The 56,336-nt window shown below is 63.6% G+C and carries 53 protein-coding genes and 1 pseudogene (2 of these 54 cut by a window edge); 29 read left to right on the top strand and 25 right to left on the bottom strand.

The window, feature by feature from the left end; translation table 11 throughout:
* Both ACE3TU_RS00495 and ACE3TU_RS00490 read left to right on the top strand, forming a co-directional pair.
* On the top strand, window positions 1-834 hold the 3' portion of the coding sequence (locus tag ACE3TU_RS00495) for an SIS domain-containing protein (protein ID WP_374618778.1). 180 nt of this gene lie to the left of the window's left edge; only the last 834 of its 1,014 coding nucleotides appear in the window; its start codon lies beyond the left edge, outside the window; it ends in the stop codon at window positions 832-834.
* 7 nt (window positions 835-841) lie between these two features.
* The gene (locus tag ACE3TU_RS00490; RefSeq protein ID WP_374618775.1) at window positions 842-1,657 is read left to right on the top strand and encodes a PfkB family carbohydrate kinase; all 816 of its coding nucleotides are present in this window, start codon (window positions 842-844) and stop codon (window positions 1,655-1,657) included.
* 14 nt (window positions 1,658-1,671) lie between these two features.
* Here ACE3TU_RS00490 and ACE3TU_RS00485 read toward each other — a convergent pair whose 3' ends face one another.
* Window positions 1,672-2,997, bottom strand: coding sequence for an MmgE/PrpD family protein (locus tag ACE3TU_RS00485; protein WP_374618772.1), 1,326 nt, complete (start codon window positions 2,995-2,997; stop codon window positions 1,672-1,674).
* Window positions 2,998-3,217: 220 nt separating this feature from the next.
* Here ACE3TU_RS00485 and ACE3TU_RS00480 point away from each other — a divergent pair, with 220 nt between their 5' ends.
* Genes ACE3TU_RS00480 through ACE3TU_RS00465 form a run of 4 tightly spaced genes read left to right on the top strand, consistent with a single transcriptional unit; the run spans window position 3,218 to window position 7,043 of the window.
* A complete protein-coding gene (locus ACE3TU_RS00480; RefSeq protein WP_374618770.1) occupies window positions 3,218-4,285 on the top strand; it encodes an ABC transporter substrate-binding protein in 1,068 nt (355 codons plus the stop codon).
* 10 nt (window positions 4,286-4,295) lie between these two features.
* Window positions 4,296-5,390 (top strand): ABC transporter ATP-binding protein, encoded by a 1,095-nt coding sequence (locus ACE3TU_RS00475; RefSeq protein ID WP_374618767.1) that lies wholly within the window; start codon window positions 4,296-4,298, stop codon window positions 5,388-5,390.
* Window positions 5,390-6,253 carry an ABC transporter permease gene (locus tag ACE3TU_RS00470; RefSeq protein WP_374618765.1) on the top strand — a complete coding sequence of 288 codons (864 nt, stop codon included), beginning with the start codon at window positions 5,390-5,392 and terminating at the stop codon, window positions 6,251-6,253. The genes ACE3TU_RS00475 and ACE3TU_RS00470 overlap by 1 nt, the downstream gene beginning before the upstream one ends.
* 4 nt (window positions 6,254-6,257) lie before the next feature.
* Window positions 6,258-7,043 carry an ABC transporter permease gene (locus ACE3TU_RS00465; RefSeq protein WP_374618762.1) on the top strand — a complete coding sequence of 262 codons (786 nt, stop codon included), beginning with the start codon at window positions 6,258-6,260 and terminating at the stop codon, window positions 7,041-7,043.
* Between the two features lie 163 nt (window positions 7,044-7,206).
* Here ACE3TU_RS00465 and ACE3TU_RS00460 read toward each other — a convergent pair whose 3' ends face one another.
* Complete coding sequence (locus ACE3TU_RS00460; RefSeq protein WP_374618759.1) at window positions 7,207-7,959, bottom strand: IclR family transcriptional regulator; 753 nt, start codon at window positions 7,957-7,959, stop codon at window positions 7,207-7,209.
* Between the two features lie 210 nt (window positions 7,960-8,169).
* Here ACE3TU_RS00460 and ACE3TU_RS00455 point away from each other — a divergent pair, with 210 nt between their 5' ends.
* From ACE3TU_RS00455 to ACE3TU_RS00430, 6 genes are all read left to right on the top strand, one after another.
* Window positions 8,170-10,218: a hydantoinase/oxoprolinase family protein gene (locus ACE3TU_RS00455; protein WP_374618757.1), complete on the top strand. Its 2,049-nt coding sequence runs from the start codon at window positions 8,170-8,172 to the stop codon at window positions 10,216-10,218.
* The gene (locus tag ACE3TU_RS00450) at window positions 10,215-11,960 is read left to right on the top strand and encodes a hydantoinase B/oxoprolinase family protein (RefSeq protein ID WP_374618754.1); all 1,746 of its coding nucleotides are present in this window, start codon (window positions 10,215-10,217) and stop codon (window positions 11,958-11,960) included. Before ACE3TU_RS00455 ends, ACE3TU_RS00450 begins: the two co-directional genes overlap by 4 nt.
* 74 nt (window positions 11,961-12,034) lie before the next feature.
* Window positions 12,035-13,354, top strand: coding sequence for an NAD(P)/FAD-dependent oxidoreductase (locus ACE3TU_RS00445; protein ID WP_374618751.1), 1,320 nt, complete (start codon window positions 12,035-12,037; stop codon window positions 13,352-13,354).
* Window positions 13,355-13,409: 55 nt separating this feature from the next.
* Complete coding sequence (locus ACE3TU_RS00440; RefSeq protein WP_374618749.1) at window positions 13,410-14,270, top strand: LuxR family transcriptional regulator; 861 nt, start codon at window positions 13,410-13,412, stop codon at window positions 14,268-14,270.
* Between the two features lie 224 nt (window positions 14,271-14,494).
* Window positions 14,495-15,328: an acyl-homoserine-lactone synthase gene (locus ACE3TU_RS00435; protein ID WP_374618747.1), complete on the top strand. Its 834-nt coding sequence runs from the start codon at window positions 14,495-14,497 to the stop codon at window positions 15,326-15,328.
* 349 nt (window positions 15,329-15,677) lie between these two features.
* Complete coding sequence (locus ACE3TU_RS00430) at window positions 15,678-15,962, top strand: transcriptional repressor TraM (protein WP_374618744.1); 285 nt, start codon at window positions 15,678-15,680, stop codon at window positions 15,960-15,962.
* Window positions 15,963-15,980: 18 nt separating this feature from the next.
* Here the strand turns inward: ACE3TU_RS00430 and ACE3TU_RS00425 are convergent, their stop codons facing one another.
* From ACE3TU_RS00425 to trbB, 12 genes are read right to left on the bottom strand one after another with little or no spacing between them, the layout of a single operon-like run.
* Entirely contained in the window at window positions 15,981-16,769 is a 789-nt protein-coding gene (locus ACE3TU_RS00425; protein ID WP_374618741.1) for an autoinducer binding domain-containing protein, read from the bottom strand.
* Window positions 16,766-18,049, bottom strand: a complete 1,284-nt coding sequence (trbI, locus tag ACE3TU_RS00420; protein WP_374618738.1) for an IncP-type conjugal transfer protein TrbI — start codon at window positions 18,047-18,049, stop codon at window positions 16,766-16,768. The genes ACE3TU_RS00425 and trbI overlap by 4 nt, the downstream gene beginning before the upstream one ends.
* Window positions 18,046-18,510 carry a conjugal transfer protein TrbH gene (trbH, locus tag ACE3TU_RS00415; protein WP_374618735.1) on the bottom strand — a complete coding sequence of 155 codons (465 nt, stop codon included), beginning with the start codon at window positions 18,508-18,510 and terminating at the stop codon, window positions 18,046-18,048. Before trbH ends, trbI begins: the two co-directional genes overlap by 4 nt.
* A 4-nt stretch (window positions 18,511-18,514) precedes the next feature.
* Window positions 18,515-19,339 (bottom strand): P-type conjugative transfer protein TrbG, encoded by an 825-nt coding sequence (trbG, locus tag ACE3TU_RS00410; protein WP_374618733.1) that lies wholly within the window; start codon window positions 19,337-19,339, stop codon window positions 18,515-18,517.
* Window positions 19,340-19,359: 20 nt separating this feature from the next.
* Window positions 19,360-20,022 (bottom strand): conjugal transfer protein TrbF, encoded by a 663-nt coding sequence (locus ACE3TU_RS00405; protein ID WP_374618730.1) that lies wholly within the window; start codon window positions 20,020-20,022, stop codon window positions 19,360-19,362.
* Window positions 20,023-20,024: 2 nt separating this feature from the next.
* Entirely contained in the window at window positions 20,025-21,194 is a 1,170-nt protein-coding gene (gene trbL / locus ACE3TU_RS00400; RefSeq protein ID WP_374618727.1) for a P-type conjugative transfer protein TrbL, read from the bottom strand.
* The gene (locus ACE3TU_RS00395; protein WP_374618724.1) at window positions 21,175-21,378 is read right to left on the bottom strand and encodes a hypothetical protein; all 204 of its coding nucleotides are present in this window, start codon (window positions 21,376-21,378) and stop codon (window positions 21,175-21,177) included. Before ACE3TU_RS00395 ends, trbL begins: the two co-directional genes overlap by 20 nt.
* Window positions 21,378-22,175 (bottom strand): P-type conjugative transfer protein TrbJ, encoded by a 798-nt coding sequence (trbJ, locus tag ACE3TU_RS00390; protein ID WP_374618722.1) that lies wholly within the window; start codon window positions 22,173-22,175, stop codon window positions 21,378-21,380. The genes ACE3TU_RS00395 and trbJ overlap by 1 nt, the downstream gene beginning before the upstream one ends.
* Window positions 22,150-24,597 (bottom strand): conjugal transfer protein TrbE, encoded by a 2,448-nt coding sequence (locus ACE3TU_RS00385; RefSeq protein ID WP_374618720.1) that lies wholly within the window; start codon window positions 24,595-24,597, stop codon window positions 22,150-22,152. The genes trbJ and ACE3TU_RS00385 overlap by 26 nt, the downstream gene beginning before the upstream one ends.
* 4 nt (window positions 24,598-24,601) lie before the next feature.
* Window positions 24,602-24,901, bottom strand: a complete 300-nt coding sequence (locus tag ACE3TU_RS00380; RefSeq protein WP_374618718.1) for a conjugal transfer protein TrbD — start codon at window positions 24,899-24,901, stop codon at window positions 24,602-24,604.
* Window positions 24,894-25,286, bottom strand: coding sequence for a TrbC/VirB2 family protein (locus tag ACE3TU_RS00375; RefSeq protein ID WP_374618716.1), 393 nt, complete (start codon window positions 25,284-25,286; stop codon window positions 24,894-24,896). The genes ACE3TU_RS00380 and ACE3TU_RS00375 overlap by 8 nt, the downstream gene beginning before the upstream one ends.
* Entirely contained in the window at window positions 25,264-26,229 is a 966-nt protein-coding gene (trbB, locus tag ACE3TU_RS00370) for a P-type conjugative transfer ATPase TrbB (protein WP_374618811.1), read from the bottom strand. Before trbB ends, ACE3TU_RS00375 begins: the two co-directional genes overlap by 23 nt.
* 393 nt (window positions 26,230-26,622) lie before the next feature.
* Between trbB and repA the strand changes: the two genes are divergently transcribed.
* From repA to repC, 3 genes are all read left to right on the top strand, one after another.
* Entirely contained in the window at window positions 26,623-27,840 is a 1,218-nt protein-coding gene (repA, locus tag ACE3TU_RS00365) for a plasmid partitioning protein RepA (protein ID WP_374618714.1), read from the top strand.
* Window positions 27,837-28,850: a plasmid partitioning protein RepB gene (gene repB / locus ACE3TU_RS00360; RefSeq protein ID WP_374618711.1), complete on the top strand. Its 1,014-nt coding sequence runs from the start codon at window positions 27,837-27,839 to the stop codon at window positions 28,848-28,850. Before repA ends, repB begins: the two co-directional genes overlap by 4 nt.
* Window positions 28,851-29,074: 224 nt before the next feature.
* Window positions 29,075-30,394: a plasmid replication protein RepC gene (repC, locus tag ACE3TU_RS00355; protein WP_374618708.1), complete on the top strand. Its 1,320-nt coding sequence runs from the start codon at window positions 29,075-29,077 to the stop codon at window positions 30,392-30,394.
* An 8-nt stretch (window positions 30,395-30,402) separates the two neighbouring features.
* Here the strand turns inward: repC and ACE3TU_RS00350 are convergent, their stop codons facing one another.
* Window positions 30,403-31,350 (bottom strand): recombinase family protein, encoded by a 948-nt coding sequence (locus ACE3TU_RS00350; protein WP_374618706.1) that lies wholly within the window; start codon window positions 31,348-31,350, stop codon window positions 30,403-30,405.
* A 281-nt stretch (window positions 31,351-31,631) separates the two neighbouring features.
* Here ACE3TU_RS00350 and ACE3TU_RS00345 point away from each other — a divergent pair, with 281 nt between their 5' ends.
* Entirely contained in the window at window positions 31,632-32,744 is a 1,113-nt protein-coding gene (locus ACE3TU_RS00345) for an RHE_PE00001 family protein (RefSeq protein ID WP_374618703.1), read from the top strand.
* 29 nt (window positions 32,745-32,773) lie between these two features.
* On the opposite strand, the gene ACE3TU_RS00340 is transcribed toward ACE3TU_RS00345, so the two are convergent.
* Window positions 32,774-34,939, bottom strand: coding sequence for a metallophosphoesterase (locus ACE3TU_RS00340; RefSeq protein ID WP_374618701.1), 2,166 nt, complete (start codon window positions 34,937-34,939; stop codon window positions 32,774-32,776).
* Window positions 34,940-35,070: 131 nt separating this feature from the next.
* Between ACE3TU_RS00340 and ACE3TU_RS00335 the strand changes: the two genes are divergently transcribed.
* On the top strand, window positions 35,071-36,297 hold the full coding sequence (locus ACE3TU_RS00335; protein ID WP_374618698.1) for a nucleoside triphosphate pyrophosphohydrolase family protein: 1,227 nt from the start codon (window positions 35,071-35,073) through the stop codon (window positions 36,295-36,297).
* Window positions 36,294-36,977 carry a uracil-DNA glycosylase gene (locus tag ACE3TU_RS00330; RefSeq protein WP_374618696.1) on the top strand — a complete coding sequence of 228 codons (684 nt, stop codon included), beginning with the start codon at window positions 36,294-36,296 and terminating at the stop codon, window positions 36,975-36,977. Before ACE3TU_RS00335 ends, ACE3TU_RS00330 begins: the two co-directional genes overlap by 4 nt.
* A gap of 44 nt (window positions 36,978-37,021) precedes the next feature.
* On the opposite strand, the gene ACE3TU_RS00325 is transcribed toward ACE3TU_RS00330, so the two are convergent.
* Genes ACE3TU_RS00325 through ACE3TU_RS00305 form a run of 5 tightly spaced genes read right to left on the bottom strand, consistent with a single transcriptional unit; the run spans window position 37,022 to window position 40,141 of the window.
* Window positions 37,022-37,789: a hypothetical protein gene (locus ACE3TU_RS00325; protein WP_374618693.1), complete on the bottom strand. Its 768-nt coding sequence runs from the start codon at window positions 37,787-37,789 to the stop codon at window positions 37,022-37,024.
* Entirely contained in the window at window positions 37,737-38,459 is a 723-nt protein-coding gene (locus ACE3TU_RS00320; protein WP_374618691.1) for a C1 family peptidase, read from the bottom strand. The genes ACE3TU_RS00325 and ACE3TU_RS00320 overlap by 53 nt, the downstream gene beginning before the upstream one ends.
* Complete coding sequence (locus ACE3TU_RS00315; RefSeq protein WP_374618688.1) at window positions 38,456-39,484, bottom strand: ImmA/IrrE family metallo-endopeptidase; 1,029 nt, start codon at window positions 39,482-39,484, stop codon at window positions 38,456-38,458. Before ACE3TU_RS00315 ends, ACE3TU_RS00320 begins: the two co-directional genes overlap by 4 nt.
* Window positions 39,471-39,851 (bottom strand): helix-turn-helix domain-containing protein, encoded by a 381-nt coding sequence (locus ACE3TU_RS00310; protein ID WP_374618686.1) that lies wholly within the window; start codon window positions 39,849-39,851, stop codon window positions 39,471-39,473. Before ACE3TU_RS00310 ends, ACE3TU_RS00315 begins: the two co-directional genes overlap by 14 nt.
* Window positions 39,848-40,141 (bottom strand): acyl carrier protein, encoded by a 294-nt coding sequence (locus ACE3TU_RS00305; RefSeq protein WP_374618683.1) that lies wholly within the window; start codon window positions 40,139-40,141, stop codon window positions 39,848-39,850. Before ACE3TU_RS00305 ends, ACE3TU_RS00310 begins: the two co-directional genes overlap by 4 nt.
* 40 nt (window positions 40,142-40,181) lie before the next feature.
* Between ACE3TU_RS00305 and ACE3TU_RS00300 the strand changes: the two genes are divergently transcribed.
* The 7 genes and pseudogenes from ACE3TU_RS00300 (at window position 40,182) to ACE3TU_RS00270 (ending at window position 45,945) form a co-directional block, all read left to right on the top strand.
* The gene (locus ACE3TU_RS00300; protein WP_374618808.1) at window positions 40,182-40,268 is read left to right on the top strand and encodes a helix-turn-helix domain-containing protein; all 87 of its coding nucleotides are present in this window, start codon (window positions 40,182-40,184) and stop codon (window positions 40,266-40,268) included.
* Window positions 40,269-40,356: 88 nt separating this feature from the next.
* Complete coding sequence (locus ACE3TU_RS00295; protein ID WP_374618680.1) at window positions 40,357-41,010, top strand: DUF433 domain-containing protein; 654 nt, start codon at window positions 40,357-40,359, stop codon at window positions 41,008-41,010.
* Window positions 41,007-41,411 (top strand): DUF5615 family PIN-like protein, encoded by a 405-nt coding sequence (locus ACE3TU_RS00290; RefSeq protein WP_374618678.1) that lies wholly within the window; start codon window positions 41,007-41,009, stop codon window positions 41,409-41,411. Before ACE3TU_RS00295 ends, ACE3TU_RS00290 begins: the two co-directional genes overlap by 4 nt.
* Window positions 41,412-44,155: 2,744 nt before the next feature.
* Window positions 44,156-44,278 (top strand): annotated as a pseudogene (locus tag ACE3TU_RS00285) (SEC-C metal-binding domain-containing protein); the annotation flags it as partial.
* Window positions 44,279-44,381: 103 nt separating this feature from the next.
* Entirely contained in the window at window positions 44,382-45,104 is a 723-nt protein-coding gene (locus tag ACE3TU_RS00280; RefSeq protein WP_374618675.1) for a hypothetical protein, read from the top strand.
* Window positions 45,101-45,688, top strand: a complete 588-nt coding sequence (locus ACE3TU_RS00275; RefSeq protein WP_374618673.1) for an RES family NAD+ phosphorylase — start codon at window positions 45,101-45,103, stop codon at window positions 45,686-45,688. The genes ACE3TU_RS00280 and ACE3TU_RS00275 overlap by 4 nt, the downstream gene beginning before the upstream one ends.
* Before the next feature lie 17 nt (window positions 45,689-45,705).
* The gene (locus ACE3TU_RS00270; protein WP_374618672.1) at window positions 45,706-45,945 is read left to right on the top strand and encodes a hypothetical protein; all 240 of its coding nucleotides are present in this window, start codon (window positions 45,706-45,708) and stop codon (window positions 45,943-45,945) included.
* A 57-nt stretch (window positions 45,946-46,002) separates the two neighbouring features.
* On the opposite strand, the gene ACE3TU_RS00265 is transcribed toward ACE3TU_RS00270, so the two are convergent.
* The 4 genes from ACE3TU_RS00265 to ACE3TU_RS00250 form a co-directional block, all read right to left on the bottom strand.
* A complete protein-coding gene (locus ACE3TU_RS00265; RefSeq protein ID WP_374618670.1) occupies window positions 46,003-49,302 on the bottom strand; it encodes a UvrD-helicase domain-containing protein in 3,300 nt (1,099 codons plus the stop codon).
* On the bottom strand, window positions 49,302-51,950 hold the full coding sequence (locus tag ACE3TU_RS00260; protein WP_374618668.1) for a PD-(D/E)XK nuclease family protein: 2,649 nt from the start codon (window positions 51,948-51,950) through the stop codon (window positions 49,302-49,304). Before ACE3TU_RS00260 ends, ACE3TU_RS00265 begins: the two co-directional genes overlap by 1 nt.
* A gap of 399 nt (window positions 51,951-52,349) precedes the next feature.
* The gene (locus tag ACE3TU_RS00255; protein WP_173195012.1) at window positions 52,350-53,069 is read right to left on the bottom strand and encodes an RES family NAD+ phosphorylase; all 720 of its coding nucleotides are present in this window, start codon (window positions 53,067-53,069) and stop codon (window positions 52,350-52,352) included.
* Window positions 53,050-53,379 (bottom strand): antitoxin Xre/MbcA/ParS toxin-binding domain-containing protein, encoded by a 330-nt coding sequence (locus ACE3TU_RS00250; protein WP_374618665.1) that lies wholly within the window; start codon window positions 53,377-53,379, stop codon window positions 53,050-53,052. The genes ACE3TU_RS00255 and ACE3TU_RS00250 overlap by 20 nt, the downstream gene beginning before the upstream one ends.
* A 196-nt stretch (window positions 53,380-53,575) precedes the next feature.
* Between ACE3TU_RS00250 and ACE3TU_RS00245 the strand changes: the two genes are divergently transcribed.
* The 4 genes in view from ACE3TU_RS00245 to ACE3TU_RS00230 are tightly spaced (at most 26 nt apart) and all read left to right on the top strand, a layout consistent with a single transcriptional unit that may run on beyond the window.
* A complete protein-coding gene (locus ACE3TU_RS00245; protein WP_374618663.1) occupies window positions 53,576-54,283 on the top strand; it encodes a hypothetical protein in 708 nt (235 codons plus the stop codon).
* Complete coding sequence (locus ACE3TU_RS00240; RefSeq protein WP_374618659.1) at window positions 54,276-54,713, top strand: putative metal-binding protein; 438 nt, start codon at window positions 54,276-54,278, stop codon at window positions 54,711-54,713. The genes ACE3TU_RS00245 and ACE3TU_RS00240 overlap by 8 nt, the downstream gene beginning before the upstream one ends.
* A 26-nt stretch (window positions 54,714-54,739) precedes the next feature.
* Window positions 54,740-55,156, top strand: a complete 417-nt coding sequence (locus tag ACE3TU_RS00235; RefSeq protein ID WP_312860793.1) for a hypothetical protein — start codon at window positions 54,740-54,742, stop codon at window positions 55,154-55,156.
* Window positions 55,156-56,336, top strand: partial view of a ThiF family adenylyltransferase gene (locus ACE3TU_RS00230; protein ID WP_374618655.1) — the 5' portion only. It continues 169 nt past the right edge of the window; 1,181 of the gene's 1,350 nt are visible here — the first part of the coding sequence; it begins with the start codon at window positions 55,156-55,158; its stop codon lies beyond the right edge, outside the window. The genes ACE3TU_RS00235 and ACE3TU_RS00230 overlap by 1 nt, the downstream gene beginning before the upstream one ends.

Below are 56,336 nucleotides of genomic sequence, written 5' to 3'. Positions count from 1 at the left end.
GCCCGTAAGCTCGAGGTGCGAACCTTCTTTCCCGCCGAGTTCATGGCCATCAACCCACCCAAACTCGATGAACGGACGCTAGTGATCCTGGCGTCGAAATCGGGACGGACCCCAGAGACCGTCCAGGCGGCCGAATTCGTGAAGGGCCTCCCCTGCCGCACAGTCGTGCTCACGCAGGTGGAGAAGTCTCCCCTGGGTCACCTCGGAGACGAAGCTTTCTATGTCGGTAAGACCTCCGAGTCGTTCACCGCGATCTTCATGCTGATGCAGACGCTCGTGGGCGGCGTCCTGAAAGTAACCGATGATTGGCCGTTGCTTGACAAGCTGCTGCAATCGCTGCCGGCGCTGCCCCGGGTCATCGTCGCGGCGGCGCGGCAGAACGAGACGCGAGCGGCCGAGGACTCGCGGCTCTACAAGGATGACGACAAGCTGTACTTCGTCGCCGCCGGTCCGGTTTCAACGTCCGCCTATGTTTTCGGCGTCTGCATCCTGATGGAGATGCTGTGGATCCACGCCTATCCCATCGACGCCGCCGAATTCTTCCACGGGCCGTTCGAGATCGTCACTCCAGAGACCCCTGTCGTGCTCCTACTGGGCGAAGATCCCAGCCGGCCCCTGATGGAGCGGGTGAAGCGTTTCGCAATGAAGACAACCGAACGCCTGATGATCTACGACTCCAAGGATTACGCCATGGAGGGCATCGATCCCGAGATTCGGCCGATCGTCGCCCCCTACGTGATCCAGGCGGCCCTCAAGCGGATGTCGGTTCGGCTTTCAATCTGGCGCAACCAGCCGCTCAGCACCCGCCGCTATATGTGGAAGAGCGAGTACTGAGGTTTTCGTGCGCATTCTCGGACTCGGAGACAACACGGTCGATACCTATGTCGATCGCGCCCTGCAGTACCCAGGCGGCAATGCCGTCAACGTCGCTGTCATGACGCACCGGCTCGGCGCCGACAGCCACTATCTGGGATGTTTGGGTAACGACGCCGGCGGCGACCTTATCCTCGCGGCGCTCGCCGCTGAGGGCGTCGGTACGGAACGATGCCGGCGGCGCCAAGCCGACAACGCCAGAGCCTATATCGGCCACCGTGACGGGGATCGATACTTCATTCGCAGCACGCCCGGGGTTCGGGCGCAATACGATTTTGGACCCGACGACTTCGCCTACATGGCCGGGTTCGATCTCATCCACACGAGCATCTATAGCGAGCTCGACGCCCATCTCACTTCAATCCGTCCCAAGCGCCTTCTCTCGTTCGACTTCTCCAACCGCTGGACGCCCGAATACCTGGACCGCGTTCTTCCGCATTGTCAGGTGGCGTTTCTTTCGGGCGCTGAGCTGAGCGACGACGACGCCCGCGTCCTCATTCGTCGATGCGCCGCTGCCGGGCCGCATACCGTCGTGGTGACCCGAGGCCCCAAACCAGCTTTAGCCTTCCAGGCCGGCATCGAGGCCGCCCAGCCGCCGCTGCCGACGGAGGTCGTCGACACACTCGGGGCCGGCGATGCGTTCATCTCGGCCTTCCTCTTAGCTGTGCTGTACAACAAGCCGATCGGCGCCGCGCTCTTGGATGGTGCCGCAAATGCAGCGGTCGCGTGCCGCGAGCCTGGCGGATTCGGCCACGCCGCGCCTTGGACCGACCCTGATCGCTGATCGCTGGTGTATGGCTAATAACAGCCCCGCGCCAGGCAGGCGTATAGCCGGGCGAGCTTACCCTCCTCCTGCAGCTGTTCCACGGCCTCGAGCAGGGCCTCCAACTGCGACGGCTCGAGGCGCGCTCGGCCAACGGTGCGCAGCTTTCCGGTCAGTTCGGCCCATGACATCGGGTTTGTCGCCTCTCCCTTGGGAGCACTCACGTCGCGAACGTATTGCTGGGCGCCGGTGCTGACGACAAGACGGCCAGGCACGGCTGCCGGGAAAGCAGCGTCGAGATCCGGATCGACAATAAGGGTTACCCGCTCGGCGAGCGCATGAACCTCGGCGTTGCCGAGCAGGTCCTCGGTCATGGGTTGAAGCGCGGCGATTCCGCCGACGGCCGATGCGGCGACGCAGAACGGCACGCTGTATTGCGCGGCCTGGATAGTCTGCGGGTGAGGCTGGTTGTTGAGGGTGAGCGTGCGCGCGAAAGTGTGAACTTCGATCTTGTCGATGGCGCGCCAGTCCAGCTTCTCGTCGACGAGCTCGAGCATCGCGTCGATCGGCGCATGGGCCCATCGGCAGCAGCTATAGGGTTTGAAGTACGCCGTCTCGACCAGCAATCGCCCGTCTGCCCCACCCCGCCTCAACCGGTCGGCGTCGAAATAGGCGGGGTTGTCGAGGATATCTGTGGGCCCTTTGAAGCCCGCTTCTGCCAGGCGCGCGGCAGCGACGCCGTTCACTGCGCCGAACGGGATGGCTTCCTTGGTGTGGTTGCCGACCTGGGTATATTCCGCCACCAGCATGTGCGGCGCGACAGCGCCGGCAATCGCAATCGCTTCCGCGATCTCGTCGCTCGGTCGGCCCTTTAGCCAGCCGATCGCGGCTGCGACCCCCTGCCCGCACCAGCGGGCCGTAATAAGCGTGTCCACTGCCCGCAGGTCGCGCGCCGCCGCGATGCGGATGCCGATTTCGTAGCCGATGGCGACCGCCACCAAGGCCTGCTCGTCACTCGCACCCATCGCGTGAGCTGCCCCCAGCACGGCCGGAACGATTGCGGCGCCCGGGTGGCCCGCGGCCGCCCGGTGACCGTCGTCAAGATCGAGGATCGACGCTGCGGTCGCATTCGCAAACACGGCTCCCGGCAGAGACGCCTTCGCTCCCGCGAACCAGATCGGCACGTCGCCGTCGCCCCACACGTCGGCCGCCGCGGCCGCCGCGGCGCGGGATCCTCCGACAGACATTCCCGCCACCGCTGCTGCAATGGCGTCGGTGATCACACGCGAGACTGCGCGCCGCGCCGGGAGGTCGATTTCCCGCACAGCAACGGCCCAGGATGCGAGTTCATGGACGAGCATATCGGCGGAGCCCCTTGTCTAGCTGGTCGTCAGGTTGGTCTGCTTGACAGTGATATGACACGCATGCATTGGTATAGCAATTGGTGTATGCCAAAGCGATGCCAGCTAGAACCTTGTGCCACCAAATCGGGTGCAATTGGACTGCGGCATTCGCATCGACCCGAGCAGGGAACGGGAAGGGGAGCCTGCGCCGAATGAGCATTCAACAAGGAGGATACACATGACTGCCATGACTAGACGCACTGCTGGGCTGCTGCTCGGCGGCACCGCCCTGGCTTTCTTGGCCGGTGGTGCAGCGCTCGCTCAGTCCAATCCGGTGAACATCACCATCGCCGCCTACGGCGGCATCTTCCAGGAAGAGTATATCAAGGCGGTGATCCAGCCGTTCGAGGCCGCCAACCCGGACATCAAGGTGCAGTACTACCAGATGAACAACTCGGCGCAGACGCTGGGGACGATCCGCGGAATGCAGGCAGCTCCGCAGGTGGGCATCGCCATCATGGACGTGACGGTCGCCAAGGCCGGCACTGACGAAGGCCTGTTCGAGCCGTTGACCGAAGAGAACCTTCCGGTTCTCAAGGACCTCTATCCTCAGGCCCGCTTCGAAGGCGTCGCCGGCCCGGCCGTGACTTTCGACAGCGCCGCACTGATGTACTCGCCGGAGCGCATCCCCGAAGCGCCGACGAGCTGGAACGTGCTGCTCGATCCCAAATACGACCAGCGCATCGCGACGACGGGTATCCCGAGCCTCGAGACGATCAGCCTGTTGTTGATCTTCAATCATATGAACGGGGATAAACCGTACACGGAGTCTCTCGAAGCTGGTTGGGAAGCCATGCAGAAGATGGCGCCGCTGGTGCTGACCTGGGATCCGCGGCCGGATCCGGCAACCTTCATCACCAACGGCACAGTTGACCTCGGTGTCGGTTGGAATGCCCGCAGTCAGGTCTATTCCGACCGCTCCAGCGGCAAGCTCGCCGTGGCCTCGCTCGACGAGGGAACGGCCCTGCAGATCAACACGATCACGCTGGTCAAGGGTGCTCCAAACCAGGAAGCCTCGCTGAAGTTCATCGAGTACGCGCTGAGCCCAGAGGCCCAGAAGGCGTTCACTGAAGCGATGTTCTACGCGCCCGTGAATCCGAATGCGCAGATCAGCCCGGAGGCCATGGCCCGGACCGTCGCGGCTCCCGAGCGCATGGCCAAGGTGATCCCGGTCGACTGGATGGAGGTCGCCAAGCTGCGGCCGGGCATCATCGAAGACTGGCGCAAGCGAATTCTGGGCCAGTAGGACTCTATCGATGGATGCTCTTCCCGCAGACAGCGCAAAACCCGATCTCGTCGTTGGCAACCTCGTCAAGCGCTATGGTTCCGTCACGGCTGTCGAGAATATGAATCTTTCGCTCGAGAAGGGTCGGATGCTCGGGCTGCTCGGGCCGTCGGGCTGCGGGAAGAGCACCACACTCAGGATGATCGGCGGGCTCGAAAGCGTGACCGCCGGCTCCATCTCGGTGGGTGGCCGCGACATCACCAATCAGCCGGTCTGGAGTCGCCAGATGGGGATCGTCTTCCAGAACTATGCGCTGTTTCCCCATCTGACGGTCAACCGCAACGTCGCGTTTGGCCTCGAGATGCGCAAAGTGCCGCGTGCCGAACTGGCCGAGCGCGTGCAGAAAGCACTGGATCTCGTCCGGCTTGGTCACCTCGGCGATCGACGGCCGAGCCAACTGTCGGGCGGTCAACAGCAACGCGTTGCGCTGGCGCGAGCTCTCGCGGTCGAGCCGAAGATGCTGCTACTCGATGAGCCGCTTTCCAATCTTGACGCCAAATTGCGCGACCAGATGCGCAGCGAGATCAGGGAAATCCAGCAGAGGCTCCGAATCACCACGATCTTCGTCACCCATGACCAGGCCGAGGCGCTGGCCATGTGCGATGTCATCGGCGTGATGAATGGCGGACGCCTCGAGCAATTCGGAACTCCTTCGGAGATTTACGAGCGCCCAAGCACACCTTTCGTCGCGGAGTTTGTCGGCCGCATCAACCGCCTGCCCGCCGTGAACATCTCAGCGGGTGTTGCCCAGGTCGGAAACTACAAGATTCGGCACGCATCGGGCGATATCACCGCAAAGAACCTCGACATCATGGTGAGGCCTCATCGCGTCCGGGCTCTTGCCCTCGGCGACGCGGCTCCGGACATGAATCAGGTCGAGGCCGAGATATTGCGCTCCACCTATGTCGGCGATCTCGTGCAATACGAGGCCAAGGTCGATGACTGGATCATGAAATTCGAGGCGGCCACTGAGGACGGAGGAACCCTGCTCCCGGCAGGCCGCCGCGTCGTCTTGACCTGGCGGCCGAGCGACACCTTCGCCTTTGCCGGTCCGGAGAAGCCGTGATGGCCCGGGCCGGTGAAGCAACAGCACCGACGGCATCAAGGAGCCTGATCTGGCTCCTGGTGCTGCCCATGGCAGCAATCCATGCCGTTGCCTTCCTCTGGCCCATCGTCAATCTCCTGCTGCTCTCCTTCCGGCCGACGGGCGCAGGAGGCGTCATCCTCCCGGGCTGGAGCTTGCAGAGTTGGTGGGACGTCCTGTCGGACCGCTTTTACCTCCAGATGCTGTTCCGCTCGATCTGGCTCTCCCTGCTGATCACCGCGATAACGCTCGTCGCATCGTACCCGATCGCCCTCTTCCTGCACCGCATGCCACCCCGCTGGCGGCCAGTTCTTCTCGTTGTCTGTATTTCGCCGCTGCTGCTCTCGGCCGTGGTTCGGACGTATGGATGGCTCGTCATTCTCGGCGACGGCGGCTTCGTCGCCTCGATCATGCGCAGTATCGGCCTCACGCCGCCTAGAATGCTGTTCAATCCCACCGGGGTTGTGATCGGGCTCGTCGAAATCCTGATGCCCTACATGATCCTGTCGCTCTACGCCGGGTTCGGCCGCTTGTCAGCGTCACTCGAGGAGGCAGCCAAGAGCCTCGGCGCGCGGCCGCTGACGGTCCTGTGGCGCATCGTCATCCCCTTGACTCTGCCGGGCGTATTTCTTGGCTGCCTGCTCACCTTCGTGCTCGCCATCAGCAGCTTCATCACCCCGAAAATCCTCGGCGGAGGACGGGTCATTCTCCTCGCGACCGAAATCTACGATCAAGCGGTGATCACGTTGAACTGGTCCGTCGCTGGCGTCCTCTCGCTCATTGCGCTTCTCATCTTTGGCGGCTCGCTGGCGACCTACAGCCGCGTCAGCCGGACTCAGGAGTAGTAGTATGAGCTGGACCCTGCGCATCCTCGCCGGCATTCTCCTGCTCTTCCTGCTGGCGCCAGTCATCCTGGTCTTCCCGATTTCGTTCTCGGCCGACGATTTCATCAGCTGGCCGCCTTCGGGATGGAGCCTTCGCTGGTATGCCGCGCTCTCAAATCAGCAGCTGATGGCGACGGCGTTCCTCACCAGCCTGGGTCTCGCGGCGATCGTGACGGTCATCTCCCTCGCGGTGGCCATCCCGGCAGCGCTCGCGATCAACCGCGGACGCTTCTGGGGACGCTCCGCGCTACTGACTTTCCTGACCGCACCGCTGCTGTTGCCGAGCATCGTTCTCGCTCTCGCCATCCTTATCGTCTTCGTGGGCAATGGCTTGGTCGGAACGTGGCATGGCCTCGCGCTCGGTCATCTTGTGCTGACGACGCCTTATGTCCTGCGCGTCATCTTGACCGCCCTCGAAACACTGCCCAGGGGTATCGAGGATGCCGCCGCGAGCCTCGGCGCTCGACCCCTCACGGTGTTCTTCCGCATCACGCTTCCGTTGATGGTGCCAGGCATTGTTGCGGCATCGGCACTAGCGTTCCTCGTGTCGTTCGATGAGGTTGTCGTCTCGCTGTTCATGGTGGGGCCGAACCTCATCACGCTGCCGGTGGCCCTCTTCCGCTATGTCGAGGGAAGCACCGACCCTCTAGTTGCCGCCGTGTCTGCTCTGCTGATCCTCGGTACGCTCGCGATGGTTCTCGTTATCGAACGGGCGATCGGACTCCGCACTGCGGTGGGCAAGTCGTCATGACGAACCGACGCAGTCGTCTCACATCGACTCTCCCATCCTTTCCGCAGCGGGTTGCGGATCGGACGCCGGTGGGCGCTTAAGCTCCTCCCGGGCTGCCCGCCGGCACCCACTCCAGACCCGCGATCTCCTCCTGCGCTGCGGACAGGGATCACGGTCGAGCTGTTCAGCCCGTTGCTCCGCTCTGCCTTGCGTCGATGATGCTCTTGAGCCGACTTGCCACTTGCGTGGGCTGGTTGGCCTCGAAGAACGCCCGCGGCACCGACAGTGTCAGTGCCAGGTCGGACTCGTATTGGCCCCTCTCTCTGATCGGCACGGCCAGTCCCGCGCATTCCGGAATCAGCAGTCCGCTATCGAAGGAGAATCCGCGGACGACTGCCTGCTCGACGTGCTTGGCGACCATCTCGGCATCGAAGTTCCACTTCGGGTACTTCTCCGAATTGCGCTGCACGATCTCTGCCCAATCTGGATGATCGAGGGACGACAAGATCGCCACGGAGCCGGCGCCAATACCCATGGGCAAGCGACCGCCGATCTGCGTAACCAGCGCCTGGACCGGCGAGGTCCCCACCAACTTGTCGACGATGACGACCTCCATCCCCGCGCGACGCACCAAGGCGACGCTCTGTCCGAACGTCTCGACGACCTCGTCGAGGACGGAATGCCATCGGGCCACTTCCACCTGTACGGCGCTCTCGCTGCGGGCGAGCGAAAAGATCGTGGGTCCCAAGCGGTAGCGGCCACGGGAGACCTGCTCGGCGAAGCCGAACTCGATCAGCGAATTCAGGCATCTCAACACCGCAGGTTTCGCGTCCTCGAGTTCCTCTGCCAGCTCTTTCAGCGGAGCCCCCGCTGCGCCAGATTTTCCTAGCAGCAACAGCATTGCAGCAGCGCGGGAGGCGTTCGAGGAACTCGCCATTAATATTCCTATATTCGTAATTTCATTCGTTTACGAAACTATAATAAGAATATCGCGTTGACGCTAGACCATTGTGGCGCGATGTTTCTGCCGGCGCGCTGCGGGATGTCGGGGCACGCCGAGAGACAAAATTTCAGACATTCGGACTCGCTGGCACCCGAGCCTCTTTCGGCTGCGCGCCGTTAGTCTTTCCAAGGAGTGGGCTGGTCAATGACCGTACAGATCGGAATCGACACCGGGGGCACGCACACCGACGTCATCCTCGTGGGCAAGGACCGCAGGGTGTTTCATACCCTGAAGGTGCCGACGACCCCTGAGAACCTCACGAACGGCATCATTGATGGTGTCGAACGGGCGTTGCAGGCGACTGGGCTGACTTCGGGGGACGTCAGCCACTTCGTCTATGGCACGACCTATGTGACCAACATCATCGTCGAGCAGAAGGTTGTCGATGTCGGACTGATCACCACGGAAGGCTTTCGGGACACGCTCGCGATTGGCCGTGCCACGCGAAAGGAAAATATATACGACATCAACTGGCGGCCGCTGGACCCGGTCGTCCCGCGCCGCCATCGTCTGTCGGTCAAAGAGCGGATGCTCGCGTCAGGCGAAGTCGAGATCCCACTCGACGAAACAAGCGCAAGAGACGCGCTGACGAAGTTGCACAGGGATGGGATACGGTCGGTCGCCGTCTGCCTGCTACATGCCTACGTCAATCCCGCCCACGAGCGACAGATCAAGGCAATCGCCGAAAGCGAATTTCCGGATCTGAGCATCTCGCTCTCTTCCGACATCGTCCGGGAGTTCCGCGAGTATGAAAGGTCGAGCACGACCGCCATCAATGCGTACGTGCTTCGGTCGATGCGAGATCACCTGGACGACCTCGCCGGCGCGTTGAAGAGTCGGGGCGTCCCGAGCACCCCGTACATCATGCGCGGCAATGGCGGCATCATGAGCTTCAACAAGGGCAAGCAGATTCCCGTCGCCATCACGCACTCCGGTCCCGTGGCAGGCATCGTCGGCGCGACCTTGCTCGCAAAAGCGGCTGGCTTTCCCAACATCATCACCTTCGACATGGGCGGAACGAGTTCGGACATTGCCCTGGTTGCGAACAGCACGGCCATTGTAACCACCCGCGGCAAGCTCGCCGGGTATCCCGTGCTGCTGCCGATCATGGACTTGGTCACCATCGGTGCGGGCGGCGGCTCGATTGCCCGCGTCGACAGCGGTGGTCGACTACTGGTTGGCCCCCAAAGCGCAGGCTCCGTGCCCGGGCCGCTTTGCTACGACCAAGGCGGACAGAACGCGACCATCACGGACGCCAATCTCCATTGCGGCCGGCTGAATGCCGAATACTTCCTCGCCGGCGCGCGCAGGATCGAAACTCGGCTCTCAACGCAGGGCCTGACGGACAAGATCGCGGCGCCGCTGCATATGAGCACCGACGACGCTGCTCTCGGCATCATCGACATCGCTGAATCCCACATGACGAATGCGATCAAGCTCGTTTCCGTTGAGCGCGGAGTCGACCCCCGAGACTTCACCCTCGTTGGCTTCGGAGGCGCCGGCCCGCTGCACGCGGTCGCCCTCGCCGAGTCCCTGGGGATGCGCTCCGTGCTCATTCCGCCCGCTCCCGGAAACGTCTCGGCGAGCGGCCTGCTTTCGGCAGAGATCCGGCAGGACGGCGTTAGAACCATCGTGAAAGCGGCAAGCTCGATCAAGCCTGAAGAGGCCCGCGTCGTCGTCGACGAGTTGCTGGCCGAGGTCGGAACCAACCTGGCTGCCGAAGGGGTGGCTAAGGCCGAACAGCAGGCCGTTCTGTCGGCAGACGTTCGCTATGCAGGACAATCCCACGACATCAACATCCCGGTGACGGCGGGCGACTTCGAGGGCAACGGGTTCGAACGCCTGGCCCAGATCTTCGCCGAACAGCATCGGCAGCTGTTCGGCTACAACATTCCGGACAAGCCGATCGAGATCGTGAACTTCAGGGTCTCCTGCTTCGGTCCGCTGCCCGGCATTCCGTGGCCGCAACGGCAGGGACAAGCGGCGCCGCCGAAGCCGATCGGATACCGGCAGGTCGCGCATCGCTCACAGGCCGGGCGCGCGGCGTGGCCGATCTTTCGTTTCGACAGCCTGGATATCGGGTCAAGCCTCGCCGGGCCGGCTATCGTCGAGTACCCGGGTTCCACGCTCGTGGTCCCTCCCGGGTGGACCGCCAAATACGATGATTACAAGAACGCTGTGGTGACGAGATGAATACGACCGTTCTAGAGAACAAGCCTGTCGTGCAAGCCAAGAGGACGGTCGATCCGATCACCCTCGAAATCGTCCGCTCAAGCCTGGTCATGACAGCCGAGCAGATCAACGCGCGCATCATCCGCTCGGCGATGAATGTCGTCGTCAAGGAGATGCAGGATTGCTCGGCCGCCGTGTTCGACGGCGATGGCCGCTTGCTCTCCGAGTCCGCCAGCGTGCCTATCCATCTGGGCGCCATCGGATGCTGCCTCCGCACGATCATCGACCACTACATTCCGCTGTCCGAGTGGCTTGATGGAGACGTCATTCTGACGAACGACCCCTATGCCGGCGGGAACTCGCTGTCGTCCCATCACACAAACGATGTCATTGCCTATGCGCCGGTGTTCTGGGAGGGCGAGCTCGTTGCGATCACGGCTCTCACGGTTCACCACGTCGACATGGGATCGATGTGGATGGCGTGCCGCGGGTGGGGCGTTGAGATCGAGCAGGAAGGCGTGCGCTTCCCGCCCCTGAAACTTGTCCGGCAGGGCGTACTCGACGAGCAGCTCGTCTCCGTCATGGTGAACAACAGCCGACTCCGGCACAGCCTGGACAACGATCTTCGCGCACAGATCTTCAGCGTCACGCTGGGCAAGCCGGATATCGAACGCATGTTCGAACGCTACGGCGCCGAAACGATGAAGGCCTGCTTCGATGAACTGATCGACTATTCGGAGCGCCGCACGCGCGAAGAGATCAGCCAGTTCAAGGACGGCGTCTACATCCACGAGGAGCTCCTCCTCGAGGATGGCGCCATGGGTGGGCCCTACAAGTTGGCGATCAAGATCACCGTCTCGGGCGACGAGATGGAGTTCGACTTCGCCGGCACCGACCCGCAGATAAGAGGACCCATCAACGCCCCCCTCTCGGCCACCTACGCCGCCGTCTATTATGTGATGCGCTGCGTTACCGACCCGACAATCCCGAACACCGAGGGGTCGAGACTGCCATTCCGCATCGTTGCTCCCCCGGGATCGCTCGCCAATGCCCAATGGCCCGCAGCCGTGCAGCAGCGCATGGTCGTCTGTCACTCGCTGGTTGATCTCATCATGGGCGCTCTTCAGGGCTGCGCGCCTGATCGGGTTATGGGAGATTCAGTGGGCTGCTCCTACAACGAGATCATCGCGACCGATCTCATGAAAGGCACCCGCGTCCATTTCGGCGAAGTCTCTCCAGGCGGGCTCGGCGGAACAGCCGAGAAGGACGGCGCGAGCGCGCTCTCGTGCCACCTGACCAACTGCCCGATCCCACCCGTTGAGGTGACGGAGATCGAGAGCCCCGTGCTCTATCTTCAGCGCGAATTCGTCGCCGACAGCGCGGGGGCCGGTATGCATCGCGGGGGAGCAGGAATTGTCCTGTCGTACCAGGTGCGAACCGATTATCCGCAGCTCTCCTACACGTCGCAGAAGAGCAAGGTGCCGCCGCAAGGTGTGGCCGGCGGCCGTCCCGGCAAGAGCGGTGCCTGGTTTGTCAATCCCGGCACCCCCAAAGAGATCAAGCTCGAGCACGCCATGGGCGATCTCATCCCCATCAGCAAGGGCGACATCGTCACACAATACACGAACGGTGGCGGCGGCTTTGGCGATCCCAAGGACCGCTCACTCGATGAGATTGTCCACGACGTGAAAGAGGGCTTTGTGACCGTTGCGGGAGCCGAACGCGACTACGGCGTCAAGATCGAACCCTCGATGATCGCATAAGACCCCGCTGCCGGACTTCAAGCGGCCGCGGTGCTGAAAGAGCCTCCGCGCAGAGAGGACGAGAAAAGCAGGCGATGACACGCATCGTTCCAGATTCCGTTCCCTCTCATTCGGCCCTTCCCGACAAGGTCGACGTTGTCGTCATAGGTGGCGGCATCATTGGCGTGTCGACGGCACTCACGCTCGCAGAGCGCGGCATCCCCGTGGCCCTCTTGGAGAAAGGCCTGATCGGCGCAGAGCAATCGGGCCGCAATTGGGGATGGGTCCGGCAGATGGGTCGCGACCCAGCCGAACTGCCGCTCGCCATGGTGAGCCTCGCCCGCTGGAAGGAAATGAACGAGCGTACCGGGGAGGAGACCGGGTTTCGACAGAGCGGCATCGCGTACCTCTGCCGCAATGCTCGCCAGGAAGCGGAATATGAGGCGTGGCTCATCCACGCCCGCGGATACGGGCTCGACACGAGGCTGCTGCGCGCGGAGGAGTTTGGGCAATACCTTCCGGGAATGAGCGATGGGTTTGGAGCGGCGCTCTACACGCCGTCTGACGGTCGGGCGGAGCCTTTCAAGGCCGCTCCCGCGATTGCTCGAGCTGCGATCAGGCACGGCGCACATGTCCTCACCGGTTGCGCGGTGCGCTCGGTCGAGCGCTCGGCTGGATGCGTCAGCGGCGTCGTCACGGAGAAGGGGCGTATCGCCTGTTCGTCGGTGGTGCTGGCCGGAGGCGCGTGGTCCAGGTTATTCGCCGGGAACATGGGACTCGATTTTCCGCAGCTGAAAATCCTCGGCTCCGTTGCGCGGACGACATCGGTCACCGCCGCTCCTAACATGCCGGTTGGCGCCGACAACTTTGCCTTCCGCCGAAGACTTGATGGCGGCTTCTCGATCGCGATGCGCAACGCCAACATCGCGCCGATCGTGCCCGACAGCTTCCGGCTCTTCTCCGACTTTGCTCCGACGCTCGTGAAAAGTTGGAGCGAGCTGAGGCTCCGGATCGGACGCCGCTTCGTCGAAGAATGGAAGACGCCGAGATCATGGTTGCCTGACGAGGTTTCCCCATTCGAAAAGGTCCGGATCCTCGATCCCGCTCCCGTCGAATCCTTCAATCGCGAAGGTCTTTCGCATCTCATCAAGGCGTTTCCAGCGTTTGCAGACGCCAAGATCGCCCAGACCTGGGCAGGACTAATTGATGTGACGCCGGACGCGGTGCCCGTGATCGGACCCGTAACGTCCATCGCCGGCTTCTTCATCGCGAGCGGTTTTTCAGGTCACGGCTTCGGGATCGGGCCAGGGGCCGGACAACTTGCGGCAGAGCTGGTTACGGGTGTGACCACCTGCGTCGATCCGTCCCCATTCAAATTCGACCGCTTCAGGAGAACCAGCCTCCGAGCGGGCTAGTCAAATGCACCTATATCCCCGCGGAGGTATAGGCGTCCGTCTCAAGAAAACGACAATGAAGCGCCATTGCGCGCGATCGCGTCAGACCACCAGAGCGGAATTGGCGTGGTCGGAGCAGCGCTGGAAAATCCGCTCGGGAGGGCAACCAAGGGAGACCCTGCGCATGGGATCTCGAGATTTGACGAGTGCCGATCTAGACCTGTTCGGTCTATTGACCGAAATCAGCGAGCTGACTGACGCGTCGGAGGTTCCGACGCTGTTAGCCAAGCTGCTCGACATCTACGGCCTGAAGTCGGTCGCTTATCTGGGCGCCGGCATTAGTGGCCGACCTCAAGACGGCCCTTATCTCGCCGTCACCTACTCACCTGAGTGGGTCCAGCACTACAAGACCGCGCGCTTCGTCGACATCGACCCGGCCATCCAGGTCGGCCTGCGCCGGATGCTGCCAATCGACTGGCGAGAGTTCGACAGGAAGAACAAGAAAGTGCGGCAACTATTCGGTGAGGCGTCCGAGTTTGGCCTCGGCCGTCGCGGCATTTCCCTGCCTATCCACGGTCGCCATGGTGAGCGGTCGCTGCTGTCAATCACCAGTGATGCCGGCGAGCGGGACTGGCGTCGGCTCCGCCTCGAATACATGCGGGACTTTCAGATAGTCGCTCTACACATCCATGAAGCGATCTTGCGGCTCGCCGGCGGCCAACCGGTCAAGCGTGCGAGCCTGTCACCGCGTGAACGCGAGTGCCTCTTGTGGATCGCGGAAGGCAAGACCTTCTGGGAGACCGCAATGATCCTTAGCCTTTCCGAGCGCACGGTACGCTTCTATCTCGAGAGTGCCCGACACAAGCTCGGCGCGGCAAATACGACGCACGCTGTCATCAAAGCCGGCAAGGCCAACCTGCTCTCAAACTTGCCCTAAAGCCCGGCACAAACGCCGGGTTCACGCGCCGCCGGACGAGCCATATTTTTCGAGGTCTGCGAGAACTCAGAGAACGACGATGCGTGAGCGCGTTACCGTGCGAATGACCGACGATATGATCGCCCGTCTCGACGCGTGGATTGCATCTCAATCGGGGTACGTCAGCCGGCAGGAGGCTGTGCGACGCTGTGTCGAGCTCGCTCTCGAAAAGCCGGGCATGCTGGGTGAAGGCGGTCCGCAGTCCGCAGCGAAGCGCATCCAAGTCAGAAACTCGGAGTAAGCCGGCAGGTTACTCCGATCGTCCATTTGCCGCCAATCTGGCAGATTCGCCGGATTTCGGCTTCCCGAGCCGAGGTCTAGTTGCTTCAGCGTTTTCAACAAACGCATGGAGCATCACCATGATCACTGTAATCGAAGGCGTGGATCGCGATCGCCATCCGGCTCTGATTGAAGCGATGTTTCGGATGCGCGCTGCGGTCTTCGCCGAGCGCCTCGAGTGGGACGTTTCCGTCACCAACGGCCTGGAGATCGACCGCTTCGACGCCGAAGATCCGCTGTACCTCATTTCTGTCGACGAGCGGACCGCCGCGCTGCAGGGTGCGGTTCGCCTCCTGCCCACGACCGGGCCCAATATGCTCCGGGACGTCTTCCCGGCTCTCGTGCCGGGCGGTGCGCCGGAAAGTCCGCTCATCTGGGAGAGCTCGCGCTTCGCGATAAACCCGGAGGCCTTCGAGACGGCTGATCGCGGCCGGGCCAACCACGCCGTCAACCGTATAACCGTGGAATTGCTCTGCGGCATCGTCGAGGTCTGCCACCGCGCCGGCATCGAGCACGTCGTTTCGGTGTTCGACGCGCGCATGGCGCGGATTTTCAGGTCGATCGATTGCGCTTTCGAGATCATCGGCACGCCGACCCGCATCGGCAAGACGATGACCTATGCCGGCGTCTTCGACATGTCCGATGAGATGCGCGAGCGGCTCGGGCGAGCCGGCCAGCTCCATCATCCGGTCTTGGCGGCTGGCACGTCCCTGCGCCCGGTCGACGCCCCTCCCGTCTAAGCTTCTCACGGGATTTCTCACATGGTTATCTGGCCTGCGCGGTAACCGTGTCCTATAAGTGCCTCGAGGCGGTACGCGCCGCCTCGGGGCGTAGAAACCCCTTTTCCGCGGTTGGTGTTGGCCGTGTTCAGCACCGAAGATCCTCTGGCCATTGGCCGGGGGCCTGGGACGCATGTCCAGGTGCCTCGGTGCTAAAGGTCTCAGGGCCGTCGGAAAACGGTTTCTACCCCCCGGCTTGGGGTCATAGGTCTTTCTATCGTTTGCGGGGGCGCACCGCGAACCAAGCCGTGGGTATTCGATGCGAAAGTCAGGCGCCGCTTCCGGGCCAAACCAGATTCCCACCTCGAGCGTGATCCAGACTCTCCTGGAAGAACTAACATGCGACGAACTCGAACGCGTCGCTGTGACAGTGATCCGTCAGCATCAATGCCGGGTGCAAAAGGCCCAGGACCTGTTCGAGGAGATCGCGCGCCTGGAAACCGCGGGTGACAAACCCGAAGACCTCGACCGCCTGCAGCATGATTATCGCATTGCCATGCTCAACGTGCATGCGCAGCACCAGCTGGTGAGCCTGGTTATCAATCGACTAGGTCATGTGCCGGAAGTCGACGGGCAGCGCCCTGTCCTGAACTAGACCGCCCTCGCCAGTCTGCTAGATCAAGCCCATGCGCGCAGCCATCGTGCCCGCCTGCCGGTTGTTGGCTGCGCCCACCTTGCGCGTCGCGACGTCGATGTAGGAGCGCACCGTCCGCTCCGACAGGTTGAGCATCACGGCGATATCCGGCATCGACACGCCCTCGGCGAACCAGCGCAGGCACTCGGCCTCGCGCGGAGACAACTTGATTTCCGACGCGAGCGAGGTGTCGCTTCGGGCGCTCGAAAGTCGCGAATGGACGAACGCAACCGCGACGGCCGCGGTGACCGGATCGATTCCTCCTTCGACATAGACCCGCGGCGCAGCGCCTGCCAGTGTGAACACCATTCGGTCGCGGAACCCCACTGGCACCGACACCGATAGGCCCGAGCAAATGCCAAAACGGGCAGCATCCGAATAGAACTGGTCGATCGCGCGGCGGCCGAGCCGCCGTCCCTCCTCACCCGACCAGGTGAAGAGCGATGGGCCGTGCTTGGCGTTGGTGATTACCGGATCGACCCGTAGGTAGTTCTTCTCGACATAGAGCGCCTGCCACTCGCGCGGATAGTTGGAGACGACGAAGGTCTCCGGACCTTTCAGGTAGAGGTAGGCGAAATAGGTGAACCCTGCTTCCTCCGCGAAATCGCGCAGGGCACGGCGGGCCCCGCGCTCGTCGAGCGGCAGGGACAGCGTGTCGATCAGGTGGAGGAAAAGCTCGTTCAATATAATTCGATTCCAGAAAACGATGGCCGAGGGCGGAAAGGGTCTGCAACACGGGTCCGTGCCGGCGACCGACATCGCGATCATTGAAAAGCCCCCGGAAACACCATGTCCTGGTCGACCAGGACGTTGAACTGATAGCCCGGCCGGATCTCCAGGGTCGGCTGGACATCGAGGTTCTTCGAGACCGTTTGTTGCGAGATCTCGCCGAAAGTCTCGGCGAAAGATTCACGCGCGGAATTCTCGGCATTGTTGCCGGTATTGTTGCTGTCTTGCGGCAACATCATCTCGGTGCCGGCGCCGATCAGCGCCACCAGGATCGCCGAGCCGAAGGTCTCGAACAGATGGTTGTCGACCTTATCGGAGAAGCCGCCATAGCCCGCGGCGTCCGTGCCGGCCATGCCGCCGATCTGCAACGTCGACCCGTTGGCGAAGATGATGTCGGTCCAGATCACCAGCACGCGGTTCTGGCCGAAGGCGACCTTGGAATCGTAGCGGCCGAAGAGCTTGCTGCCTTGCGGGATCAGCAGATGCCGGCCGGTGGCGCTGTCATAGACGTTCTGCGACACCTGCGCGGTGATGCGGCCGGGAAGGTCGGAATTGATGCCGGTCACCAGCGTCGCCGGGATCACCGAGCCCCGCTTGAGCTCATAGGGCGACATCTGCGGCACAACCGACTTGGGCAGATAGCCGAGGTCGGCAATATCCTGATTGAAGAAGTCCTCCTTCGCCGCTTGGCCATTCGGATCGGTGTTCTCCGCGCCGGCCTGCATGGCGGCCGCGTAGAGATCGAGCGCGCTCAGCGGCCGGTTCACGGCCGGCGTTGCGCCGGCGGGAAGATTCGCGTTCGAAGCGGCAGCCGTCTCGCCGACATTGCCGACGTCTACGGCGATCGGCGAGTCCAGCGCCGCAGCGTCCGCTTGCAGGCTTGCCATGCGCTGGCGCTGCAGTTCGCGCAGCCATTGTTCCTGCTGTTCCCGCTCGAGGCGCGCCCGCCAGATTTCTTCCGGTTCGAGGGTAGGCCGTTCCGGCGTGACGACATCGTCGGCTTTCGCCGGCCCGAAGGGATTTGTCGTTGTCACCAGCGTTTCGGTTGGCGTGGGCTGCAGGACCACCGGCGCTGGCTCTCCGATGATGCCATCCGGGATCCCGCGCTTGAGCTGGTCGGCATCCGTGGTGGCCGGCCGAACTGTGCTTGGCGCGGTCGGCTCACCGCCGAACTGCAATCCGCGTGACGTCAGGCCGTAGATGATGACCGCGAAGAATGCGACGACGAGCACGATCGCGACAATGATCGGCACGCGGTTGAGGCGGCGGATGCGCGGCCCCTTCTCGTCGACGCCACCGAGCCTGAGCGACTCAGTCATGAGGTCGGCCCGCCGCGCTGCATCACCGAGACCGGGCTCACCGGTTCGGCGCCCGTCGCGCCCAGCTTGTACATGCGTGTGATGTCGACGCTCCTGGTCGAAAGCCGAACCAGCACGCTCCCCTCGAAGGCGTCGACTACATAGGCAAGCGGCACCGTCTCGGTGCCCTTGGTCTGCTGATCGGTGACTATCGCATAGCCCCAGCCTTTCAACGACGCCTCGAGTGCCTGGCCGAAGACGGAGCCGTCTGGAGCGAGCACGATCGTGGTGTTGCCCGGCCCGACCTGTTCGGCAAAGCGCCCCACCATGTCGCCGGCGATCGATGTCGCTGCCTCCGGCGTCAGTTCGGTGGTCACCGTGCTGGCGACAAGACCGGTGCCGCCGAGCGTCTGGCAAGCCGCCAGGCTAACGGCGAGAAGCAGCGCAGCGAGAACACGGCCGGCAAGAGAGACTTGCGTCATCGCCCTACCCTCCCCGCCTGATGGTGATCTTCTGCTGGCGGCTGCCGACCCCCGAAACCAGGATCGCTTGGTCAATGTAGTAGTCAACCACCATCATGGTACCGTTCATGCGGTAGTTGACGATGCGGTTCTGGCCGCCGGAGACGACAAACAGCACCGGCGCGTCCTGACCAGACACGGCCGATGGGAACTGGATGTAAGTCTTCATCCCGTCGCTGTAGATGCGGGTCGGTTTCCAGCGGGCCGAACCCGACACACTGAAGGCGAAATTGAGCTGGTCGGCCGGCACGCCGGCGCCAGGTACGATGCTCGCTTCCATGCGGGTGTTGATCTCGGCGAAGCGCGCGTCGATGTCCTCGGGATAGTCGAAGCCGGTGCGGGCCATGTACTGGCTGTGATGCGACTTGAGCTGGATGTGGTAGGTCCGCCGCGACGTGGTCACCACCATCGAGGTCACAAGCCCGGCTTCGGCCGGCTTGACGATGAGGTGCACCGCCTGCGCGCCGGGCGCCCCCGACGTCGCCGGCTCCACCTTCCAGCGCACCGTGTCGCCCACCAGCACGTCGCGCACGATCTCGCCGGGCTGCAGCTCGATATCGCAGACCTGTAGCGGTGCACAAACGACCGAGGGCTGAATCTCGCCATAGAGGAAGATGACCTGGCCGTCCGGACCCCGTGTCACCACGCCCTGCCCGTTCTGCCATTGGTCCGACAGCGCCGTGCCGCGCACTTCATTGCCACTGAGGTCCTGCGCGACCGCAGGCGCGGCAGCGGCAATAGCCAGCAATCCAGCGCAAAGCACACCGCGCCGGAATCGAGATGACGTCATCAGAAAATACCTCCGGGCGCTCATAGCTGCGCCGTCCAGTCGAAGTCGGTCAGATAGAGGCCGATCGGATTGAGCCGGATCACCGCCTCGTCCTGCGGCGGGGTCAGCGTCACGGTGGCGACGCCGCGGAAGCGGCGCACGGCGAGTTCCTTGCCCTGCCGGTCGCGCTCATACTCGGTCCAGTCGACCTGATAGCTCTGGTTCGACAGCGGTACGATGTTGGTCACCTCGATGGCGACCGTCAGCGTCCTGGCGCGATCGAACGGAGAATTGCCGCGGAACCAGGCGTTGACCTTCTGCGTCGACGGATCGCCGCTGCGCAGAAGCGCGTAGGCCCTGTCGATGTATTGCTTCTGGACGACCGCATCGGGCGTCACGGAGCGGAAGTTGGCGACGAAGCTGCCGAGCGTCGCGCGCACGACGCGCGGGTCGGCATATTCGATCTGCTGCGGGAACCCGATGCTGGCGGCCGTCCCCAGCTTATCGACCTCGACGATGTAGGGGACGAGCTTGACCTGCGTGCTCTGATAGAGCGCGTAGGAGAAACCAATCCCAGCCATCAGCATGCCAGTGACGCCGACGATGCGCCACGAGGCCGCAGCCTTCACATAAGAGCCGTAGCGCTCGTTCCATTCCTGGCGCGCAGCGAGATAGGGGTTCTCAGGTGGTTTTGCAGCGGCCATCGTCACGCCTTGTCGTCAGAGGAAGGACGTGGCCCTGGCCGGCCGAGGCTCTGGTCGAGCTTGGCGTTGGCGAGCCCCAGCGTCGAGGCGCCCCAGGTTCCCGGCACGCCAATCGATTTGTCGCGCGCTGCCGAGGCCACCGCGCCGCTCGCCGCCCCGACGCCACTTGTCATGCCCTTGAGCGCTGCCGCGCCAAAGCCGCTGCCGGCAGCGCGCGCGTCCGAATAGGCGGCCGCCCCTGCCCGAGCGCCGCCCCAGGCAAGGGCGGCCCCGCCAGCGGCGAAGCTCGCGGCTTGCCCGCCATGGCGGATGGCTTCCATGCCGCCGGTAACCGAGACGCCCTGGACCACACCCTGGACGATGTTGGGCACATACGTGGCGATGACGAAGACGACGACCGAGATGCCGCCGATCGCCAGCGTTGAGAGGAATTCGTCATTGCCCGCGGACGAGTTGTTGGCCAGGTTGATCAGCACCTCGGAGCCGATGCGCGCGATCATCACCAGCGCCATCAGCTTCATGCCGACGGAGAAGGCGTAGACCAGGTAACGGACGGCAAAGTCCTTGGTGAAGCTCGAACCGCCAAGGCCGAGCATGATCATGCCGGCGAGGAGGCCGACATACATCTCGGCCATCACGGCAACGAAGATCGCGGCGACGAGGCTGAAAGAGATGACGACGATCACCATGGCGAAGACAGCCGCGATCGCCAGAGCATTGTCCTCGAACAGGCCAAACCGCGCTTTCTCCGACATTTCGCTCGCGACTTGCAGGCCGGCATTGAAGACGTTGGCGGGAGAGGCCGAGCCGCCACCGGCGCCGATCTGGAACAGGCTGTCGACGACAGCGCGCGCGAAGCCCGGTCCCTGCTCCAAGATGAACACAAACAGACCGATGAAGAGGATGCGCCGTACGAGCTCGGCGAACCAGGTGTCGAGCGAGGCGGACGAGATCGCGAGCCACACCGCGGCGATCGCGAGCTCGATGCCGGCGAGAATCCAGAACAATGAGCGCGCCGCCTGCATCACCGTCGATTCCCAGCCCTGGGAGGCCGTGGCGATCTCGTTCTCGAGATCGGTCAGCAGCGAACCGTCCTGCGCGACGGCCGGATGGACCTGGAGCGCTATGGCGAGAGCGACGAAGACGAGCAGCCTAGTTGCCGGCGGCGTCATTGCTCTGCCCTCCGCTGCTGTCCCAGCGGGGGCGCATCTCCTGGCCGCCCGTCGTGTCGTATTGCCGCGGCGCCTCGACCGCGCCGGCCGGCGACGGTGATCCCGGCTGCTGAGTCTGGAACCAGATCGTGATTCCAATGACGAAGATGGCTACGAGGCTCGCCACGATGACGACGATCTTCATCACCAGCGTGGCTCCATTTCCTGTCCGCCGGACGTTGACGGCGGCGTCGCATTGAAGAACTCCTCGCGGCGTGTCTGCGCGAGATCCTTCTCGGCCTGCTCGGACTGATACCACGTCGCCGTCATGGCGATCTGCTGCGCCACAAGGCCGCGCAGCTTCTGCGCCTGTTCGACCTGCTGGGCGGCGATCTCGTGGCCCACCTGCAACGCCTGCATCTGGCCAACGGCGGTTTCCGACGCGGTTCGGAGCTGGGCCATCGTCCCCTCCTCCGTGCTGAACTGGTCGGAGGTCAACCCGGCAGCCCGCAGCGTGGCGGCGATCGTATCGCGATTGGTGTCCGACCAGGACTGGTAGCTGTCCGAAAAGCTCTCGCCATTCTCGAGCCCGGTCTTGAAATCGGCGTAGCTCTGGATGCGCTGCTTCAGCACGTCATCGATGTTGCCCATCGAAAACGCGATCCCCTGCCCCTGCGACACGAGCTGCTGCAGGCGCTGCAGGTCTGCCTCCGCCTGGCCCCAGACGTGGTCGGGAAGCTGCAATGTGTTTTGCAGCATGTTCTCGTAGATCTTGAGCTGGTTCTGAATCTGCTCGGCCAGTTGCGTGATCTGGGTCACCTGGTGGCTGATCTGCTCGGCCGACTGGCCTGTCAGGTTGATCAGCTCGGCGTTGTTGAGCAGCTGCGTCCACTCTGTGGCCACGCCAGGAACGGCGCTCGCCCGGGCAGGTCCCGCACTTGCCAGGCTCATCGCGAGCAACGATGCGGCAAAGAGCCTAGCGCTCGAGGAGTATCTGCGCATCTGCAATTCCCCTTTCAGTGAGCCAGGCGACGGGCCAGTGCGCGCCATGGGCCTCGGCCAGTTCCTGAATGCGTTTGATGTTGTCCTTGCTGGCGGCGCCGACGAAGCCGAGCGTGACGCGTCCGAGCGCCATGTCGAACAGGCGCCGACCTTCAGGCGATGCGACGTAGTATTCCCGCTTCGGCGTCGCCGTGGCGACGATCTCGATCTGCCGCTCGTTGAAGCCGATCCGCTCGTAGAACTCACGCGTGCCGGGCTCGCGTGCCGCTCCGTTGGGCAGGCAGATCTTGGTCGGGCAGCTTTCCTTGAGGACATCGATGATGCCGGAGCGCTCCGCGTCCGAGATCGACTGGGTGGCCAGCACTACGGCGCAGTTGGCCTTGCGCAGCACCTTAAGCCATTCCCTGATCTTGTCGCGGAAGGTGGGATGCCCAAGCATCAGCCAGGCCTCGTCCAGAACGATCAGGCTCGGCGCGCCGGTCAGGCGCTTTTCGATGCGGCGGAAGAGATAGAGCAGGACTGGAACGAGATTCCGCTCGCCCAGGTTCATCAATTCCTCGACCTCGAAGGTCTGGAACGAACCGAGCGTGAGCCCATCCTGTTCGGCATCAAGGAGTTGCCCCATCGGGCCGTCGACGGTGTAGTGCAGCAGCGCGTCCTTGATCTCGCGCAGCTGCACACCGCTGACGAAGTCCGAGAGCGAGCGGCCGCGGGCCGACGCCATCAACCCGACCTGGCGCGCGATGGCATTGCGGTGATCTGGTGTGACCTTGACGCCCTGCATCGCGACCAGCGTCTCGATCCATTCGACCGCCCACGCTCGATCGCCGTCGGTCCCGAGCTCGGCCAGCGGGCAGAAGGCGAGCGCGGTCGCCCCCTCCCCTGCCCCGACCTCGTAGTGATCGCCGCCGGCGGCCAGCGTCAGCGGCAGCAAGGAGCGGCCCTTGTCGAAGGCGAAGACCTGCGCGTTCTCGTAACGGCGAAACTGCGCCGCGATCAGCGCCAGCAGGGTCGACTTGCCCGAGCCCGTCGGACCGAAGATCAGGGTATGGCCGACGTCGTCTACATGGAGGTTCAGCCGGAACGGGGTAGAGCCGCTGGCGACCTGCATCAGTGGCGGCGAGTTGGGCGGATAGAACGGGCATGGCGCGGTCGCGCTGCCCGACCATACCGAATTGACCGGGATGAGATCGGCGAGGTTGCGCGTGTTAACCAGCGGCTCGCGCACATTGGCGTAGCTGTTGCCCGGCAGGCTGCCGAGATAGGCCTCCGTTGCGTTGAGCGTCTCGATGCGCGCGCCGAAGCCTTCGGCCTGGACGAGCCGCCGCACCGCCTCAGCGTGCTCGCGCAGCCTCTTCTCGTCGGTGTCGAACATGACGATCACCGGCGTGTAGTAGCCATAGGCGACGAGCTGCGAGGACGCCTCGGCGATTGCATCCTCGGCCTCGGCCACCATCAGCATTGCGTCCTGGTCGACCGAGCGGCTTTGCGTCTGGAAAAGCTGGTCGAAGAAGGGCCGCACCTTCTGCTGCCACTTCTTGCGCGTGCGTTCGAGCTTCTGGCGCGCCTCCTGGTCGTCAAGGAAGATGAAGCGGCTGGACCACCGATAGGTCAGCGGCATCAGGTCGAGGCTGTTGAGGATGCCCGGCCAGCTTTCGGCCGGGAAACCGTCGATCGCCACCACGGCAAGGTAGCGGCCGTCGACCACCGGCGAGAGCCCATGGTGGAACTCGGCCGTCGCCAGCCAGTCGAGATACATCGGAATCTCCGGCAGGCGCACCGGATGGTTCTCGCCGCCTATGCAGAAGCGGATGAACTGGAAGAGCTCGTCATAGCTGGCCTCGCGCCCTGTCTCCGGCTCGAGGACCGTGCGCGTCACCATGCGCCGGATGGACAGCACGTTGCCGAGATACTGTTCGACCTCCCGCACCGAACTGCGGAAGCTGTCAAGCACAAGGTCGGCATAGGTCGCCGACCGGCTTTCGTCGTCTGAATAGACGTAGCGTGTCATTGCCGAGCGGCGCCGCTCCGGCGGCCGGTAGGTAAGGATGAGCGCGTGCTGGCTTTCATAGTGCCCTCGCTCGGCCTCGAAATGCCGGCGGCGCTCCTCATCGATCGCGCGGGTCACTGCGTCAGCGAAGAACGAGGCCGTGGCCGGGGGGTAGGCCGTGGTCGGCACGCGGACCGCCTCGACCTGGATCATCCAGCCCGAACCAAGCTTGGACAGGACCGCGTTGATCTGCCGCGAGACCTCGTTGCGCTCCTGATTGGTCGAGCTTTCCGAATCCGGGCCGGCAAAGTACCAGCCCGCCATCAGCGAGCCGTCCTTGAGCAGGATGACGCCATCGTCGACGAGGCCCGCATAGGGTACAAGGTCGGCAAAGGACGGTCCGGGATTGCGGAAGCGGCGCAGCGCAACCATGGGATCAGTACCTCCGCCACGGCGTGGAAGTCGGGCGGTAGCTCGGCCGGTAGCCGATGTGGCGCACATAGACTTGGCGCATCATCGGATCGGCCTTGGCCATGACCCGCAGCGCGCCGATCACGATGATCCAGACCGCGGCCCCGAACAGCGCGGAGAACCACGTCAGGACGACGAAGATCAGGATGACCGTAGCGAGCCCCGTCAGGAGCACGAGCTCGCGGTCGGCGCCCATCAGGTGGCTCGGGCGCGACAGCGCCCGATGAATCCGCGAGCGGGCGAGCGGAACGCTGGCTTCAGCCATTGTCCGGCTCCCCTGCCCTCGCCTGCGGCGCCTCGTCGGCGGGAGTACCGATCGAGGCGCCGCTCGCGCCGAACAGGCCGACGATCTGCGTGGCGCCGAGGAGGATTCCGGCAACCAGCACCACGTACATGAGCCTGCGGGCGAAATCGTTGAGCTCGCCGCCGAAGATCAACATGCCGCCGGCGATCGCCACGGCCGCCAGGGCGATGAAGCCGGCCACCGGGCCGGTGATCGATTCCTGAATCTGTTGCAGCGGCTGCTCCCAAGGCAGACCACCACCGCCCGAGCTGGCCAGCGCCGGCGTCGCGAGCGCGAGGCAGAGCACGACGAGCGTCACGCCAGTGGTTGCGATTCTGCGGAGATCATGCGGCATGGCTGTCCTCATCGAGCTGGGGGCAATGGATGGTCTGGTAGTGCGAGCCGTTGAATCCGCTGATGCGCATCACGTCGCGCACGCGCCGGCTCATGCCGGCCCGCTCAATCGAAACGACGAGGTCGACCGCCTCGCCGATCACCGCGTGCATTGGCTGTTGGCTGACCTCGGCCGTCAGCTGCTCGAGGCGCCGCAGGGCCGAGAGCGCGCTGTTGGAATGGACGGTCGTGACGCCGCCCGGATGTCCCGTGTTCCATGCCTTGAGCAATGTCAGCGCCGCACCATCGCGGACCTCGCCGACGATGATGCGATCGGGCCTGAGGCGCATCGTGCTCTTGAGCAGCCGCGCCATGTCGACGGCATTGGAGGTGTGGAGCGCAACAGCATTCTCGGCCGCGCAGCGGATCTCGGCGGTGTCCTCGAGGATCACCATTCTGTCCTGCGGCGACGTCGAAACGATCTCTGCGATCACGGCGTTGGCGAGCGTGGTCTTGCCCGAGCCGGTGCCGCCGCAGATCACGATGTTCAAGCGAGCTGTGATGGCGTCGCGGATCGCCTTGGCCTGGAGAGCGGTCATGATCCCTTCCCCGACATAGTCGTCGAGCGGGATGAGCCGCGACGCTCGCCGGCGGATGGTGAAGCTCGGCGCCGACACGATCGGCGGCAGCAAGCCTTCGAACCGGTGACCACCAATCGGCAACTCGCCCGAGATGATAGGTTGCTCCGCATCGGCCTCGGTTTGCAGCGCATGCGCGACGCTGCCGATGATGATCTCGGCCGCTCCGGGATCGAGCGCGGCCAACATCTCCATCCCCTGCCCGAGCCGCTCGACGAACAGCCGGCCGTCCGGATTAACCATGATCTCGACGACACTGCTGTCGTCGAGGGCACGGCAGATCGCATCGCCTAGCGCATCGCGGAGCTTGCGGATCAAGCGGTGATGGGACGCGTTGATGCGCGCGGGAACGCTGCCCGTACGCGGGTGCTCCGCTCCATCCTCTGCCGCCAATTGCCCCGCCATCGCCTGATCCGCGCGTCCGTGTGTCGTTGGGTCGCGATAAGAACCAAGGATGCTCAGCGGGTCACCCCGGCGTTTCTGACGGGGTGACGAAGAATGGTGAGTCGGGTCTGTTGCGCTTGAAGTAGCGTGCCAGCGTTCGAGATGGACGCGGGTCGCTTTCGGGTTGTCATCTGACAATATCCCGAAAAAACTAGTTGGAACAAACGGCTACAGGAATCGGATAGCGCGCGTTAGGGAAGCGTTAACCCAAAATTCCTTGACCGATAGATGGGAGTCGGATCAATTTGCGGAAATTTGGCAGAATGGCTCTCTTTTGCGACTTTCACGATGAACACCAACGCAGCCGCGAATTTGCGACCAAGTGGGCCCCAGGCGTTTGATCAAACGATCTGGGAAGACTCGCAGGCCCTGGGCTCACAGCTCCAGGTTTTGCGAGAGCGCCTATTCCCGCCGGAGGCCAAGAAGGAGCTCCGAACGTTCTCGACCGCCGAAGCCGCCAAACTGCTTGGCCTGACCGAAAGCTATATCAGAAGTCTGGCGACCGACGAAGATGGCCCCATTCCTGAAAAAAGTGCCCCGGGTCGCCGCCGATACACGCTCGATCAGATCCACGCCCTCCGCCACCACCTGACCAAGGGCAAGACGTCCTATGTGCCCTGGCGCAAGGGCGATGAGCATCTTCAGGTGATAGCCGTCACCAACTTTAAGGGCGGCTCCGGCAAGACCACGACCGCTACCCATCTGGCGCAATACCTTGCGCTCCGCGGGTTTCGCGTGCTGGCTGTCGATCTCGATCCTCAGGCGTCCATGTCGGCCCTGTTCGGCTATCAGCCGGAATTCGACGTCGACGAGAACCAGACGCTCTATGGCGCGATCCGCTACGACAGCAATCGGCGCCCTCTCGCTGAAATCGTCCGCAAGACCTACTTCGCCGGTCTCGATCTCGTTCCGGGGAATCTCGAACTGCACGAGTTCGAGCACGACACGCCGCGTGTCCTTGCGAGCGGCGAGAACGACGGCGACGGCTTGTTCTTCATGCGGGTCGCCAGCGCCCTGCACAGCGTCGCCGACAGTTACGACGTCGTCGTGATCGATTGCCCGCCCCAGCTTGGCTTTCTCACGATGTCGGCGCTGTGCGCAGCTACCGCGGTCCTGATCACGGTCCATCCGCAGATGCTGGACGTGGCCTCGATGAACCAGTTCCTGGCCATGACTTCGCAACTCCTCTCGGTCGTTCGCGATAATGGCGGCAACCTCGACTACGACTGGATGCGCTATCTGGTGACGCGCCACGAACCGAACGACGGGCCACAGAACCAGATCGTCGCCTTTTTGCGCAGCCTCTTCGGTGAGCGTGTATTGACGCCGATGATGGTCAAGTCGACAGCCATTTCCGACGCTGGCCTGTCTAAGCAGACCGTTTATGAGGCGCCGCGCGAGTCCATGCACCGCCAGACCTACGACCGCGCCATCGAATCCATGGATGCGGTCAACGGCGACATCGAGAAACTGGTTCTGCAGGCTTGGGGGAGGGCGCCCAAGTGAAAAAGCCAGATGGACGGGGCAGGGACATTCTTCAGGGATTGGTCGCCGCCGGCAAGCCGAACCCGTCCGGCGAGGCATCGGTGCCACCCGCGCGACCCTCGGGCGCGGTCAGGGCCATGAGTCTCGGGCTTGATCGCCTCACCGCCGAAGCGGCACAGGCCAAGGCGCTGAGGGAGGAACTCGCCACCCGAGAGACGACGCAAGAGATCGATGCGGCTCTGTTCAGCCCGTCGATCGTGTCGGACCGCATTCCCTCGACCACCGACGCCCGGTTTCAGGAACTCAAGGCCGCGATCGCCGAGAATGGCCAGCAGATCCCGATCATTGCACGGCCGGACCCGTCGGAAGACGGCCATTACCAGATCGCGGCCGGACATCGCCGGTGGCGCGTCGCCCAGGAACTTGGCCGCCCAGTCAAGGCGATCATCCGGGCGCTTTCCGACAAGGAAATGGTGATCCTGCAAGGCCAGGAGAACGGGCCGCGTGAGGACCTGTCGTTTATCGAGCGCGCCCGTTTCGCCATGCAAATGGAGTCCCGCGGCTTTGACCGCGATACGCTTTCCGCAGCGCTCAACGTCGACAAGCCAGAGGTCTCGCGCCTGCTTACGGTGTCGCAGGTCTTGGGCGACGAGCTCATCGTGGCGATCGGGCCGGCGCCAAAGGTTGGCCGGCCGAGGTGGCTCCAACTCGCCAAGGCGCTCGAGCATCCAGGTGCCCGAGACAAGCTCAGCGACGTGGTGTCTGACGACGCGTTTAAGACGGCTGATAGTGATCGGCGGTTTGCGATCGTCCTCGATGCTGCCGGTACGCCGAAGCGGCCGACGAAGCGCCGGCCGCCATCATCGGACCGCGTAGCTTGGATCGAAAAGAAGGGCGGCAAGGTCAGGCTCGTGTCGGACAACAGCAGCTTCGCCAGTTTCCTTCAGCGCCGCTTGCCGGAGCTCCTCAAAGAGTTCGGTGAGAGCCACGAAGGCAAATCCACCACCTCACCGAAAGGAGCAACGCACTGAAAAACAATCGCTTTCGGCTGGATTGTCACCTGACAATTTCCAACCCGGAAAGCGGAAAATAGCAACCCGGGCAAAGAAAAAGGCCCCCGAAACGACATTCCGGAAGCCCTTCTCAGTTGTGGTGACGAGAGAATCGCACTTCCCGGAATCCCAGTCAAGGCCCTTGGGCCATGAGCGTCGATTCGGCGAGCGGATTTCTATTGCCTAGCAATAGGTGATGAAAGATGCAGACGCATATCTCAACGACGCCCTTTGGGCGGCGGTCGATGACGCTTGGCATGATCGCAAGCCAGGTCACGGCAAAATCGGCACCGCAGGGCGCCACTGTCGACAAGTGGAAGGTGTTTTACACCATCCGTGACGCCAAGGAGCTGCTCGGCGCGACAGACCGCTCGCTGACGCTCCTGAATGCCCTATTGACCTTCCACCTCGAGCCTCAGCTCTCGGCCGATGGCGAGCTCATCGTCTGGCCGTCCAACGAGGCGCTGGCAGCACGCGCCAATGGCATGCCGCCAACAACGCTCCGCCGGCATCTAGCCGTGCTCGTCGACTGCGGCCTGATCATTCGCCGAGACAGCCCCAACGGCAAGCGCTTCGCGCGCAAGGGCAGGGGAGGGGAGATCGAGCAGGCCTATGGCTTCGATCTGTCGCCGATCGTCGCCCGGGCTCAGGAGTTCGAGGACCTGGCTGAGGCTATCAGAGCCGAGAAGAACGCGTTCCGGGTCGCCAAGGAGCGCCTGACGCTGCTGCGGCGGGATATCGTGAAGCTGATCGACGCCGGTATCGAGGAGAACGTGCCGGGCAACTGGGCAGGCGTGCTGCGGACCTACCAGGCGATCGTCGGCCGACTGCCGCGGTCGGCACCTCGCCAGCTTGTCGAGGACATCTGCGTCGACCTGCACGGCCTCTACACCGAGATCCGTGAGGTACTGGAAACATTCGCAGAATCCAAGAATCTGGACGCCAATGAGTCCCATAGTGGTCGCCACATACAGAATTCAAACCCAAACCCCAGATCTGAATCTGAAAGCGGCTTACGAAAAGAAGATGAAGCGGGCGGCACCGCCGCGGAACCCGACAACCTGCGGAGCCTGCCGCGACGGGAGCTGCCCTTGGGGATCGTGCTGGACGCATGCCCGAGCCTGCAGGACCTGGCGCAGGGCGGAATCATCCGAAACTGGCGCGATTTTCTGGCGGCGGCCGAACTGGCCCGGCCGTTCCTCGGAATCAGCCCAAGCGCCTGGCGCGAAGCGCGGGAGGTCATGGGCGATCAGCACGCCGCGATCACGCTGGCGGCGATCCTGCAGCGGACCGACCAGATCAGCAACGCCGGCGGCTATCTGCGCAGCCTGACCGACCGCGCCCGAGACGGGAAATTCTCGACCTGGCCGATGATCATGGCCCTGGTCCGGGCAAAACTCGAGGCATCCAAGCCGGCGAACGCAACGGTTGGCAAACCGCAGCCCGGCGATGCCGACGAAAGCTCGGACCTTCGCGTGTCGCCGGCGCTGCTGAAGACCCTGCAGAAGCCGAAAACGCCATGACGGCCGGATTATTCGGCCGCCGCGGTTATCCCGGGCTCGACGTCGATCAATCCGATGCGACGGGCACGGTCGATGAGGTTCTTGACCGAGGACGGCGACCACTTCGAGCCGCCGCGGGGCGTCCGTTCGTGCAAACGCTCGAGCTGGCCAGCGATCTCGCGCAGGGTGAGCTCCGGATTGGACGCGTGAATCCCGGCGACCAGCGTCATCAGCCGGTCTTCCGGCAGGCGGGGAGGGGACTTCTTTAGCAGGGCAGGATCGGCGAGGTGCTCGGCGACTAGCCACTTGACCGCCCGGCGGAGGCGTTCCGGTGTCCAGTTGAGACCCCGCTGCTTGAGGACGCGGGCGATGTCGTCCCAGGTATGGTCAGGGCGCATGCGCCGAACCGTCGGCAGCCATTGGTTGACCGTCGCTTGAATCCGGGCGCCGAAAGCCGCCTTTTGCGCGGCAGTCACCTTCGCCAGGGCCTCCGGCTGGCGTTCGCGGATGCCGGGGTTGCCCGGCAGCTTGCCCTTTGATTTCGCTGCCCTGATGCCGGCCTTGGTGCGCTCGGAGATCAGCGCGCGCTCGAGCTGGGCCACGGCGCCGAGGACCTGCAGCGAGAACATCCCCTGCGGCGTCGTGGTATCGATTGGATCCCGCAGCGACCGGAAATGCGCGCCCTTCGTCGTCAGGTCCTCGATCACCTCCAGCAGGTGGCTGACCGAGCGTGCCAAGCGGTCGAGCCGCACCACGACGAGCGTGTCGCCGGCGCCGATCTCCCGGACCAGCCTCGCGAGGGCAGGGCGGGCACGGGAGGCGCCGGAGCCGTGCTCCTCGACGATTGTCTCGCAGCCGGCCGCGCGCAGCTCCATTTCCTGCGCTGCGGTAGCCTGCTCGTCCGTTGAGACGCGCGCGTAGCCGATTTGCCGGCCCTGTGGTCGACGGGAGCTTCTATTTTGCGTGTCAGCGGCCATCCGGAGCGCCTGAGAGTGCGTTTTGGAGCGGGTTTCCAAATGCAGAGGATAAGGATAACCGATCGTTTGTAAACGTCTCTTGAGCGGCCTTTTCGCCTATAGGTACCCGACAAACCCCGGGAAACGGGCATTCTCGTCGACTTGAGCACCGATCGGCGCCCTGCTGTTCAGACCCGAAGGCCTGGCGCGTCTGTATAGTACGCGCGCCGGAGAATCCGTCGCTATGACGGAAGCGAAACCCGTGATAGCTTCCGTATAGAGAATAATGGCGTGCGGCACCAATGGGTTACACTATCGAAAGCCTGCCTCTGCAGACCTTGCTTCCTGCCATCGGGAGAGCGGAAGACCAACTGGCCCGGCTGGATGAGCAGGTGCGCCGCAGTCCGGTCGGAGAAGGCTTTGTCGAGCGCCGCCACTTCTTCGACGCGGCCGCCAGCATGTGGGTGGGCGGCGAGCTTGTCCACGTCGAGGACCTCGTTCTCCACGATGAGCGCATGGACGTTCGGGCGCCGACGCATGAGCTGACGATCGCCCACCGAATCCTGCGGGCTCGACGCCGCATCGCCGGCGCCAAGCCCGGCTGGGCCGTCAGCGATGCCGGGATCGGCGCGCTCACAGGATACGAGGAACAGGAGCACGAGGCCGCGGAAGGGGAGGGGAGTGCATTCGTCGATACGGCGGCCGACCTCCATCTGTTGGAGGGCGACGATCCGCTCGCTCAGGAGCTCGCCAATGTCGATGCGCTCCTCGAGCAGTCCCAACGCCTGATCGATCGAGTTTCTGATCGCAAAGCGGGTGGCCGCTCGGCGCTTGTCGTCGGCGACTTGGTTGTTCGCGATACCGACTGGGACGAGGTGGATCGCCTGACGCAATGGAAGCGTGTTCTAGCCGACGTGGCGGACCTGCCTCCGACGGTTGCTGCGGCGCTGATCTGGGAAGCCTGGGAATCCCTCGAACCGATGCAGCGCCAGCACTGGCTCGGTGGCCAGTTCGTGAGCGCCTATCTTCGGGCGCGAGGCAAGGTGGCCTCGCACCTGTTCGGCTTCAATGTCGGGCTGAAGGCCGTGCAAAGAGAGCGCCGGCGATCCCCAAACCGCCTGACCCGTATCCTCGCCTTCCTAGATGCCATGTCGGCGTCGGCCGAGAGCGGCATGAAGGAAATTGCCCGCCTGGCTCAGGCGCGCGAGCAGATGTCCCGCCGCCTGAACGGCCGCCGCTCGTCGAGCGGCCTGCCGACCACGATCGACCTCGTATTGTCGCGGCCGATCGTGTCGGCGCCGATGATTGCGAAGGCGGCGAGGGTGACGCAGCGCGGCGCCCTCAATCTCATCGGAGAACTCGGCGTTCGTGAGGTGACCGGGAGAGGCCGCTATCGCGCATGGGGCATACTCTAGTCGCTCGCCGCGCCATCCTGCCGACCCCACTAGGCTGCCGCCAACCTCCGCGCCGTCATGTCGCGCAGGTCGGCGATCGAAAGCAGCGTTCTTCGGGACCAGGTGTCGAACGCCGCTCTATCGCGGACGCCATTTTCGAAACCTCGATTGTCCTCGGCCAGCCGTGTCAACTCGCGAACGAAATGTGCCAGTTCGGTGTCGTCATCGACGCTGATCTGCATGTAGGAGGCCAAAACCTCGAGACCCTCGACGGCGACGGGGACGCCGTCGGGATTGTAGTTGTTGGCTACATCTTCGAGTTCGGTGAGGCATCGCCTCCAGCCCTCGACCGCAAGTCTTTCCTTTTCGCTGCGCGGCCCTCGTTGAACGAGCGCATTTGCAAGCGCGTGAAGCCGCTCCGGTGCCTGGTCGAGCCAGCGGTCAACGATTGGCATTGCGACTTGGGTCGGACTGCGCGAATGCGTTCTGGCGTCGGCGGCGATCGTCGTGATCCGCCCGGGCGCAAAGTTGAGGTGTCGGCACACCTCAAGTTGCAGCGATCGCAGCTCTGCGACGTTGATTGGCCACCACCGCGCAAATTCCTGCGCGCGGTAGAAGGCGATCACTTCCACCGCATGGCGTCCGTTGCCGAGACTCCTTCGCTTGAACTCGACAAGGCTGAAGGAGGCAAACTCCTCGTTGCTGCCATCCGCGGTAAAATCACGAAACGGGTCGACCAGAACGGCGAGGGCGCGCGTGCTTGCCTTCTGCTCGAGCAGCTTCTTGATGCGATCGATCTGGTCGATCTTTCCTCCGAAACGTCGCAGGCGGCTGCCATGAACGAAGGGCATACGCTGCTCCAGCTTCGAGCGGCCCAATTGCCACCAACCGACAAGCTCGCGCAGCCACTCCTGACGGGCGCCGGGTTCCAGAGGCTCCGCCATTGGATAGCTGGCCGGCAGCGGCAGCTCGTCGGTGTCCGTCGCCTGCAAATCGAGGTGAACGACGAGGGTATTGCCTTCCGCTTCCGCGCCGCCCACGGCCACGACCCGTTCATACACCTCATCGATGTCGCTCCCCTGAATCGTCGTCGGGCCGTTCGGAAGGCTCTGAGACGCCCAAAGGCGTCTCGTCGTAGCTGGAGCGAGGGCGGTATCCACGCCGCCTCGTTGCAGCGGGATCGGCTCAACGCGGATCGAGGGGGTATAGGGCAGCCCTCCAAACGTCAGCAGACGCACTGCATCGGTCTCGCGGCCGGCTTCGAAGGTGGCACCGGAGACGACCAAGAGGCGCCGGGCCGTGTCACCGCCGTGATCGTAGACATGGTCAAACTGGGCGGCGTGTTCATGCTTGTGGCCGTGAATGACAACGTCGAACTCGCGATCGCGCAGAAATGCCCGCACCTGCTCGAGATTGGAGATGTCGGAAAATGCCTTGATCTCTTCCCGAAGGCTTGGTGCGCGCAGATGATGATGTAGCACCGCGACGCGCAGTTGCCGCCCGTGCTCCGGGCGAGGCGTTCGATCTACCAGCCGTCTCACCTGCTCCAATTGATGTTCCGAAATCCGGGCCATGTCGTAACGGGCGAGGGCGTCGAGCTGCTGTTGTAGCTTGCCCTCTTTGTCCGTGTCGGACCCCGACGCGAGCTGCGGCAACTGCGCCCACACGCTCGCGAGCGGCTCTGGCAGTACCGCAGCCGCGTGGCACCAGTTGCTCGAGTTTATCGGAAAAATCGCCCAGTCCTTGCCGGCGCCGACAAGCGAATGCGGCGCCGTGGAGCCAGCATCATCGACACCATCGAGCCAGGGCACGACACATCCGCGAATGCGCCACGTGGCGCAGAAGTCCCTGTAGCGCTCGGCGGTCCCCGGGTCATAGGCGCGGTCGACATCGTGATTGCCGGGCGTAGCCACGATGCGCTCGGCCGTGATGCCGAGCGGTCCGAAGAAGCTCAGCAGCAGATCGAGCAGGAGCTCGTGTCCGCCCTGTCGGCCGCGGTCCTGCGCGTCCCCCGAAAAAATCACACCGTCGAGGCTGCGCCCTTCGCGCGTCAAGCGCTCGGCCAGCCGCTCGAACACCTGGCGAAGGGCGGCCTCACGCGTCTGCGGCTGCAGGCCGGCGACGACCGTCTTGCGGTCATCGCGTTCCAACGTCGTCCCGGCATAAGCGATGTGCGCATCGGTGACGTGCAGGAACGTTGCTGAAGTCGAATTCATCTCGTCTCCCCTCACTCGCCGACCAAAACCGCTAACTCTTCTTGTGTACTATCGGTTTCGGCAGAATTCGCCATGCCATTCACTTGCGTCAATGGCTCCGGTGCGGCAAGATTCCTAGGAGGGGGTATCGCATGGCGGTCGACGGTCGCGCGCTCATAAGGAGCCAGGGCTCCCTCTTCGGCGATGGCGACCGACCCATCTGTCTCGACGAATACCAGGCCTTCACTACCCGGACCGATCGCAACGACAAGGCAGGCGCCGATGGCCTCGGCTTCGTGCTCCTCGGATTGTTCGGAGAAGTCGGAAGTCTCTTGAGCGCGCTCAAAAAGAAGCAGCGCGACAAGGACGCCTTCGCCGCCTATCACGACGAGGTCATCGAAGAGCTGGGCGACGCTCTGTGGTACTTTGCGAACGCCGCACTTCGCGCCGAGTTGCCGCTGAGCCAGATCGCGCGCAGCGTCCCCGCCAAGCTCGAAGACTGGGACTACAAGGGCCGCTCTGGCGCCTCGACGTTCGAGGATCTTCAGCAGTCAGACGCGCCCTTCGGCGGTGCACTAGCCGGAGAGGAGGTCGAGCATCGTTTGCTTGCCCTCGCCGGAAAGGTGGGGGTGCTCCTCGCCGATTGGAGCGAAGGGCAGATCAGGAAGAACCGCGACCGTCTCTCGGCGGATCTCGTCGAGATTTTCCGCGCACTGCTGATGGCGGCAGATGACGCTCAGGTGAGCCTCGAGCAGGCTGCCCGGAACAATGTGGTCAAGACGCTCGGTCGCTGGCCGGACGAGCGGCAATGGGGCCCCTTGTTCGATGAAGGGTTTCCGGACTACGAGCAATTGCCGCGCCGGATGCGCGTCGACTTCATCGAGCGGACCGTAAACGGCCGGACCTTCGTCGTTCAGCAGTGGAACGGGGTCAACCTGGGCAGCCCGCTGACCGACAATCGCCACGAACCAGACGACTATCGATACCACGACGTCTTCCACCTCGCCTTCGCCGGGATCCTTGGATGGTCGCCGACGATGCGGGCGCTGCTGCGCCTCAAACGCAAGAGCCGTCCCGAAATCGATGAGAATGAAGACGGGGCGCGCGCCAACATCATCGAAGAAGGCATCTCGACGTGGATCTTCAATCATGGTCTACGCCAGGCCGAGTTTCGGAACGCCACCACTCTCGACTATGGCCTGCTCAAGGCCGTGCATGAGCTGGTCCGCGGCTACGAGGTCGAGAGTCGTCCCCTTTGGCAATGGGAGCGCGCGATCCTTGAAGGATTCCGGGTGTTCCGCGAGCTCAAGAAGCATCGCAACGGTGCGGTCGTGATTGACCTCATCAAGCGCACAATAGAGTTCGAAGAGCTGCAATGAGTGACCACCCACAGAACGCCGAGGAGTTTGTCGAACTCGTCGCCGCCTTGAGGTTCGACGACGCCTTCAACCCCTATTCGGATCTGTGCTCGGACTTCGATCGCCCCGACGCCGCCCGCATTCGGCGGCATAACTTGATCATGGTTCTGGACGCCGCGATTGATCGGGGTGTCGACTCCATCTGGGTAGCCCGCGATCTGGGATATCGCGGCGGCCGGCGCACTGGTCTGGCGCTGACCGATGAAGTGCATCTGAGCGCACACGCCGACCTGCTGGGCACGCCTCCGCTAGCGCGGTCAACCAATGGTCCGGCCATGGCCGAGCGCACCGCCACCGTGATCTGGCAGATGCTGATCGCGATCAGGCAGCCGGTCTTTCTTTGGAACGTCTTTCCGCTCCATCCACATGAAGCGGGCGAGCCCATGTCCAACCGCTGCCACACGCGCCGCGAGCGACTGGCGTGCCGGCATATCATGGTCGGGCTCATCCACCTGCTGTCACCGTCCCGCGTCCTCGCCATTGGCCGCGACGCCCAACTCGCCCTCGAGGACCTGGGCGTGACAGCCGTAAAAGTCAGACACCCCAGTTACGGTGGCCAATCTGAGTTCATCGCTGGCGTCAGCACACACTATGGCCTGGACGCCTCGGACACGCAGGAACCCGCCCCACTCTTCGCCTGATCGCCCGAGGCATCAAGCGGGGGGCAAACCCGTCGCCGCTGCCTTCACGCTGCCGCTTTGACGAGGCCGGCCGCGCAGTCATCAACCAGCGCGATCACCTCGGCCTTGCCCCAGCCTTCCGTGTCGAGCCGGGCGGACGTCGAGTTGACGGTGAGGGTGCCGACGTCGAAGCCGCTTTCGCGCGCGATGAAGCCAAGCAGGCGTCCCAGGCCGAGCAGATTGCCGAGGGTTTTCTGCACGTAATAGTGGTTCCGATAGAGCGCGATCATGTGCAACGAGCCATTCCGTTCCGGCTTCAGCTCGATCATGCTCAGGCACTGCCGGTTTAACGCCTTGCGCATGTCTCTGACGGGATCGGAGATGATGATCTCGTAGCGGTTTTCATAGAAGCGGCCGGCACGCGCATCCTTGAGCATGCGGATGTTCTCGGCGAGCTGGTCGATGCGCCCGCCCTTGCGGTCTTCCCAATTGACCATACGCTCGAAATAGCGACCCCATTCGCCGGGGGTGCACATGCGGCGCTTATAGACCTCGAGATAACGCTCGCGCAACGCATCAACGCCATCACCCCGATCCAGCGCCGACGGGAAAATGGTATTGACAACCGTCGCCACGGAGTGGGCGCCGTGCGCCCGCAGGAAGCGGTCGACCGTCATGATCACCGCGTCTTCGTCGGGATCTGCCGCAAGCGGCTGCTCGATGTGCAGCATCACACCGCCGAGGGTAAGGTTGGGCTGGGCGCGGAGGCGAGCCGCTGCTTCAACCCACGCGCGCACGGGCGTCGATGCCGCCGGCATCGGATTGTAGAACATCGCCGTCTCCTTCACTGATGCTGAAGCCACCGAACAGACGGCGGCTCAAATATGGTTGTCTTAGCCAGGCGTGCCCATCGCCGCCCCAGGCCGGCCCCCACGAATTACGGATCAGAATGAGGTCTTCGCTCCCGAAACTGCCGTAGCCGACAGCAACGACAGCGTGCCCGCGTTGGCGATCGATCGGTTCGCCGTCGTCGGGGAGGATGATTTCGGTTCCTGTCCGCAGCCACGCCGCCGCTGCGGTGAAGGCGCCCGAAACGAAGAGGGCGAGGACGACCGGCCTGCCGCGATCCAGCAATTGCCGAACCTGAGCAAGGTCCGTGCCGCAGCCATCCGACCCGCACCGAAAGAGCACCGGCACCGCAGCCGGAGGCTGCCAGATCGCGGCGGACGGGGGCAGCCCGTTGTAGGGCCAGATCGGCTCGAAGGGCTGTCCGAGATCCTGCAACACGGTCCGGGTGTCCGGCATCGTGGTGCCTTCGCGCGGTCCGGTGCCGGCGCGCTGTGCGGCATGGTAGAACAACCACTCGACGCACAACGGATCGAGGTCACCGCGCGCCTGCTCGTGGACTGCCGAGGCAGCGAACGACAAGCATGTCGGACGGCGACCTTGATCGCGGACCGGCCCGAGAACGGACCGCAAATCTTGCAGGATATCCAGCGTCATGAGGCAGCCAGAAGCTCCTCGCGCTGCGGCTCGAACAGGCCCGCCTCGTCGCTTGTCGCGGTCTTGCAGTAGAGCGTCAGCAACTGTGGGTCGTCGTCAGGCGCCCAAGGCCTGACTTCGCGCAGCGTCAACTGTCCGCCGAGGGGGCGTTCGGCATGAGCCAGCACCCGGCGCACGGTGGGAGCGCCAATCTGGCCTTCCGGAACGGGTTCTCGTCGATCGCGCAGGATTGCAAAGCCGGCATCGCGAAGTTCGTCGAAGGTCCAGACATAACCGCTGCCGCTGTCTTCCTTCAGCCGGAGCAGAAAGAGGTCGTCGCGGCTGGCCTCGATGACGGCGCCTTCGTCACGCTCTGTCAGATGCCAAACGTCAACGCGTTGGGCATTCTTCAAGGCGTAGTCGCCCAGCAGCTGGCGTTTGAGGTCGCGCGGTTCCGCGTCGCGCAGTTGCTGGCCCAGGCTGCGGCCGATGACGTGCTCGCGCTCCAAGGCGAACACCGTGGCCCGGTAGCTGGTGCCGAAGCGCAGCGACGCCTGGTAGACGGTCTCCGGCTGTGCGAAGTGGTGGGGCTCCCAACCGCGCAATTCCATCTGCTCCTTGATGAGGTATGGCGGAAGCAGGAAGTAGGACGCGAACGCATCTGCTTCCCGTTCCTCCGGCGGCACGCGGGGGCCCCTGGCGCCGTCGCTGGCCCAGGGTGCGCGGCGCAGGATGCCTTCGTCGTCAGCGTGCGGATCGTGACCCAGAACCAGGTGCCCGAGCTCATGCGCCGCGGTGAAGCGCTGCATGCCAAGGGGCCGGCGGGTGCTGAGGATGATGCCCGCGACGCCTTCTTCGCGGATAAAGGCGCCGAGGAGCGGCTCGAGAGGCTGAAACATCAGCGTCGCACCGGAACGCGCGATGCATCCAAAGACATCTACGCGCTGCGCGCGAGACGCCCCTACGTCCAGACGCAGATCGCGTTGCAGGCGTTTAGCGCCGCGGATGCCGCGAAGGATGGATTCGCGCTCGCTACGACCGACCATCACCGGCGACTTTCGATCTAGAACGCAGGAACTCAGCAAAGCGCTGGAGCTCCTGGCGATCGTTGTCCGACAAGGCGCTCGCGGTGCGCGCGAGGAATGCCACATCGGCGGGGACGGCGGCCTCTGGTTCCTCGCCGGTGAACCAAGTCACTGGACGTTGATAGAGACGCGCAAGCTTCTTCAGTTCGATGGCGCTGACGCCGCGGCGACCGTTCTCGATCTCCGACACGGCAGTGCGCGGTAGCTCCATATGGTGTGCGACCTGCTCCTGCTTAAGCCCGACATATTCCCTCGCCTCGCGCAGTTTCGCGCCCAGGATTTGGCTCTCATCCTCGGCAACGGCGAAGCCGATCCGTTCAGCGGTCATGACACTTGCTCTCCTTCCGGCTGCTTTTGCGCTTGCTGCTTGTCCAGCAACTCCACGACGCGCTGGGTGAAGACAGCGACGCACGTATTCTCGTCATCGAAACCACCGGGCGGCATGGCCGCCTCGGGGAGCTTGACGTTGAACTCTTCTTCAATCCTGAGCGCGATCGACACCATGACCAACGAATCGACCTGCGGCTCCCAGCCCGCCTTGGTGGTGGGTCGGTCGGCTTGGGCGCTCCGGATCTCGTCGCGGATAATCGCTTCAATTGCGGCGGTCGAAACTGTCATCGAGGACCTCATGTCTCGAAATCCGACACATATATAGGCCATGTCGGAAATTCCGACAACAGGCAAGATGCTCAGTGTTCGCGAGCTGAGGGGGAAGGGCCGCTATCGCGCCTGGGGCATCCTGTGAAGTGATGGCCTCCATGCTTCGTGTCCGAGGCGCTCCCTTTACGCAGGGTGGCGCGCGGCCTATATTGTTCTTTCAAAGGAGAATGATTATGAACGCCGTCGCCCGCGTCTACACCCCGGCCGAGGCCGCCGCTGTCAGCCAGATCGGCATCAAGGCGGTTCACAACGCGATCGACAAGAAGATCGTCGATACCGTGAGCAGCGCAGCCACGCCTGCGAAGAGCGTTCGGCGCCGTGTCCTGACAGCCGAGGGCTTGCTCCGTCTCAAGCTCTGGTACGGCGTCGGCTCGACCCTCGCGGCGGAACGACGCCAGCGGCTGTTTGAAGCGATCAAGGAAAAGCCTGCCGCCAAGACGGTGAAGGCAGACGACTTGCTGATCGTCGACGTCGCCGAGGCTCGAAAGCAGCTGAACGCGCGCATTCGCGATCTCGATGAAGCCGAATCCGTGATTGGCCGGGTCAAGGGCGTGATGAGTGGCGAGCCCGTGTTCAAAGGCACGCGCGTCCCCGTTCGTACGGTCGCAGCCATGCTCGCGCAGGGTGCGGATGAGGCGGACCTCCTCGATGGATATCCGAGCCTTACGGCGCGAATGATCGAGCTGGCCAAAATCTGGACGGCGGCCCATCCCACCCGGGGGCGGCCGAAGAAGCTGTCCGACCAGGGCTTGAAGGTGAAGTCGTCGAAACGCGCGACGCTGAAGGGCGACCCGCGACCTTCAACGAAGGCCCGTGTGCCTGCGTGAAGTTTCTGGTCGACGAGTGTCTGCACACCTCCCTTGTCGCAGTTGCAGAAGCGCGCGGCCACGAAGCCAGGCACGTCAACTGGCTTGGGTTGAGCGGTGAGACCGATTGGGACCTGATGCCTCGCATCATCGCCGAGGACTTCACCTTCGTCACCAACAACGCTCGCGACTTCAGGAAGCTCTATGCGCGAGAGGAACTGCATGCCGGCCTGCTTATCATCGTCCCCCAGGTAGCGCCCGACAAGCAGCGTGAACTGTTCGATGCGCTTCTCGAGGAACTGGGCGTCGGCGCTGCCATCGTCAATGAGGTCATCGAGATCGAGTTCGAAGACGGCACGGCGGTCATCAGCCGCTACGACTTGCCGGCTGTCCAGCCCGGCCCGGCGGAGGGGTCACCTTGATCGAGCCGGAACGGCAAGCAGTAAGCGTACTGGATCCCGCTCAACTCGTTCGGATCGAAGCCGTGCATCGCGGCTTCCTCTTTCAGCATCTCTACACCGTTCAGTGCCTGCTGTCGGCGGCGGCGTTGTCTGTGCGGAGTGTGGAGGTCGAGAGCGACGAAGACGTCGAGGTGCAATTCGAGGGGCGCCGCATCTACGTCCAGGTGAAGCATCGCAAAGAGCCACTCGCCTGGAACGATATCGAGGAAGCCGTAGAGCGCTTCGCTGAATTGCGCGCCGCGCATCAGCGCGGCGAGCGCAGCGGAGAACCAGCGTTCCTCATCATCAGCAATGCCGCTCCGAACGGCCCTCTTGCCGCTAGGCTCGCTGCGGCCGAATGGCCGGCTGATGTCCATGTCGATTGGCCAGCAGCCGATCCGGATGCACGCATCCTGCCGGCGCCGCAGGGCTCGCTCCTCGAAGCCGCTGAAGCGGCCAGCGAATTGGCGAAGGGCCTGCCGTTTGCGACGCTCGCCCCGCAAACGCTCGTTTGGAAATTGGCCGGTCTCGTGTCGCTGGCGGCCACCGGCGAGGACGACAACCACGACCACACCTTCAAGGTCGGAGAGCTTCCCAGCCTTTTCGAGCAGCTTGTCGTGCAACTGCAGGACCTGCCGCTGCCGCCGTCGCCCTATCGCGTTCAGGAGCACGAACCCGATCTGCTGAGCGGAGAACGGGTCAGGCTGATCGTTGGCTATTCGGGCGCCGGCAAGACCTCGTGGTTGGCCCAATCCGCGCAACACGCCGCAGGGACGCTGGTCTATCTCGACGTCGCAGATACGCCCGGCGCTGCTCTCGCCAACGCCGTTGCTCGCGAAGTCGCGGCTCGCGTGTTCAAGACCGGTCACGGCCTCGGCGAGATATTTCTGCCTGGCGCCTCCGGTCGAGAAATCCTCCAGCTCCTTTCGCGGCGTCTGGCCGGGCAGGGTGAGGTCGTCACCGTCGCCCTCGACAACGTGCACCAGTTGGCCGCCGACGATTTGATCGGGGTGATCCAGTCTGCCAGCAACATGCGCTTTGTGTTTCTGGGACGCCCCGAAGGCGAGGTTTCCGCTATCGAGGCGCTCGCGGGCCTCACCCGCGAGGCCCTTCTGGGGTGGGGCCCCGATACTGTGGCTGCGACCGCGCGGGATGGAGGTTGCCACGGTGATGCTGCCGATTGCCAGCGCTTGATCGATCTCACCGGCGGTCTTCCACTCTTCGTCCTCAATGCGATCTCGCTTGCAAAATCCGACTACGAGGGATCGCTGAAGCGGCTCTGCGCGGATCTGGCGCAATCTGCACACACGAAGGAAATCGCCCAGGACCTGATCCTCGGACGCGTCTTTGACCGGTTGCCCAAGGCGGTAGCTGACGTCGCGGAACTGCTCAGCCTCTGCGATGCTCCCCTGACGCGCGAAGAAATCCGCTCGTTTGTCTCGGCAGCCGGCGGCCCCGATCGAGCTGTATTCGACCGCGCCCTGCGCCACCTCGTTGATCAGGGCATGCTGCAGGTCTTCGCTAACGACCGCATCAAGCTCCATGATGCCGCCCGCGCCGTCGGCAAGGGCCGGCTCCTCCTCCACGGCGCCGAAGCCGTGAGAGCGCGCCAGGAGGCGTTGCGAGTGGTCGTGCAGAAGAGCCTGAGAGAGGGTTGGCATCCAGCCAAGCTCTCGCTCTTCCTTCGCCTGAGCGGCGAAGTCGGCCGTCTCGATCTCTTGGTGGAAATGGCCACCGAGGAGCTCTTCCACGAAATGGGCGTCTGGCCCGAAGTCGAAGCCTACCTCGAGCGCGGCGCTCAAGATGAGGCCGTTCCGCCCGACCAGCGGATCAAGGCGCTCGACGGTCTCGCCTTTGCTGACATAAAGGCTGGTTCCAACCGCGCCGCTTCGTGGCTCGACCAGATGGACGCCCTGGTCGAGGCACACAACCTTGGAGCCGAGGAACGGCTGCGCGTTGGCATGAAGCGGATGAGCCTGCTCGCCGCTGAGGGTGACAGGCGCGGCGCGATGCGCCTGGTAGCGGACCTCACGCCCATCATTGAGGATTTGCCACCCGGTCATCAGCGCGTGTTCTGGTACAACGTCGCTTGTGCCGAGCTGGCACTCGGCGACGCAGATGCTGCGGCCGCGCGCGTGGAACCGCTGGTCAGAGCTTACTATGAGGTGATCGGCCTGACGCCAGAGATGGTGATCGGCAACAACGCGCCCGAGTTGTCGCGGATGCTGAAGAAGGGGTGGGATGTCGATGACGTCAAGCATCTTGCAGACGCTCTCGACGTGCTTGCCAAGGCGCGTGACGCCCAAGGCCAGCCCTCGCCGTTCGCTCGCATCCACGCCCTGAAATTCTATGATCTGGCGCGCGCGCCCGACTCCATGTTCCGGGTGGGCCAGGATCTCGTCGATCAGTTCATCACCAAGCGCGACTTTGATGGCGCGCTCCAGATGATGGAGACGATCATCCTGCCGCAACTCCGGCAGTGGAAGCTAGCAGACTATCTCATCACGGTGCGCTCGCAGTATGCGGTGGTCCTTGCCTATTGTGGGCGATTTTCCGAGGCCGAGGCCGAGATGGCGCGGCTAGAGCCTTATGAGCATGGTCTGCCTCCGCTGGTGCAAAAGGAACTGAAAAGCCAGCGGGAACTGATCGCAAACCTTCGACGGTTTGGACCGCCACCAAAGTGGGTGCCGCCGCCCGGCTTGCTTGAAGGGCTTGCCCGTCGATTCCCAAAAGCAGGGTCAATTCCGCAGCGGCCAGCACAGCCGGAGCGGCGCAAGATCGGGCGCAACGAGCGTTGCCCATGCGGATCCGGCAAAAAGTACAAACATTGTCACGGCCGCGGCGACTGACGGATCGCGCCGCCCGGATCGATACATAAAGTGCAAATGGAACAAACTGGACAAATGACGACGCCGGTCCTATATTGACCGGTAGAACGATGGAGTTTGTCCCATGGCCAATCCAAATCTGCAGATCGATCACGATGGCAACGGCCGCGTGGCCGATCGGGTGACGAGCAAAGTCACCAACGCATTGAAGACCGACAGGGCGTTCGAGTCGGGTTCCCTGGCTCTCTCGGCGCACATCGCGGGGGCAGCGGCCGCGGCCGTCCTGAACTTACCGGTCGAGGCCAGGCAAGAACTCGCCAAGCGTCAGGCTGAGCTGATGCGCGGCGTCCGGCGACTGGTCGAAACCTTCAGCCATGATGTCGGTCGGGGCAAGATCAAGCTCGCAGTGCCCGAAGCAGTCGAACCGTCCAAAGGCGAAGGGCTAGGCACGATCGTCTCGGCCGAGGAAGGCCGACGCGTCCTGAAAGAATTGGCTGTAGCGCGCAAGATCGAAGATTGGGCGGGTCCGGTGGCCGGGGCCAGCGAACTCAATCGTGACTATGGCATTCCGCGGTCAACCCTTCACCGCTGGCAACATTCCGACGAGGTCATTGGTCTGCTCAAAGGCACCAAGAAGCATGTCTTTCCCGTCGAGCAGTTCATTGATGGCCGTCCTGCACGCGGGATTGCCTCGATCGTCCGCCTCGCTGGCGGCCACCGCATTGCGTGGCTTTGGTTGCGTCAGGCTAACCCCGTATTGAGCGGGCGCACGCCAATCGATCTACTCAAGCAGGATCGAATAGATGAGGTCGTGGACACCGCGCGGGCTTACTTCGGCCCGCAATGACGCTCGATCCCGCCATACTGGCGCGCCTTTCGGTCGGCGTCGATGTCACGAACTATGTGAGGATCATGGCGCGCGCACATGCCGCGACTCCTCTGGGCATGGGGCCTGGTCGATCGCGCTTCTCGAGTCCGAGGAACAGGTTTCATCTCCTCTATTTGGCCCAAGATCCTGTGACCGCGTTTGCTGAGACAATCGTGCGGGATCGCTACGAGAACACGGTGGACCGATTGCTTCTTGAGGAGGAGCTCGACCGATATTCGATCGCAGCGGTGCGCAATCCGCACCCGCTCTTCCTGCTCGATCTGCGCAACGAGGGCGCCAGTCTGCTCGGCGTGTCCACCGATGCCGTACGCGCCAAGGCGCAGGCCGCCGGCAGGAGGCTGAGCCAATCGCTCTACGACCAGACCACGTTCGACGGCATCGTCTACATGTCGAGGATCACCAACAGGGAGTGCGTAGCCGTCTATGATCGCGCTGTAACGCCGAGCCTGGAGGCGGACAGCCCGGCCATCGACCTCCCGCGCCTGGCAGCGCTCCCAACGATCGTTGCCACTCTTCACGTCACCATCGTCCCAAGCGTCTGATCGAGGAAGCCGCGCCAATGCCTGTTGCCAGAATTGAGCGCATCATCGGAGGCGTCGTGCGAGGGCGTGTGGAACGTGGTTCGGGCGGGTTTTTCGCCTGCCACACCTTCGGCTCCAATGTTGATGCCACCCCACTCACCAGTCTCGATGACGTGGCCGACTTCCTGCGAACCCATCCTCGTAGCGGCGTGCGCATGAACCCCCAGTGGAAGCGCATCACCCGGAATATTTACATCGACGGTGCCCTTTTGCGCTGATCTCTGCACGATTACACGGCTTCGGTTCGGACTAGACTAGCCTTGCGCGCGTGCTCCTCATGCCTCGGGCAGAACCGGCACGATTTCACTGGTCGTCATGTAGATGATCGTGGCGCGTGGTGCGGATGTTGCTCGAAGATAGCGCTGCAATTGCTGGACATACGCGGCGCGGTGCAGCGTCGTGTCGCGATCGCTTTTCCAGTCCAGAACTTCGAGGACGTTCCCGTCCTCGACGGCGATAGCATCGACACGGCCAGCGAGAAGATTGCCGGGGTCTAGCTCACACCAGACCGAGAGCTCCGGCACCAGGAAGGGGACAAGGCGCTGAACATAAGGGAGGCGAAACGTCCGAAGCGCGGTCGCCGCGAGTTCGCCTGGGACCGGCAGCTCGTCCGTGGGGTCAATGGCGAGAAGCTCGTCGCGAAGGCGCTCGGCGCGGTCGGCAATGGCATCCTGTGCCGAAAGCTCGCCGGTCAAAAGCTCTTCCATGAGCTTGTGCAGGATCAGCCCCCGAATCCTGCCGGCGCCGATAGGCTCGACATATTCGAACGTGCCAAGGGGCTCGACTGATACGGTCGGGTTGAGGATCTCGGCCCGATCGGCATCATGCACACTGGGATTCACCCACCGCAGTGCCGGCGTCGCCGCCTGCACCATCGCGGCCTGCCGGGCGAATGTGTCGGCATCCTGCGCCACCACCTCGGCTTTGGAAGCGGTTGTGCGAACTGGTCCGAGCGCGTGGAGCTTCAGTTCTTCAAGGAGGTCGAATCGGAGATTGACCAGTTTCGACCAGGCCGCTGGTCCCGCAGAGGAAAGATAGGGCACGATCAACAGGTCTCGGGCACGTGTGCACGCGACATACCACATGCGCTGATTTTCCAGCGCCTGGCGCCGCGCCTGCTCCTCGCGGGCAAGACTAAGCGCCGAGGACGAGACGCCGCCTATAACCCAATGCAGCGTGTTGTCCGATTGCCGATGCACAAAGCGCTCCGCAGGCCTTGCCTGCGTGCCCATGTTGATGGGGATCACCACGGGCCATTCGAGGCCTTTGGCGCTGTGAATGGTCACGATCTCGACTGCGTCGCGCGAGGCGTCAATCCGTCCTTCCTGGCGCATAGCACGGCGATCCCAGTCGGATTGGAGGTGGCGAACGAACGCTCGAAGTCCCCGAACATCGTAGGCGCGCGCGAGTTCAACGATCCGGTCAAGATTGGCAAGCGAGCGCGCAGCGCGATTGTTGCCGCTGCGGACGGACAGCGCGACGCGCAACTGAAGCTGCTCTATTGCCTCGGCCAAAAGCACGCGCGGTGTCGTTACGTTTACGCGCGCGCGAAGCTTTTGCAGGGTTTCGAGGACAGCGCGGGCGACACTATTGGATACCAGGGCCGGCGGGGTCGTGATGTCGAACACCCCCGTGTACGAGGCCTCGCGTCCAGCCTGGTGAACCTCTTCGGCAATGTCGAGCAATTCTTCGTCCGTCAGGCCGACCATCGGTCCACGCATAAATGCGCCGAACGCGAGCCGGTCGCGCGAATCCGCCAGGGCGCGCAAAAGGGCCAAGACGTCCTGGGTTTCCTGCTGCAGGAAGAGCGTCTTGCCGGCCTGCGACGCAACGGCGAGCCCGAAGGATTCGAGCGCGCGCTCGTAGCGCCAGAGCTCGGTGCCGGTGGGAGCCAGAAGTGCGATGTCACCAGCCTCGAGCAGGCGGCGCTCCCCAGTATGCTCATCTTCGATTTCGATGGCGCCGATGAGCTTTGAACAGATCTCTGCAATGACGGCCGCCTCGTTATCCCGCTGCTGCGGCATCTTGGCCTTCTGCCCGTCGCCCGCCGTGACATGGGAGGCGCAGGCAAGTCCGTGCAATGCCCCCTCGCGCGTGGCGGTTAGCGCGCCGTAGCTTGGCTGTCCGTCTGCATCGAGAACGGGCTCGAACACGCTGTTCACGTAGTCGATGATGGCGGGCTGGCAGCGGAAATTGGCACCTACATGAATGATGCGGTCCTTGCCGAAACGGGCGATAGCCTGCTTCGCCTGATTGTAGCTATCGATATCGGCGCCGCGGAACGCATAGATGGACTGCTTGGGATCTCCGACGACAAAAAGCGCCCCATCGCGAAGGTCGGCGTCCTCCCACCGGTCGGGCATGCTGCGCGCCGATATCGAAAACAGGATACTGGCCTGGATCGGATCGGTGTCCTGAAACTCGTCGACGAGGATATGGGCGAAGCGCTCACCTATCGCAGTCCGGACGGCCTCATTGCTGGTGACGAGGGCATGCGCGCGCTGCAGCAGATCATCGAAATCGAGAACAGCGGCGCTTTCCTTGCGTTGCCTGTAGAGGTCTGTCACCGGGTCGAGGGCAATTGATATCTGGCCGACCATGGCATCGCCGACCTGGCCCAGCAGCTCGGCAAACCGGATCACACAGATGCGGAAATGCTCGCCGGCCTGCTGGGAGAGTCCGGGTCCGTCGTCTTTTCCGTAAGCCGATTTCCAACGGCCAAGATTGCGCGGCTCAATGAAGGTGAACTCGTTCCATTTCATCGAGGCGGTGCGCGGGGGATCGGCAAGTTCCCATAACCGGGCGAAGGTCGGCTGGGTCTCGAAACAGTTCTCGTAGAAGGCCGCCAGAGTTTCCAGCTCGTCAATTAGGGTCCCCGTGCTGCGCTCCCTGGGGTAATTTGCGTGCCAGCGTCGAAAGGCGCGGACGCTCTCGACAAAGTCGACGTCCTTGCGTAGCCCGAGGTCAACCGGCACGGTGCCCGCGCCGTGGTGCTCAAGCTTGAGCTTCGCAAGATCAAAGCTGTCCTTGATGACCTTGAGCGGTTCGAATTTGGAAAGAACGGCGACCGGGTCTTCGCCTTCACCGGCGCCGTGTGACAGGCGGTCGAACAGCCATCCGGAGACGACGCTCTCGAACATCGCATCGGCCGTTGGCGCATCCATCATCTGCGATCCGGGGTCGAGCCCGGTTTCGACCGCATAGGCCATGATGATCTGCTGGCAGAACGCATGAATCGTGCACGCGGTGATTTCGTCGAAGGCATCAATCGCCGCGCTGAGGACCTGCCTCTTGTGATCGAGCAGTTCGAGGCTGATGGCGCCGCGCAAGACCTTCGGGATTTCGCCAGCCAGTAGCTGTGTTGCGTATTCGCGAATGCGCAATGACAACTCGCTGGCAGCCAGCTCGGTGAAGGTGATCGCCGCAATGCTGCGGGGCGGGGCACCGCTTAGCATCAGCATCACGACGCGACCCGCAATCAGAGACGTCTTGCCCGTGCCTGCCGCCGCTTCAACCAGCAGCGTCTTGTCGAGTTCGGTGAGAACACGATTGCGTTCGACGGCATCGCTCAGCATCATGGCTCCGCCCAAAGCGGCACGAGCCTTTGCTGCGCGGCGTTGAACCCTTCCTGCTTCCTCCGCTGATAGCGGTCGAGCGCTGCCGGCAGTGCGATTCTGAGGTCGTTGTAGCCAGCAAAAGCATCTGGTCCGGCATAGGCGATGCCATTTCTGAGGCCTTCGACCGCGATGTCGATGAAGCGCAGCGCTGTCTCTTCCGCTCGCTCGAGGATGTCGCCGTCAAGGCCAGCCGGAGGACCCATCGTGTCGAGGTAGACGAGACGGGCGATGATGGTGCTGGCTTCGGGGATGAGCTGCCTGATCGTGATGGCGTAGAGCGCGCGCTGAACTTCCGCCCCACCGTTCAGGATCACGTCGCCCAAATTGCGCGGTGTCGTGCCGGTCTTGTAGTCGGACATGCGCACACCGCGGCGGTCGGGCTTCACATCGACACGGTCGATGCGGCCTTTCAGGCGAATGCCGGACTGGCCGATCACGATCTCCTGGCGTTGGTCCCAAGGTTCGCTACGCTCACCCGGCGATTCCGCGGCGCCGAACGGCACCTCGCTGAAGCTGCGGGTGCCCGGACCGAAGCGCTCATCGATCGTGAGGCCGCGACGAGCACGCCGCCGTGCCTCCTCGATTGTGTCCAGCCACAACAATCTAGGTGGCACCGCCTGGGTCAGCGGCCACCGCTCCGCGACGTCGCGTGCTGCCGCGTCAAGGGCATTATCGATTTCTTCTGGTGTTGCCCCGACAAGGCCGGGTGTGGGTTCGATGCGCTCGACAGCGAGGCGAAGCAGCTCATGCACCAGGTCGCCGAAGGTGACGGGATCGAGCTGCAGCGGCTCCACAGCAAGCTCGGGCGCTGTCATCCCCAAAGCACGCGCCCAAACGAAGCCCAACGGGTCGCGCAGCAGGCGCCGCAGGGAAGTGGCCGATTGCGGCATGCCCAGTGCGCGAATAACGGCCGGATGGTCTTTCCGAAACCCACCGTCATGTGGCGTGGGATCCAGACGGTGCGTCCAGTCGGTCCAGCAGACGGTAACGCTCTGCATGCGCGGCAGATCGAGCGCATCCTCAGTGCGCGCGAGCAGACGATCCCCCTCGCTGAATGCGTGCTCCGGCGTTCTGGTCCGCGAACGCGGACGCTCCGTGACTTTCCGTTGGACCAACGCGCTCTTGGCAAGGAACGCACCCTCGGCCGAGCGTCTGCTGCGCGACAAGGTCGCGCGCGAGGCCGGGTGACCGACAAGGACCTCGAAGGCGAGCCGATCGTGCTCAAGCCGGGAGAGGTCCACTAGGTCTTTTCCGCTGAGGACATGATCGGGCAGGAGCGGGTCCACCCCATCGGCGCGCGGCCAGCTTCTGCTCGATAGCCCGAGCAGGCGCATGTGCATGCGCGGCGCGCCGACGAGGTCGGCCGCTCTTGCCCAGACGACGTTGTTGGCGGGATCGCTTTCGTCGGCGATACGCAGTGACGTAAGTGTCATCTCCATTGCCGCTGCCGGTCCCAGGCGAAGGGCTTCTCGCCAGAGCCCGAGGCTCTTGCCGCGCAGCAATGTCTCCCCCAGCTTGACCGCCGCTGCCGGTCCGACATCGAGGTCATGCAGCACGGGCATGAGGGTTGCCGCGATGGAGGATCCATCAGCACGCCTCAGCGGCTCGAGACTACCGGCCCAATGCTCCGGTTCGAATAGACCCGCTTCGGTGGGAATGCCCTTCATCCAGTCAGCCGGAAGTGCCTCCGTCAGATAGGGCGAGAGCAAGGACAGGCGGCGGACGCGATCCTGCGACAGGCCATTGATCATCACGTCTGCGAGCGCCGCGCAGGCCTGGCCGGCACGTGTGCTCAGGGCCGAAACGCCGCTGGCAAAATGAATGGGAAGTTGAGCGTCCGCAGCAAGCACCAGCATGTGGTCATCCCACGCGCCGAGGTCAGCGCTCGTAATTGCAATGTCCGAGGCTTGGGTTACGCCATCGCTCAACAGCTCGCGAGCCCAGCGAAGCGCCTCGACCACCTCTGCGCGCGGATCGGCACAGACATCGCAGATCGGATTCTGGGAGGGCTGCGTGGCCGTGTGGAGCAGCGTGCCTGGAAACCAGCTGCGATCGCGAGTGCCCGGCGCATCCCAGGTGATTTCGACAACCGCGGCAAGGGCGGTGATGAGCGGCCGCCAAAGCGGATCGATCGAAATCAGCCGGTGGAAATGCAGATTGCCAACCGTGGCGCGGGCGCGTCCCGTGCCCGCGATCGCTCGGTCGCGAAGATCGGGGGGCAGCAGCGTGCCCATTGGCATGTGGCTGCGCAGGTAGGCCTCGATGCGCCCCAGATCGCTCAGACGGGCGCTCGCAAACCGCGGGTCGTCGAACCGAATATCCGCAGCCCATATCCGCGCCAGGCTGGCAAGCACAGCACGCGCCATGCCCGGCCGCGTCTTGACCGATTCCAACTCCTCAAAGCCGAGCTCGGAGAGCGCCCGAGCAACGATCGGAACAAGAGTGGCGTGGTCTGCGGGTCGAGTAAAGCCACCCGCGAGGCGTGCTGCCAACAGGGGGAGTGTCGCGACATCGCGGCCGTGGTCTCCCGCACGCGCCGCCGCGGCGCGCTGCATGCGAAACGCCAGGGTGCCTTCGACGATGACGGTGTGACGCTTGATGGCCAAGATCTTCTCGTTGTCCCGACCTCTGTTCAATGGGGCATCGCGGGCAGCACGGCCCGACGCTGCGCCCAATTGTCGAGCACGACGAATTCGTGGAAGTCGCAAGCGGGATGCCGACAAACGACACTCGGCTGGACTTGTCCCGCTTCACTGATGGAATGTCCCTTGAGCGTCAGCCGGTGGCCACGCGGACAGGTCAGCTCGGCTTTGAAGATGTGCTCGGTGGAGGGGTGACAGGCGTTCCAATGGCCCGGAGGTGCTGAACCGATTCCCCGCCAATGGGCCACGCGAATCCGCGGCCGAGGCACGTAAGGTTGATTGGGCGCGGGCCGTGGACTGGATGGTCGGCGCGGCCAGAACGCGCGCCACAGGGATTTTGCGCAGCCGAGGACGATTTCGATTCTACGCAGCAAGAACCTCTTCCTTTCCTGCCAGGCTCTCGGGGCGTAGCACAGTTCCCTCCTCGTCGAAGGCATAGAGCCTGTCGATACGAACGCCGTTCCATTCGAAGCGATAGTGCGTTGTCTGAATCGATCGGGCGAGCACCTGGCCCTTAAGGACGGCAATCGCGGTTGCCGTGGGACGCTCGGCCGGCCGAAACAGAATGCCGTCGACATCGGGCGGAACCGCTTCGCCCAATGACCAGCGTTGCTCTTGCGGCAGCTCGGCCGACACCTGGCGCAGGTCGATGAACTTGCCATCGACGGGAGTCTTCAACATCCTCATGTCGAGACCAGTGGCAGCTTCCTTTGTGCGAGACAGGAAGCGCGACCGTCGCGCGACCGAGATTGCCAGCGCCGTCTGGGGCGTGTCGGCGAGCTCGAGGCACGATCGCTCGGGGGCAAAGAACGTTGTGCCCTCGGGATTTTCATAGGTGAATGGAGCGAGGTTCCAGTTCTGCAGCATGGCGGAATCGAGCTTGGGCGCCTCGCGCCGCGCCATCAGGCGATCCTGCAGGCGCAGGCGAGGATTGGTCTTGTTCTCGACTTCCACCAACGCTTCGACCTGATCGGGCGCGACGAGGTCGCGATAAACCGACACCGGCGGGAAACGCGAAGGGATCAGTCGGTATCCAGCGTCGGTGTAGCGCACGATCGGGTAGTCATCCACCGCGCTGGGCATCGAGGTACCGCCGAACCGCATAGATATCGATCACCTTTCCTCCGAGCATGACGTCCAGCGCGCTGTCTCCGTTGAAGAAGTCATTTGGGGCGTGCATCCACGCGTCGCTCGCCTGGTCAGAAGTGAAGAGAATTTGCAGCGCCTTCCAGATCGACAGCAAGTGAGAGAGGCGCTCGACAGTGTCGGGGGGGACGGCTCCTCCCTCTTTTTTCCACTTAAAGAATGTTGAGCGCGGCGGGGACCCCAAGAGGGTGATCTGTTGGTCGGTGGAGAGGTTCCATCGCTCTGCCATCCGAAAGAAGGCCTGCAATTCAACAGGAATCCGCGTTTGCCCAGCGCCCGCTAGGGCACCGGGAGAGCTTTCTCCCATAGCCATTGTGCTCCGATCTCATTTTGGACTTGACGGCAAAATTAGTCCACCCATAGACTGTCCATAGTGGGACTCGAATCGAAGTCTAGTCCAAGGACGGACGGCGTCAAGAGTCCCGAGCATGGAGATTTGACCGATGAGCGCTACTGCCGAACTGGCCCGTTCCGAGGCCTATTTCTTGAACGACGCGCCCGTGACGTCCCGCGACAGGATCGTGACGGGCCGGGAGGTTCTGACGCGTGGCGGGTTGAAGCCGCGGTCCGACTTCCGCCTCATTCTCGCTGCCGCGGGCCGGACCCAGCTTGTGGAGCTGGACGCCGAGATCGACCTGCGTGACTACCAGACCCCACGCTTCTACGCTTTGCAGAGCGACCGGGTCTTCTCCTTCACCGTCGATGAGATCGACCAGGTCTGGGGCAATGAGACGATCCCGGTCGACCTTCTGGTCGGCCTCATCGCCATGCGACCGGATCGCGAACTGGTGCTGGAGCGCGCCGGCGAGCCCGACATCGTCCTGTCGAGTGGCGGGACGGTCTCGCTGGCCGGCAAAGCCGTCGAGCACCTGCGCACGCGTCCCAAGGCCCCGCACGAGCTTGTCGAGGTGACGGTGTTCACGACCAGCGGCACCTTCCCGGAAGAAGGCGCGCTGCGCGTGCCCCCGGTTACTGTGGTGAAGCAGGTCCTGGCGCGCGCCGCCGCCAAACTGGACCTGACGGACACGACCGACTGGGTCGTGACCGTCGGAGGGCGCGACATCAATCCCGATCGCAGCTTCACCCAGAACGGCCTGGCCGGCAGGGTCGAGCTCGAGTGGGGCCCGCGCGAGGGTGGCGGCGGTGCTTGAGCAGCTTTCGCGCGCCAAGTTCGAGGGCGACGTCGGCCGCTTGAGCGCCCGGACCGTCGTCCACCGCGCCTGGACGGTCGTCTCCACGGAGTACCCGATCCTCGATATCGTCTTCGGACACACGAAGGCGGAGCCGTTGCGCATTCGCATGCTGTGCGACCAGTGGAATGACCTGCCCCCTTCGATCGAATTGCTGTCGGCGAGCGGGGCGTATCTGAGGTCGGCCCCGCCCAATGTGGGCAGCATCTTCAACGGCAGCGCCCATCCTTCGACTGGCCGACCGTTTGTCTGCATGCGCGGCTCGCGCGAGTTCCACACCCATCCCAGCCACCTGGGGGAACGCTGGGATGGCTATCGCGGCAAGCCGGGGATGGACCTGCTGGGCATCCTCGAACAGCTATGGCGCGGTTGGAAGAGGGCGGTCGGATGAGCCGGATGAAAGTCGGACGAGACGTGGTGGCGGCGACCATCGAGCGACTGCAGGACGGCGGGCGCATCGGCCACGAACGGGCCGTGCTCTGGCTCGGCCGGGGAGCCGGCCGCATCGAGGAACTCTACGAACCGCGACAACGGACGCGGGCCGACCAGTTCTACTTCGACGGCCCGAGCATGCAGCTGCTGTTTGCGCATCTGCGCGGAAAACGCCTGCGCGTGCTCGCCCAGGTTCACTCCCATCCCGGCCGGGCCTTCCACTCCGAAGCTGACGATGATTGGGCGATCATTCGACATGCGGGCGCCCTGTCGCTGGTGCTGCCGCGGTTTGCTCAAGAGGCGACGGTCGACAATTTCTTGGACCTCGCGGCGACCTACGTCCTGTCGACTGGAAACCACTGGGAAGAAGCGTCCGGCGCGACCCTGTTGGAGGTTTGCTGATGACCACTGTCGGTCAGGAAAATGCGCGCATGCTGGCCTCGCTCCTCGGGATCGATGAAGCGGATGCCGCCGAGCGTCTCGACCGGACGGTCCTCGTGACGGCCGCTCCAGGCCTTGCCGCTGCAGCTGGCGAAGTCGAGGATCTGCTTGAGCGCACCATCCATGCGGCGCGCCCGAGTCAGCGTAAGCCGGATCTCGAGCTGGTGCTCGGACCCGCAGAGCCTGCGACGCCCGGACCATATCTATATGCATCGCTGAATCGACGTGGGGTTATCGTCGATGTAGAGCCGCTGCGTCACCTAGATGAAGATGCTCATCCGCTGCTGACGGCGCTCGCCGCATGCCACATTACAGCCGCTGCGCTGCATCGGGTCATCAGCTCATCGAGCCTGCCACGTCTTGGTCTTCCGCTGTCCGTGGACTTTGCCGAGCTTGGCATCCCCGAGGGCAGTCTCACCACGCCCTTCGATATTTCCGGTGCGGTACTGGTCGGCGGCGGTGCCGTTGGGAACGGCTTTCTGCGAGCGCTCCGACATGTGCAGGTTCGCGGCACGTTGCCGATTGTCGACCCGAAGGTCGTTGGGGAGGGCAACCCCAATCGTTGCCTCTATTTCACCAACGATGACGTCAATTTGCCGAAAGCGCCGACCCTGGCACAAGCTGCCCAGGAGGATTTCCCCGAGCTGAAGCTGGTGCCGCATGTATGCACATTCGGTGAGCTCGTTGCCAGGACAGGGCTCGTCGACACCGCGATCGTGACGGTGGACAGCCGCCGGGCGCGACGGTCGTTGCAGAAGGAAATTCCGCGGCGGGTTATCGACGCGTCAACGACCGATGCGCGCGCGGTCATCGTCCACAGCCATAGCCAGCCGACCGATGGAGCCTGCCTCGCCTGCATCTATCGTCACGTTCCCGACGAGCACGCGCGTGAACGGTCCATCGCCGAGGGACTCGGCATCGACATCGAGATGGTTCGGGAAGGATTCATCACAGCCGACGCGGCAGCGCGGATCGCCAAGTCCCATCCTTCGGTTGAGATGGGCGCGATCGTCGGCAAGGCCTACGATACGCTGTTCAAGGAGCTATGCAGCGCGCAAGCGCTGCTCACGCCCGAGGGGCGGCAGGTGTTGGCGCCATTTGCCTTTGTGTCGGCGCTGGCGGGCGTGTTGCTCGTGATCGA

This window comes from Devosia sp., assembly GCF_041917035.1.
Taxonomy (GTDB): domain Bacteria; phylum Pseudomonadota; class Alphaproteobacteria; order Rhizobiales; family Devosiaceae; genus Devosia_A.
Note: the sequence above shows the minus strand (reverse complement) of the source record. Positions and strands in the feature narration are given on the sequence as shown.

Excerpts from the sequence above, each read along its gene's own strand:
- ACE3TU_RS00280 (WP_374618675.1), top strand. The coding sequence starts at position 44,382 with ATGGCCAATCCAAATCTGCAGATCGATCACGATGGCAACGGCCGCGTG.
- ACE3TU_RS00375 (WP_374618716.1), bottom strand. The coding sequence starts at position 25,286 with ATGAGGACAGCCATGCCGCATGATCTCCGCAGAATCGCAACCACTGGC.
- ACE3TU_RS00270 (WP_374618672.1), top strand. The coding sequence starts at position 45,706 with ATGCCTGTTGCCAGAATTGAGCGCATCATCGGAGGCGTCGTGCGAGGG.
- ACE3TU_RS00405 (WP_374618730.1), bottom strand. The coding sequence starts at position 20,022 with ATGGCCGCTGCAAAACCACCTGAGAACCCCTATCTCGCTGCGCGCCAG.
- ACE3TU_RS00470 (WP_374618765.1), top strand. The coding sequence starts at position 5,390 with ATGGCCCGGGCCGGTGAAGCAACAGCACCGACGGCATCAAGGAGCCTG.
- ACE3TU_RS00445 (WP_374618751.1), top strand. The coding sequence starts at position 12,035 with ATGACACGCATCGTTCCAGATTCCGTTCCCTCTCATTCGGCCCTTCCC.
- ACE3TU_RS00455 (WP_374618757.1), top strand. The coding sequence starts at position 8,170 with ATGACCGTACAGATCGGAATCGACACCGGGGGCACGCACACCGACGTC.
- ACE3TU_RS00345 (WP_374618703.1), top strand. The coding sequence starts at position 31,632 with ATGGGTTACACTATCGAAAGCCTGCCTCTGCAGACCTTGCTTCCTGCC.
- ACE3TU_RS00335 (WP_374618698.1), top strand. The coding sequence starts at position 35,071 with ATGGCGGTCGACGGTCGCGCGCTCATAAGGAGCCAGGGCTCCCTCTTC.
- ACE3TU_RS00380 (WP_374618718.1), bottom strand. The coding sequence starts at position 24,901 with ATGGCTGAAGCCAGCGTTCCGCTCGCCCGCTCGCGGATTCATCGGGCG.
- ACE3TU_RS00315 (WP_374618688.1), bottom strand. The coding sequence starts at position 39,484 with ATGGTCGGTCGTAGCGAGCGCGAATCCATCCTTCGCGGCATCCGCGGC.
- ACE3TU_RS00255 (WP_173195012.1), bottom strand. The coding sequence starts at position 53,069 with ATGCCCAGCGCGGTGGATGACTACCCGATCGTGCGCTACACCGACGCT.
- ACE3TU_RS00395 (WP_374618724.1), bottom strand. The coding sequence starts at position 21,378 with ATGAAGATCGTCGTCATCGTGGCGAGCCTCGTAGCCATCTTCGTCATT.
- ACE3TU_RS00325 (WP_374618693.1), bottom strand. The coding sequence starts at position 37,789 with ATGTTCTACAATCCGATGCCGGCGGCATCGACGCCCGTGCGCGCGTGG.
- ACE3TU_RS00300 (WP_374618808.1), top strand. The coding sequence starts at position 40,182 with ATGTCGGAAATTCCGACAACAGGCAAGATGCTCAGTGTTCGCGAGCTG.
- repC (WP_374618708.1), top strand. The coding sequence starts at position 29,075 with ATGCAGACGCATATCTCAACGACGCCCTTTGGGCGGCGGTCGATGACG.
- ACE3TU_RS00245 (WP_374618663.1), top strand. The coding sequence starts at position 53,576 with ATGAGCGCTACTGCCGAACTGGCCCGTTCCGAGGCCTATTTCTTGAAC.
- ACE3TU_RS00340 (WP_374618701.1), bottom strand. The coding sequence starts at position 34,939 with ATGAATTCGACTTCAGCAACGTTCCTGCACGTCACCGATGCGCACATC.
- ACE3TU_RS00310 (WP_374618686.1), bottom strand. The coding sequence starts at position 39,851 with ATGACCGCTGAACGGATCGGCTTCGCCGTTGCCGAGGATGAGAGCCAA.
- ACE3TU_RS00385 (WP_374618720.1), bottom strand. The coding sequence starts at position 24,597 with ATGGTTGCGCTGCGCCGCTTCCGCAATCCCGGACCGTCCTTTGCCGAC.
- ACE3TU_RS00480 (WP_374618770.1), top strand. The coding sequence starts at position 3,218 with ATGACTGCCATGACTAGACGCACTGCTGGGCTGCTGCTCGGCGGCACC.
- ACE3TU_RS00460 (WP_374618759.1), bottom strand. The coding sequence starts at position 7,959 with ATGGCGAGTTCCTCGAACGCCTCCCGCGCTGCTGCAATGCTGTTGCTG.
- ACE3TU_RS00425 (WP_374618741.1), bottom strand. The coding sequence starts at position 16,769 with ATGATCGCGATGTCGGTCGCCGGCACGGACCCGTGTTGCAGACCCTTT.
- trbH (WP_374618735.1), bottom strand. The coding sequence starts at position 18,510 with ATGACGCAAGTCTCTCTTGCCGGCCGTGTTCTCGCTGCGCTGCTTCTC.
- ACE3TU_RS00440 (WP_374618749.1), top strand. The coding sequence starts at position 13,410 with ATGAAGCGCCATTGCGCGCGATCGCGTCAGACCACCAGAGCGGAATTG.
- ACE3TU_RS00450 (WP_374618754.1), top strand. The coding sequence starts at position 10,215 with ATGAATACGACCGTTCTAGAGAACAAGCCTGTCGTGCAAGCCAAGAGG.
- repA (WP_374618714.1), top strand. The coding sequence starts at position 26,623 with ATGAACACCAACGCAGCCGCGAATTTGCGACCAAGTGGGCCCCAGGCG.
- ACE3TU_RS00475 (WP_374618767.1), top strand. The coding sequence starts at position 4,296 with ATGGATGCTCTTCCCGCAGACAGCGCAAAACCCGATCTCGTCGTTGGC.
- ACE3TU_RS00465 (WP_374618762.1), top strand. The coding sequence starts at position 6,258 with ATGAGCTGGACCCTGCGCATCCTCGCCGGCATTCTCCTGCTCTTCCTG.
- ACE3TU_RS00320 (WP_374618691.1), bottom strand. The coding sequence starts at position 38,459 with ATGACGCTGGATATCCTGCAAGATTTGCGGTCCGTTCTCGGGCCGGTC.
- ACE3TU_RS00485 (WP_374618772.1), bottom strand. The coding sequence starts at position 2,997 with ATGCTCGTCCATGAACTCGCATCCTGGGCCGTTGCTGTGCGGGAAATC.
- ACE3TU_RS00275 (WP_374618673.1), top strand. The coding sequence starts at position 45,101 with ATGACGCTCGATCCCGCCATACTGGCGCGCCTTTCGGTCGGCGTCGAT.
- ACE3TU_RS00330 (WP_374618696.1), top strand. The coding sequence starts at position 36,294 with ATGAGTGACCACCCACAGAACGCCGAGGAGTTTGTCGAACTCGTCGCC.
- trbI (WP_374618738.1), bottom strand. The coding sequence starts at position 18,049 with ATGACTGAGTCGCTCAGGCTCGGTGGCGTCGACGAGAAGGGGCCGCGC.
- ACE3TU_RS00295 (WP_374618680.1), top strand. The coding sequence starts at position 40,357 with ATGAACGCCGTCGCCCGCGTCTACACCCCGGCCGAGGCCGCCGCTGTC.
- trbJ (WP_374618722.1), bottom strand. The coding sequence starts at position 22,175 with ATGCGCAGATACTCCTCGAGCGCTAGGCTCTTTGCCGCATCGTTGCTC.
- trbG (WP_374618733.1), bottom strand. The coding sequence starts at position 19,339 with ATGACGTCATCTCGATTCCGGCGCGGTGTGCTTTGCGCTGGATTGCTG.
- ACE3TU_RS00265 (WP_374618670.1), bottom strand. The coding sequence starts at position 49,302 with ATGCTGAGCGATGCCGTCGAACGCAATCGTGTTCTCACCGAACTCGAC.
- trbL (WP_374618727.1), bottom strand. The coding sequence starts at position 21,194 with ATGACGCCGCCGGCAACTAGGCTGCTCGTCTTCGTCGCTCTCGCCATA.
- ACE3TU_RS00350 (WP_374618706.1), bottom strand. The coding sequence starts at position 31,350 with ATGGCCGCTGACACGCAAAATAGAAGCTCCCGTCGACCACAGGGCCGG.
- ACE3TU_RS00305 (WP_374618683.1), bottom strand. The coding sequence starts at position 40,141 with ATGACAGTTTCGACCGCCGCAATTGAAGCGATTATCCGCGACGAGATC.